The following is a 57,258-nucleotide window of genomic DNA, read 5'->3' on the forward strand; positions in this document are numbered from 1 at the left end:
AAATACTCCCAGGCGGTGCCGTAAGGGCTGTAGTCCTCGCGTACCGTCCCCCAGGCGCGCTCACTCAGGTACGGGCCCCAGCGCTTCCAGTGCCGGGTGCGCTCGCGGCTTTCGGTGAGGCGTTCATCAACGGCGCAGCCCATCTTGCTTCGCGCGCCGTTGCCGCGGCTGGTCGTCTTTTCTAAATCGAATGTCGGCTTCGGGGTCATTTCTGCACCAGTTGGACCGCGTGCCCGTCGGGATCCCGCACCATCACTCCTCGCGAGAACCCCAGCTCGGAACGCGCGAGCGCGGTCACATCTGGAGATTCGAAGCGAGCGTGAATGTTTCGCAGAATCTGCGAGGCGCGGCCGGTATCGGGCGAAATAAATCGCGTGCTCCAATGGCCAAGGTCACTGGCGCGCCAGTCGGCGGGATAGGGCCGGCCGTCACGAGGAGCCAGGTACTCGAGCAGCTCAACGCCAGGGCCGGATGCAGCTCGCAAGGCAGTGATGCGCAGCCGCGCACCGAAGACGTTGTTGAGGTGCTCCTGCTCGGTGCCGTAGTTCTCGCTCTCGCCGGCAACACGCATCCCGAGCGCGTCACGGTAGAAAACCAGGCTCGCGCCGGTGTCGCTGACCGTGATGGCCGTGTGGTCGATGCCGAGAAAGAGCGCGCTGGTGCTCTGCCACTTTGGATCGCCCTTCCCTGCCGGAAAATGCAAGACCTCGAGCGCGTGGCCGTCAGGATCTTTGAAATAAAACGCCTCGATGCCGCCGGCGTTCCTGTTCCACTCGGGCAGGCGCTGCGGACCGCTGGAGGCGTGGCGCACGTTGTGCGCGCGAAGATGGGCGTAAGCCTTCTGCATGTCGCTGGTGATGATCGCGACGTGCTGGAACCAGCGATCGTTGCTGCGCGAGTCAACCGGCAGAGGTCGCCCTTCCGGAGCGAGAAACTGCGCCAGCTCGATGAACTCGCCGCCGAGTTGCATGCGGACTATGCGGACTCGCAGGCCAAAGACGCCGGTGAAGTGTTCCCAGTCATTGCCGGCGAGCTCCACGTCGGAAACTTTGCGGAACGAGAGCACTCCGGAGTAGAAGTCCACGGCGCGCTCCATGTCGCTCACCGTGATGCCGACCGAATCGAGCGCGATGACAGCCGGTTGGGTTTGCGCGGCAAGCGGCAGCGCAAAGACCAGCAGCAGCGCCAGAGGCAGTACGCGCACGCTCGTGCCGCGAATTCGATGCGAAGCGGCCATCGTCAGCGCGCGACCCCTGCGGCTTCGATCTCGGCGCTCGCGGCCTTCTCACGCTGAACCATCGCTTCACCGCGCACGCCCATGCGGTTGAGCAGGTGATCGCCGACGCGCAGCGCATTCGCCATGATGGTCAGCGCCGGATTCACCGCGCCGCTCGACGGGAAGAAGCTGCCGTCAACCACGTACAGGTTGTCGAGTTCGTGGGCTTTGCAGTTGACGTCGAGCACGCTCGTCTTCGGATCGCGGCCGAAGCGGATTGTGCCGTTCTGGTGCGCGACCCCGGCGAGCGGGATCTTCTGCCCGACAAACAGGCTGCGGTCAAACAGGCCTTCGTGGCAGTTGTTGCCATGAATGTCACAAACAGTGTGCTTCATCAGATGCTGGAGCTTGGCGCGCAGGCGGTCGTGCCCCTCCGTGTTGTTGGGTGTGTAGCTGAGCACGATCTCGCCCCTTGTGTTCACGGTGACGCGGTTATTCGGATCGGGCAGGTCTTCCGACGTGAGCCAGAAGTCGAGCGAGTGCTTGGCCATCAATTCGAGCGTGAAGCCCGGCGCAATTTTCGGCGCGCCCGCGCGCAGCGCCTGCGCATCGAGCTTGCCGACGAACGAGATGTGTCCCATCGGGTACTGCCAGTCCTTTGAGCCGAAGTAGAAGTCGTTCACCGCCAGTGTTTTCTGGAAGATGGTCGGGTTAGGACACTTCGAGATCGCCATGACGACCGAATTGACGTGCCCCATGTAGTGACGGCCAACAAAGTCAGACCCGTTCGCCAGCCCGTTCGGATGCTTCTCGTTCGCCGAGCGCAACAGCAGCGCCGCTGAATTGATGGCGCCGCACGACGACACGACGACGTCGGCAGTGAAGCGCAGTTTTTCACCGTTGCGCTCCACCTGGACAGCGCTGACCGAGCGCCCGGAGGCGTCGGTTTCGAGCCTGGCGACGTACGCGTTCGTGAGCATTTCGACGTTCGGATGCTCGAGCGCCGGGTCAACACAGACAACCTGGGCGTCACTCTTCGCGTAAACCAGGCAGGGGAAACCGTCGCAGGTGTTGCAGCGAATGCAGCGGCTCTTGTGGGCGTCACTCTCGTTCAGCATCACGCCCAGCGGCACGTGGAAGGGCCTCAGTCCCTGCGCCGAGAACTGGTTGCTGAGCGCCTGGATGCGCGGCTCGTGGCTCACCGCCGGAAACGGATACGGTCCGCTGGACGGCGGATCGGTTGGATCTTCTCCGCGCGTACCGTGCACGCTGTACAGGCGCTCTGCTTCGGCATAGTAAGGCTCGAGGTCCCCGTACGAGATCGGCCATTCCGGCGAGATGCCGCCGGCGTGCCTGATCTCGCCAAAGTCTTCTTTGCGCAGACGGAACAGCGCCGCGCCGTAGAACTTGGTGTTTCCGCCCACGTAGTAGTTTGTGTGGGGATGGAGCGAGTGGCCGTCCTTGTCCTGCCAGCTCTCTTTGGTGTTGTAGCGTCCTTCGAGGTTCACAGCGCCCGAGTCCCAGTTCTGTTTTTCACGCCGGACGTAGTCGCCGCGCTCCAGCAGCAGGATCCGCTTGCCCGAGGGAGCCAGGCGGTACGCAAGCGTGCCGCCGCCGGCCCCCGTTCCGATGATGATCACGTCGTAGTGGTTATTGTTCGGCATGGAAGCCCCGCTCTCTCGGGCAACTACGGTTGACTAGCCTTGCTTCGGGGTCAACGGTGCGGTGGCGAAGTTGGCGCTGAAGCGGCGGCACCACACCGTCACGGCGCGGTACTTGGCCAGGTCAACATTCCCCGGCACTTCGTAGTTCTGGTCGCCCTGATTGCCTTTGAGCGCGCCCAAAGTGACGAAGCCGGCTTTCTTCACGGCGTCGCTGTCACTCGCATCGCCGGCCGCCACCAAATAGACCTGGAGGTCCGGGCCATTCGAAGTCGCGAAGTCGGTGAAGCGCAGCACTCGCTTGCCGTCGGGCAGTTGATAAATGGTGGCCGTGCCTTTCGTTTCGTGCAGCACAGTGTGAAAGTTGCCGGCCGCCAGCGGCGTCGGCCCGTTCATCGCCGCCGGAGACGCCGGCGTCATGCCCTCCTTCAAAGGCGCGGTGGTGAAGTTCCTGTTGAAGCGCTTGCACCACACCGTCACCGACTGGTATTTCGCCAAATCGGCATCGGCGGGCAGATCGTAATTCTGGTCGCCCTTGTTGCCCTTCAACGGGCCCAGGTCAACGAACGCGGCTTTTTTCACCGTGTCGCTGTCGGTCGCGTCGGCGGCCGCTACCAGATAAACGTAGAGCGCCGGTCCGTTCGATGTGGAGAACTCCGACAGGCGCAGCACGCGCTTGCCGTCGGCCAGCTTGTAGACCGTGGCCACGCCCGCGCCGTCATGCGCCACGCTGTGGAATCGGCCCGTCGCCAGCACCTGCTGCGCGTTGTCGGTCTGCGGCATGCCTGCCGCAGACGCACTGGTTGTGGGGAAGCTCTCGTTGACCGTCTTGTTCACCCACAGACGCTCGGGGCGGAATGCCGCCCACAGGCCTATGAGCACGACCACGGCAACTACGATGATGACAATCTTGCGGGTATTCATTGCGAAACTCTCCTTCAATTGGTTATTGCGGATTTGGCCTGTGGACCTTGTGCCTGCATCTCGCCAAAGCGGCAGTTGAAGATGCAACGCTTGTTGTTGTGGTGGTGGAGCTTGGCGCAGAAGACGTTGTCGTGCCCCTTGCCGACGAGGTATGCCTCGGCGGCCACAAGCATTCCCAGCGGCGGCGCCGTGAAGTAAATCCACGCTGCCGTCCAGAGCATGGCCGGCGCAGCCGACGCCGTGGTGCGCGCGGGATTCAGGCTGAATCCCGAGATCGGCGCTTCGAATGAGATGTAAGCGGCTACCAGGGCGCCTGCCAGCAGCCCGGTGTAACGCGACCAGACCGGATGGTTCGACGAGCGCAGCACCACCGTCATGGTGATCACCGCCATCACGAACTCGGCCATGAATGCCGGCCACGGGCCGTCGGGCCCGGGCACCGTGACCACGTAGTGCACCGCCGGATGCCGGATCCAGTCGCCGAAGATCAGGACGGCGATGAGCACACCCGCCAGCCCACCAAGAAATTGCGATGCTATATAGAAGACCGCGTCCCACCCCCTGATCTTCTTCAGGCGGAAGAAGGTGAGCGTGACCGAAGGATTCAGGTGCGCACCCGATTGCGCGCCGATCGGCGAATAGATGATGGCGATCAGCGTGCCCGCCATGGCGAAGCCGAACATCACGCGCCGTATCGTGGGCGTCGCGATCGCTTTTACGACCGGCGATGCTGGCAGCAGCAGCAGTGCGCCAAAGGCGCAAGCCGAAAACATGAACAGGCCGAGCCCGGCAGCTTCCATCAGGTACTCGGGCCAGTGCGCCCGCAGCGCCGCCGTGGACCCGGTGCGGGCAGAACCCCTGCGAGCTTTGTTCGCGGAAGGAGAGGAAGATGCGCCCGGCACGACAGCGCTGGTTGGCGGCGCGCCCCGGAGATTCTCGGTCCGCCTCACTGCCGGAGCGGGCTCCATGACCGCATCTTCACTCTTTGTCAGGGTGTGCATGCCGGATGCGATTCGGTATCCGGCGAATAGTTTCCGCCGCGATTCACTTTTTTTTTGGCCGGACCGTAACATCTGGCGCCCGGCGGAATCTCAGTCTGTGGAGTATGGGTGTCTCCACCACAAATCCGGCGGAACGCGGGACTGGACGAATGGCACGGAGGGCGAAGCCGCTGATTGCCGCTACCGTGACGGCCACATATAATCCAGCGGACGGCGAGTCGCGAACCGCCGCTGAATCTGCTTTACCCACCGCCGCGTACATGGGTCAGCCAGCGAAACTCGCCATGCCTGTCCCGACACCCGAGCCAACGCCCCATCTTTCAGAGCTGATCCGCCGCATCCGCGCCGGTGAAAGCGAGCTCTTCTACAGCCTGGTAAGGCCGCACGAGAAGGCGGTCTACATGGCCGCATACGGCGTTTTGAACAACCAGGCCGATGCGGAAGAGGTCGCGCAGGAAGCCGTGCTCAAGGCCTTCACGCACCTGGAGCAATTCCGCGGCGAGTCGAAGTTCAGCACCTGGCTCATCCAGATCACGATCAACGAAGCGCGCATTCGCTTGCGTAAAGACCGCCGCCACCTCTACGAGTCGGTGGACCAGGGCACAGAAACGGAAGAAGGCGACTACATGCCGCGCGACTTCGCGGACTGGCGCGACATCCCGTCGGAGTCGCTCCAACGCCGCGAGCTGCGTGAAGCCATCACGCGCGGGCTGGCCTCGCTGAAGCCCAAGTATCGTGAAGTGCTGGTGCTGCGCGACGTGCAGCATCGCAGCATCAAGGAAACAGCGGAGATCCTGGACATCACGGAGGCGACCGTTAAGACTCGGCTGCTGCGCGCGCGGTTGCAAATGCGCGACGCGCTCGCTCCCGGAATCGACGGCTCCTGGGCCACTGGCGCCGAGCAATATAAGAAGGTGCGGCCGTGGTAGCCGCTCAAGGATTGGAAGTACGCTGATGGCCGACGTTCACGAATTCGAGATCAGTTGCCGCGAAGTCTGGCGCGAAGTGTCGAACTACCTCGATGGCGACCTCGATGCAAAGCTTCGCGCACGCATCGAACGCCATCTGAAGCACTGCCGGCATTGCACCGCAGTCGTAAGCGGCACGGCCAACACGGTTCGTCTGATCGGCGACGAGCAGGCGTTCGAGCTGCCTGCCAGCTTCAGCAATCGCTTGCGAGGAAAGCTGCGCGACGCCGCTGCTGCCGTGTCCCGCGGGTCAATCACCCTCGGCATTACCGATGACCCGATCGAACTCGGCACGCACGTGATTCACTTCTGGGAAACGCAGGAGGAATTCCGCCGCGGCGTTCGCTTCCTCGAAATCGGATTGAGGGACCGCGATCACGGCGTGCTGTTCGGGCACGAAGAGGCCAACGAGCGCGTCCTTCGGCTGCTGCGTAACGCGGGGATAGATGTCGGGGAGCTCATTGCTTCCGGCCGCCTGCGGGTTCTGCCCCGTGAACTTCAGACGAGCGAAACCCTGGTCGCGATCGAAGGTGCTTTCAAAGACGCGATGCGCCAGAACGCCAGCGCGATCCGCTATCTCGGGAATCTGGGCGCTGGGAATCGCCCCTGGCCCGGCGGCGAAGATGGCGTACTCGAGCTGGAAGCCCGCGTAACCGGCCTCGCCAAGCGCTTCCCGTGCGTGATGGTCTGTATGTATGAGGTGAAGGCGCTCAGCGGCCGCATGGTGATGAAGGGCGGTTTCCACACGCACCCGTGGGTTGTCTGTGGACATGCACTGCACGCCAACTCGCTGTACATACCGGAATCGCAATTCCTTGGTTCGCTGCACATATAGGGACACGGAGAAGGGATCACACAGTGGCAGTAATTGAGATCAGTTGTCTGGAGGTCTGGAGAGAGATCTCGAACTACATTGACGGTGACCTCGATCCTGAATTGCGCGAGCGCATCGAGAACCACGTCAAGGTGTGCCACCACTGTGCCGCCATCCTTGATGGCACCAGCAACACCGTCCGCCTCCTCGCCGATGGCGAGGCCTTCGACCTTCCGACCGGCTTCAGCAAGCGGCTGTACTCCAAGTTGGACGATCATCTGAAAGAATAACGGCGCTCTCCGCTTCCGCCCTGTAGAACCGCAAGCGACTACTCACCCTGAGCCCACGCTTCTTGCGGGCCCGGAACCTAACGTATTGCCATGTGCGAACGGCTGAATCCACTACGGCTTCAGCTGTCCACTGTTCGCTCTCCACGGCGCCCTGAAACTTTTTCTCCTGCCCCGTATCCCACTCCGCCAGCAGCCCTCGGATACGAGAGCGCAAGGAGAGAGAGGCAATGAAATCCATTTATCGTATTGCGGCCGCACTGGTGCTCGGCGCCGTGTCCATTTCGCCGTCCATCGCCCAAATGGGCATGTCGCACACCAGTTCGCCGTTCCAGGGCCCGAAGGCGAACACGGGGACCGTTTCGCACAGCATGGAGAACGGCAGGAGCGTGCTCACGCTCTCCGACGATTTTGTGGCGCCCGGCACGCCCGACCCGCACTGGGCTGTCGTTGATTCAAAGGGGACCATGTATGTGCTGGATCGGCTCACGCTGAAGCCGCAGGGCATGGCGATGGAAGACCACGGCAAACAGCCCGATCGTTTCCAGAAAAAGATCACGGTGCCAGACTACGTGAAAGACGTGAAGAAGGTCGTGATCTGGTGCGCCTGGGCAGAAACCAATCTGGGCGAAGCGTCATTCAGTTCGGCTGTGAAATAGACAAATCCACTGACGGCTGGTGGCGCCTGCTTGGTCGCGCGGCCAGCCGTGAGGAAGTCACCATGAAGACACGAATTTCATTTCTCACCTTGGCGCTGGCCGTTCTGAGCACGCAAGCAACGGCGCAGGTCGCCGATAAGAAAGCGCTCACCATCGAAGGCGCGCGCAAGATCATCGCCGCCGCCATCGCGGACGCCAAAAGCAAGAACACCACTGGCGTGATTGCCGTTGTGGACGAAGGCGGAAATCTGATGGCGCTCGAGCGCCTCGATGGCACGTTCGGCGCGGGCGCCAATGTTTCGATCGGCAAGGCCCGTACCGCCGTACTGTTCAGGAAGCCGACGCGCTTCTTCGAAGAGCTGGTCAACTCGAGCGGCAAGGGCCGCACCGTTATGACGGCCCTCAGCGACTTCACACCCCTTATCGGCGGCGTGCCGATCGAAGTGGACGGCCAGATTGTGGGAGGTGTCGGCGTGAGCGGCGCCGCGAGTGCCGCGCAGGACGAGGAGCTCGCCCTGGCGGGCGCCGCCGCGGCAAAGGCGTTCGCGGGCATGACTGCCTCCAGCTCCGGCACGAGTGGAAGCGCCGCGAAAACCGGGATGAGCAACTCGACGGCGAGGGTCAGCTACTTCCCCGCGGCGCAGGTCGCGGCGGCATTCGACAAAGGCGCGGTACTGTTCGATGGCCAAGGCCGGAACTACATGGTCCATGCCAGCCGTCGTGACGCGCCCGGCAAGGCTGAAATTCATACCCTGGACACCGACATCATCTACGTTCTCGGCGGCACGGCCACTTTCGTGACCGGCGGCACCGCTGTCGAGCCGGCGAACATCGCGGCCGATGAGATTCGAGGTTCCTCGATCACCAGCGGTGACACGCGCCAACTTGCCAAAGGCGACGTCATCATTGTTCCGAACGGCGTTCCCCACTGGTTCAAGGAAGTGAAGGGGCCGTTCACGTACTACGTGGTGAAGGTGCGCTAGGAGCCTGCTATGAAGCGCATCTTTGCTTTCGCCGCCACTTTGCTGTTCACCATCTTCCCTGCCGTCGCCCAGCATGTGCAAGATCCTCCGTTCGGGCGGCCTGAGGCGACGGTGGATCTCGCTACCCGCGAGGGCGCCGCCTTGGTGAACGGGCAGTGGCGATACAGCGACGTCAAGATCGTGGAGGTGGACGGGCGCGCAGTAGGGTCCGACTTGCGTCCGAGCGGCCCGCCGAATCGGACGTACGATTACACGCCCAAGGCGAATGGCGCCGGCTTCGACGACTCCGGCTGGCCGGCGATTGATCCGACCACGCTCGATGCCCGTCGCGGCAACGGCAAGGTCAGCTTCGCCTGGTACCGGATCAACGTTACGGTTCCGCCTAAGGTCGGCAGCTTCGATCCAACCGGTTCCACGCTCGCGTTCGAAATTGTGATCGACGACTATGCCGAGGTCTGGGTAGACGGCAAGCTCCCGCTCGTCCTCGGGCAAGCAGGCGGGCAAGTCATAAAGGGTTTCAACGCACCCAACAAAGTGATCCTCACGCGCAATGCGCGCCCGGGTCAGCGCTTCGAGATTGCCGTGTTCGGGATGAACGGCCCGATCAGCGCCTCGCCAAACAATTTCATCTGGATCAAGTCGGCCACTCTGGACTTCTACAAGCCCAGTGCCAACGACACACCGAGTGCGGGCAGGATTGAACGCATCGATCCTGCGATTGATCAGATCGTTCCACGCGAAGCCAAAATCGAGAAGCTTGCCGGCGGCTTCCTGTTCACCGAAGGTCCGGTGTGGGTGCGCGATGGCGGCTATCTGCTCTTCAGCGAGCCCGATAACAACCTGATCTGGCGCTACACACCCGACGGTGAACTATCCATCTACCGCACTCATTCCGGCTACAGCGGTCTCAACATCGGTGAATACCACCAGCCTGGGTCCAACGGCCTCACTCTCGACAAAGATGGCCGGCTCACCATCGACGAGCACGGCCGCCGGCGAGTGGTCCGCCTGGAGCGCAACGGCGTGGTCACAGTCCTCGCCGACCGATACGACGGCAAGCGGCTGAACAGTCCGAACGATCTCGTCTACAAGTCCGACGGCTCGCTCTACTTCACCGATCCGCCGTTCGGCCTCGCCAAGGTCTACGACGATCCGGCCAAGGAGCTTCCTTACAGCGGCGTCTTTCGCGTGGCGGATGGCCACATCACGCTGCTCACCAGGGAACTCAAGGGCCCCAACGGCATCGCGTTCTCCCCCGACGAGAAATATCTCTACGTCGGCAATTGGGATGAGCAGAAGAAAGTCGTAATGCGCTACGACGTGCAGCCTGACGGAACGCTCGCCAACGGCAAGGTGTTCGCTGATTTCACCAGCACGCCCGGCGAAGACGCGATCGATGGCCTGAAGGTGGATGAGCGCGGGGACGTTTATGTCTCCGGTCCCGGCGGGCTTTGGATCGTCTCGCCGGAAGGCAAGCGCCTGGGCACGATCGTTGCGGCCGAGCATCCGCACAACATGGCTTGGGGCGACGACGACGGCCGCACGCTCTACATGACGGCCCGCAGTGGTCTATACCGGATCCGTTTGAACGTGGCGGGCGTGCACCCTTGAAGGCCAGGAGAAAACGATGAGCACGGCAGGTCCCCAATCCATTCCCGTGGCTGCCCCGCGCGCCTTTGCCGGCGTCGAGAACGCAGGCAAGCTCATCGCACGTTGCGGGCTTGTCCTCGTGCTGGTGTGGATCGGCGCCATGAAGTTCACTGCCTACGAAGCCGAAGGCATCCGGCCGCTGGTCACCACCAGTCCGTTGCTGTCGTGGGCGTACAGCGTCTTCAGCGTGCGCGCGTTTTCGAACCTGCTGGGCATTGTCGAGATCTCGACCGGGTTGCTCATCGCGCTGCGGTTCGTTTCCGCGCGTGCAGCCGCGATCGGCAGCGTGCTTGCGCTCGGCACCTTTCTGACGACGCTCAGCTTCCTGTTCTCGCTTCCCGGATGGGAGAAGAGTCTGGGTGGCTTCCCTGCTCTGAGCGGCAGCGGAGGCTTCCTGCTGAAGGACCTGGTGCTGCTTGGCGTGTCGGTCTGGTGCCTCGGCGAGGCGCTCCAGGCAATCCGGCGCTAGCTGGGCCCCGACTCGGCCCTTGCTTGGCGAAGTCGCTCATCGAGCATCTGCGGCGGCAGGTCGGCGTTGTTGATAAAGATGGCGATCCGCCATTTGCCGTCCGCACCCTTCTGCCAAACCTCCATGTAGCGTTGCCGCGTGGTGACCGGATCGCCGCCCGTTTTCGGTGTGAGCGTGAGTTCGTGCCATCCCCAGTCGTAGGCGACGTTACCAAATATCTGAATGTCGATAATGATTACGGCCAGTCGAGCTTCATATCGGGCGAATAGCTCTCGCACACGCCACTCCAGGGCGTTGCGGGCCTCTGCCCCGAAGAAGCTCGGCTCGCCAACGCTGAAGTCGGCGAAGCCATCGCCGAAAACCGAGAGTAGCCGGTGCACATCCCCAGTATTAAAAGCCTCGCGGTACTCGGTCTTGGCGACATTGATGGCGTAGATGTCATCCATGGCTCGGCCGGTGAATTCTAGTCCGGTGGACGGCTGACATCATCACCCGAAGTCAGATTTTTTACGTCAGGCGGAGGTCCGGCTGGCGCTCATGTCTTCTCCTGCGCCGCTCGATGAAATTTAGCGCTCAGCCTGCGATGTTGCGCCGCCCTTGGCTTGCCGGACCCTTGCGGTGACCTTGAAGCGCAAGGTCGGAAGCTCATCGGCCTTGGCCGGAGCTTTGATGCGCCACACAATGCTCTCGCTCACTCCACCGGCAGGCAGCGCCTCCCAATCCCGCAAGGCCGCCGCATAGGCAAAAGCTGCGCCCGCGCCGGTTTTTCCGTTCGGGGCGTTGAGGATGGAGCCATCAGGCGTGACCTGTTCGACCGCGACCACAATCGGCCCATAGATCGGCTGGTCAGACTTGTTCCTCAGCCGCACGGGAAGATCGAGGGCCCCCGCCGGCGCTGAATCCCGCAGAGGATCGAGCCACACCTCGATCTTGTCGCTCACATCAGCCTCGACCAAGGCGGGCGCTGGCTCGGCGGTTGCACTGGCGCTATCAAGATGGCCCGGGCGGTTGGACTCGGGGCGGGTAACGCGGACCGCCGCTGTCCAGACCTGATAGGTTCCCGTGCGCCCGTCTGTCCAAAAGGGACGAAACATCCCGTCCCGATCGGTGGCGAGCGCGAGATAGTCACCGCCGTTCACGCGTCCGCCGCCGTTGGTGAAGGAAATGGAACGGTTGTTGACGGCGGCGCCGATCACCTTGCCGAGAGCATCCGCCGGATAGGTTGGCTGAGAGCTGATCCGAACCGGCGGCAGGAAATTCTCGCCGCCGTCGAGCGACACTGAGAGATAGCGGTGAACCAAAGGTGTTTCCCTGCCGGCCGGAGTTTCGCGCGTGTCTGAGAAGGAGACGGCGAGAATGCCCTCGTTATTCACCGCCACCGAGGGCATGAACTGATCGCCGGCGGTAAGGCTCCCGGCGTAGATCATGCTCGGCTTCGACCAGGTTTGGCCGCGGTCGGAGGAGTAGGACAGCATCACGCGAGCATGGTGCTCTTCCGGATACTGGTCGGTGTACTTCTGGGGGCCTGTTGTCGGGCTGTAGAAGCGGTCAGCCCACACCATGTAGACCCGGTCCCTGAACGCGCCGTTGGAATTATCGATGGCGAAGAACGGAAAAATCATGAACGGTCCCAGGAGTTCCGCGCCACCCTGGAGTTTGAATTTTTGCGGCGCGGAGAACGTCGCTCCGCCGTCCTTCGAAGTAGCGAACCAGTAGTGATACTTCTTGCGCTCGCGCAGCTCCGGAGTCGTTCCCTTCGGCATGTCGTTGGGAAACTCCACGTAGGGAACGAAGAGCTCGCCATCGGTGAACAGCGCAGGATTCATGGCGTTGATGCCGCGCGTGGGCATGTCGTGGTTGTTGGCGACATCGACGAAGCCGATCCATGTGCGGCCATCGTCGTGCGAACGGATGACGCCCACGTGATAGTCGAGCTTTGGATGACCTGGCTCTCCTCGTTTCCCATACAGGGCACTGACGTACACATTCCCCGCGAAGCGGCCGGTGGAGTGATCAACCACCACCTGCTCGTGATCACACATGGGCAGCGTCTGCACCTTGCTCCAGGTGGCGCCGCTGTTTTCAGAGCGGTAGAAGAGCAATCCGAGCTTCCCTTTCTCACTCTCGCCGAGGCTCATAAAGTAAGCGGTCCCCGTCCGCCCCCATGCCACCATGGGGTCGCCGCCGCCGAGCGCCTCGAGTTCCGGGTAGCGCACGCGCTTCCAGCTGTTCCCGCCGTCGCTGCTGCGGAACCCAACCGATTCCCACGGTCCATGCCGGCCGGCGGCCTGCTCACCATCCAGAGGGAACGCAGCGCGCGTCAGGATGCCACCGCCGAGCACATTCATCGGATTGGTCGGATCCACGGCAAACATGAGTTCCGCGATGATCCCGTCCGTCTGGGGACTCACCAGAACGTTCGGGCCTACGATTACCTTCACCTGATTGTCCGCGGCGATCTCAGAGCTGCCGAGCACGACGGGCGCGCACATCAACGCGATGGTGGCGACTACAGCGAGCTTCATGGGCATTCTCCTGTGCCCGCCGTGCGAAGTGCGCCCTCCCCCGGGCGAGCGCACTCCGCACGGCAGCAACCCTCAAACGTCAGAATGACAATCGTAGCGAGAACTGCATGGACCGCGGTCCACCCAGCTGATACAAGCCGTTGAACCCGGCGTTGGGCGCGGCAGTCCCTCCCAGCGCGGTTCGCAGCATCGTCGGCGGCACGCCAAACGTGCTGGGAATCGAGTAATCCGTGCCGGTGTTGCTGAAGCCGATGGGGAAGCCGAACATCGGATGGTTGAAGATGTTGAAGACCTCCCACCTGAACTGGAGCTTCAGTGCCTCGTTCAGATTGAAGTTGCGCCCCAGCGAGAAGTCGGTCTGGTAGATCGCCAGTTCGCGCAGCCGATTGCGGCCGAAATTGCCGTCACGCGCGGGAACGCCCGGCAGCCCGGGAAGCGACGGCGGATCTGTGAACGCGGCGGCGTTGAAGCGTCTTCCGCCCGGCACGGTCGGATCGTTCACGATAATCGGAACACCCGGAACCAGGTCAGGATGCGGCAGCGTCGCCAGGCCCTCGACCGTCACGACGGCTACCTTGCGGATGTCCACTGGCCTGCCGGTCTGGGCATGGGTCAGGCTGGAGATAGACCAATCGCGCAGTATCGGTTTCAGCGCCGGCGCCTTGACCGCCGGTACGTTGTAGGTCAGCGCCGCCGAGAAATTGTGCCTGATGTCGAAGTCCGCGTTCCCGCGCACGATGTCAAAGTTGAAGTTGTCGCTGGAGACAGCATCCAGGGCATGCGACCACGCGTAGTTGACCAGCGCCTGCAATCCGTGGGTGAGCGTGGTTTTGTACTGAGTCTGCAGCGAGTGGTAATCGCTGCTAGGTCCATTCGCGGAGAACGCGATCGACCCGAAGTTGGGATTCGGCCTGGGGCCGGTGGCCAGCCCCGCTGGCTGATTGAGTAACGGCGACATCAGCAGGTCGCGCCCGGCAGATGCAACATAGGAAAACGAAACCGCCTGCGACGATCCCAGCGCCTGCTCCAGGCTGACGTTCCAATGCAATGTGTACGGCAGCGCCAGGTCCTCGGCAAAGCCGCGAACGGTGCTGGTTGTCGGCAATGTGATGGGCGCGAAAGGCGGCGGAGCGGCGATCGCGCTAGCCGCAGGGAACGTAACGTTCGGCAGGATGGAGCTTCGGCTGAACGGCCACGCGTTTGCTGCCGTGCCAGTCCCCAGGTCGTAATAGACGCCGAATCCCCCGCGGAGCACGGTTTCATAACCGGCACGCTGCCGCAGGCGGTAAGCGGCTCCCAGCCGAGGCGCAAACGCGGCGTAGTAAGTCTTGAACAGCGGCGTGCCCGGGGGCGCCAGCGTCGCCTTGGTTACATCTTTTCCAACAATGCCGACGGCGAGCGCAGGGTTGTGCCCATCCGCCTCCGTCGGGGCCGGATTGATGTCCCAGCGCAGCCCCAGGTCGAGCGTTAGCCGGGGCGTCACTTTCCAGGTGTCCTGGGCATAGGTAGCAACGTTCAAAAAGCGAGGACGCGCCGGCTGGAATGCGGCCACCAGAAACAGATTGGCGGCCCCGCTGGCGACGTTGGCTTCCGTAAGGTAGTTGTAGACGTGCTGGTCCTGGGCGGCGTAGTAAGGCGCCAGGCGGCGAATGTCGACGCCGAACTTGAAGTGATGCGCGCCCTTCAGCAACGAAACGTTGTCGACGATGTTGAACTGCCGCTGCACGTTATCGGAGAACAACCCCTGCAGCGTCAGGCCGACATTCTGGCCGCTGAGAATAAAACTGATGTTCCCCGTGCCGGGAAAGCCGCTGGTCATGTAGAGCGGGTCCACCGGAACGCCGCCGTTCAACGCGCGCTGCGACCCGATCTCGGGTGTTCCCTGCCGGCTGTAGTTGAAACGCAGCTCGTTGTTCAGGCTGGGTGTGAACGCCGAAGTTGCACCCAGCGTCAGGGTCGAAGTGTGCGCCTCGATGGCAATCACGCTGAAAGAGCCGCTTTCGTTGCGCGAGGGAGAAACGTTGTAGCGGCCGAAGAGCGTCAGCTTGCTGTTGACGATGTGGTCCAGGCGGACGCTGGTCGCGTCGGAAGATCCTCGATTGGAGACGCCGAAACTGAAAGGCGCAAAACCGCTCGGCTGGCCGCCCGCGGTAAGCAGTTCCGGCCCGGTGGGCAGGGGGAACGCGTTCATCACGGGCTTCAGCCCCGCCGAGGCGAGCGTGCGAAGCCTCAGAGACGGGACGTTCTGTGTGCCGACGAACGGCAGCACCAGCCGCTGGCCTTCATACGAAAAGAAGAAGAAGCTGCGATTGTGGCCGTCATAGATCCGCGGGATGAAGATCGGGCCGCTGAAGGTTCCGCCATACTGGTTTTGGCGGAGCGCCGGCTTGGGCGCCGGTTTCTTGTTGAACCAGTCGCGCGCATCGAGCGCATCGTTCCGCAAGTAGTCGAACGCAGTGCCGTGAAATGCGTTCGTCCCTGATCGGGTCACCACCGACACTTGCCCGCCGGGCTGGCGGCCCGATTCGGCCGTGTACGAGGAGGTCTGGATTCTGAATTCCTCCAGCGCATCCACCGACACCAGGTTGTTGGTGCCGCCCAGGGCGCTCAATCCAGGATATCCGCCTGCCAGCGCCAGGTTCGTGGCGCTTCCCAGGATCGGACTCGAGCCGATGTTGGCGCTCACGCCGTCCACGATGAAGTAGTTGGTACCGGCTCTCTGCCCGTTCACACTGAACTGCCCCAGGTCGGTGCTGAAGGAGGCGGCGGAAACGGTTGCGCCCGGCGTAAGTAACACAAGCGACTGGAAGCTGCGCCCGTTCAGCGGCAGGTTGCCCACGAAGTTGCGGTCCACAACCGTCCCGACGGCTGACGACTCAGTGTTGATGAGCGGCGCGCCGGCCGACACGGTAATGCTCTCCGAGGCGGCGCCGACGGGGAGAGCGAAGTTGATCGCGAGCACGTCCTGCACGTGCAGCGTGACGTCCGGCTTGAGCGCCGTCTTGAACCCCTGCTTGGATACTTCGATCTGATAGGTGCCCGGCGCAAGGTTCGTGACGCTGTAAATGCCTTCACCATTGGTCTGCGTGGTTGACCGGCTTCCCTTTTCCACGTCAGCAATGGTCACCTTTGCGCCCGCAATCACGGCCTGCGATGCGTCCACCACGCGGCCTGTAATCGTGGCGCCCGTGCTCTGCGCGGTTGCGACGGCAGAAAGAAGCAGACAAAGGAAGAGTAAGGCAGCACAACCGCGCATGCAGGGCCTCCTGTTGGGAAGGTTCACGGCTTTCCTGCATGTACGGCGGGGCCTGCCGACTCTGTACCACCGCTGTTCAAGTTCACGGGTGGTTCGGCTTCGACCTGAGGGACGCGAACAGGAGCTGCTGACCGCTTGGCTTCTGGCTGCCGCCAGGCGGTTCGACGGTTACGAAGATGGCGTCAACCTGCGCCAGCGCCTTTGGATCGTCGAATTTCAGCACCCAGCGCTTGTTCGCTTCGTTGTCGAGATAGAAGATCCCCATGTTGAGCGGGCGTTTATCGGTGAACCCGCGCCGGCCCCAGGCCTGGAATATGCTGGCATCACGCAACGCAGGTTTCTGGTCCAGATCGAACGCGTAGAAAATGAGCGACTTCCCTTTCGTATAGAAAACGCGCCCGAAGGGCTTCTCCTTGTTACCGGCGCCATCCACGTCATAAACGTCGGCAATGTAGAGATCGCGGGCGCCCATCAATTCACGCACGTCGCGGTCCTGCGCCAGGAACTGCTTCGCCTGCTGATGTGAAATCTCGCTTTCGGCAAGGCGCGCCGTAAGCTCGTCGATGTGCTTCTGGAGCGCGGCTGTTTGCGTCGCTTCCGCCGACCGCGACTCGCGCAGCGCGTCGTACCTTGCTTGCACCAGCTGAAGCGCACCCTGCGCCTCCTGGACCCTTTTGGCGAGGGCGTCGCGTGCCTCGACCGCCGCTGCGTATTGCCCCTGCAGCGTCGAGATCTGCTGGCTTGCCTGCCGTGAGGATTCCGTTTGTTGCCTCCTCAGCGTTGAAATCTCACCCGTCCTGCGCTCCAGCTCTGTCGAAAGCCGCTTCACCTCGGCGGAGCGGCTCTCGAAGTCCTGCTCGAGCACGTCCTGCTGCTGTTTAAGGCGCTCGACTTCGGCACGCAGCGCGACTGAGGGTGGCGGCAGCGGCATGACGATCTCGACTGGCGCCGCGCGATGAGCAGTCACGTACGACGCAAGCGAGATCAAACCGATCAGGATCGCCGCGGCAGCGTAACGGATCTCCTGATACCAAGGTCGCCGCTGCCACCATTTCAATCCAGCTTGCCGGGCAGTCACTGTGGAGCGCAGCGGATGCTTGTGTGCGTACTCCCCGCTCTGCAGCCGTGCAAACAGTTCCTTCTTCGCCAATTCAGGCGACCACCCCGGCTCCGGCTGGTTTTCCGGCCCGTCGGGCATCAGCAGCGCCATTCCGGTGCGGGCGATCTCGCGATAGCGGTGAAGTTCCTCGCGGCAGTTGCCGCATTGCGCGAGATGGTCTTGCAGCCTGCTCCATTCATGGTCCGACAGTGATCCGGAAGTGGCCAGAGCGCACAATTCCGAATACTCCTCGTGGCGATTCATCTCTGGACCTTGCCGCTCTGGATTATGAGTCATGGTGCTCCCCGTTGACAGGTGTCACGCTGGCCCGCAGCCGATTGAGCGCCCGGTAGTAATAATGGCGGATGTTGCCAAGTGACTCGTTGAGCCGCTCGCTGATCTCGCGCAGCGTGTAGCCCTCAAAGAAATAGAGCTCGAGGGTTGCGCGTTGCTTGTCGCTGAGTTCGTTGAACGTGCTGCGCAGGCGCGATTCGTTCTGCCGCACCGCTGCCTGGTATTCCAGATCGCATGCCGCGCGGATCACCTCGACGAAGTCGTCGAGATTCCGGTCGTCGTAAAAACGATGCAGGTTCAGGTATTCGCGCCGGTCGAAAGCGCGGTGCGATGCGATCTGGCAGACCCAGGCCCGGAAACTGCCGCGCTTCGGATCGAAGAGCTGTGCCTTCTTGAAGACGTGCAGGAAGACGTCCTGGACCAGCTCCTGGGCTTCCCCGTGGTCCCGCAGCACTCGCACGCCGATGTTGAGGACCGTTCGGCCATATCGCTCCAATAGCTTGCCGAGCGCGGCATCGTCGCCCGCCTGCACGCGCAACATGAGCGCATCGTCTTCACATCGGATCGCGTCAGTGCGGCGCTCCGCATGGGATGCCTCGCCCCATAGGCCGATAGCCGAAAAAAACCGGTCTGAAGTTGACGAACTCACGCGTGTCGACACCGGACAACTGTTCTAAGGCGCGTGAATGTAGCACAGTCAGCCCAGGCCTGCCGCAGCGCTCGACAGAAATAAATTGTCAGAAATGCCTGGTACAGATTTGCCGCAACCACCCGTATTTACTGCACAGACGTTCCCCGCGCGCTGGCCTTCGCCTGGGACCGGATCCGTTCGTACAGGCTCGCAACCTCCGCAATCGGCACCCTGATCGGGCCTTCCTGCTCCAGCTTCAGCGACGTGGCCGCCGCCGCCCAGCAGGTTGCGTCTGCGGCGCTCGCCCTCAGCCGTTTGCCGACGTACGAAGCGATGCACGTGTCGCCGCGCCCCGAGCGGCCCAGCATGCGGCGCGGAGTGAAGTCGGCCTCGAAATACGCGCCCCCGGCAAGCACGAGCAGGCCATCGCGATGCGTCAGCACAATTTCCTTCGGTCTCATTTCCGCCAGCATCGCGGCAGCGCGCCGCAGATCGTGTTCCCCGGTGAGCGCGTGCGCCTCAACGGCATCGGTTTTCAACACGTCAATTTGCGAGAGCACCGCCGGCGGCGGCACGTTCCTGAGGCGAAGCTGGTCGCGGTCGCCGGGCGCGACCTGGCGAGAACCAAGCAGTTTGCTTCGCAACTTGACGTCGAGCACGCCTTCACCAGCCTCGAAGCCTTGCTCGATTGCAAGGGCGTGGAGGCAATCATTGTCGCCACGCCCACTGAACTTCATGCCCCCGCGGTCATCCGCTGCGCCGCCGCCGGCAAGCACGTTTTTTGCGAGAAGCCGCTCGCGCTCACGCTGGAAGAATCAGACAAGGCCATCGCGGCCGTGAAGCGCTCGGGCATCGTGCTGCACATCGCGCTCAATCGCCGCTTCGATCCGCCCTACGTCGAGGCGCGCCGCCGCATCCTCGCCGGCGACATCGGCACGCCCGCCGTGTTCCGCTCCATTTCCCGCGACCGCGAGCTGGCGCCCATCGAGTACTACAACACCGGCTCAGGGCCGCTCTTCGTCGACATGGGCATCCACGATTTCGACGTCGCCCGCTGGCTCACCATGGACGAAGTCGCCGAGGTCCACGCCTTCGGCGGAAATGTCGTCGCTCCCGAGCTGGCGAAATTCGGCGACACCGATGCCGGCCTCGCCAACCTCCGCTTCGAGAAAGGCGCCATCGGCAATATCGAGCTGTTCCGCCAGGCCAGGTACGGATACGACATCTACACCGAAGTTGTCGGCACCGACGGTGCGCTGCGCATCGGCGAGCTGCGCCACACCGCCGTCACCATCCTGAAGCAGGATGGCATTTCGCACGACGCTGTCGATGGTTTTCCAAATCGCTACCGCCAGGCCTTCCTCGACGAACTGGCTGCCTTTGTCCGGACGGTGCGCGAAGGGTCGGCATCCCTGGTGACCGGCGAAGACTCGCGCCGCGCGCTGGCCATCGCGCTCGCCGCCGACAAATCTCGCCGCGAGCACCGGGCCGCGCTGCTTTCGGAAACATCCGGCGCCAGCGCCGCACGTGGCAAGGCTTAGCGATTCCCGGCTGGCGCCTCGCTCTTCCGCCCTGTTTTGGCGGAGGGCGGGACTTGTGCCCATGTCTGCCTTTGTTTGGCATGATGGCGGCTTCCCTCCCTCGCTCGACATCTTGCACCCGCTTTATTTATCCTCCGCGCCATGACACCACTTGATCGCCGCGAATTCATCGCCACCGCTGCTGCCGCCGCCGCCGGCATGGCCCTCGGATCCGAAAACGCGCAAGCGCAGCAACCCGCCGCCGACCTGGCGCCCGTCGTCGCCGAAATCAGCAAGCGCCACGACGAAGCCGTGCAGCGCCTGCAGCACTGGATTCGGCAGCCCTCCATCGCCGCCGAGAACCGCGGCATGGAAGAGGGATGCGCGCTCACCATGCAGATGTTCCGCGACGCCGGCTTCCAGCAGGTCACGCGCATGCCTACCGACGGCCAGCCCGGCATCTTCGCCACGCTCGATGCCGGCGCGCCCAAAACGCTCGGCCTCTACTACATGTACGACGTCAAGCAGGTGGACCCGAGCGAGTGGTCGTCGCCGCCGTTCGAAGCGCGAATCGTCGACAGGCCCGGCCTGGGCAAGGTTCTTGTCGGGCGCGGCGCCGTCAACCAGAAGGGCCCCGAAGCCACGTTCCTCGCCGCCCTCCACGCCATCCGCGGCGCCGGACGCAAACTCCCCGTGAACCTGGTCATGGTCGCCGAAGGCGAGGAAGAAATCGGCTCGCCGCATTTCCCGCAGGTCGTCCGCAAACCCGAAGTGCTCGCCGCGCTGCGCAAGTGCGAAGGCATCTTCATGCCGCAGGCGTCGCAAGGACTCGACGGCAGCGTCACCATGACGCTCGGCGCCAAAGGCGTCGTCGAACTGGAGCTGGTCTCCAGCGGCGAGCGCTGGGGACGCGGCCCCAAGCTCGACATCCACAGCAGCAACAAGGCACGCGTCGATTCGCCGGCCTGGCACCTGGTGCAGGCGCTGGCCACGCTCGTCTCGCCCGATGGCAACGACCCGGCGGTTGAAGGCTTCGCGGCTGCCGCGCGCCCGCTCTCACCCGCCGAGAAAAACATGATCGCCGAGGCCGCGCGCCGCCTCGACGAGAACAGCGTGAAGAAGCAGCTCGGAGTGCAGCACTGGATTCACGACGTCAGCTTCGTCGAGTCACTGGAAATGCTGATGTCGCGCCCGACCATCAACATCGAAGGCCTGGTCGGCGGCTACACCGGCCCGGGCGGCAAAACCATTCTTCCGCACCGCGCCGTCGCCAAAATCGACATGCGCCTCGTGCCCGACATGACCGCCGACGCCGCCCTCGCCGCCCTCAAGGCACACCTCGCGAAGAAGGGCTACGGCGATATCGAGGTCAACATGACCGGCGGCTACGATCCGAACAGCACCGCGCTTGATTCGAAGATGATTCAGACTGAGCGCGCCGTGTATCGCAAGCTGGGCGTGGATCCCATCGTGCTGCCGCGCAACGCCGGATCATGGCCGGGATACATCTTCACCGGCGACCCGCTGCGCATGGCCGCAGGCCACTTCGGCATGGGACACGGCAGCGGCGCCCATGCGCCCGACGAGTACTACGTCATCGAGTCGGCCAATCCGAAGATTCAGGGAATGGACGGCGCCGTCCGCTCGCACGTGGAATTTCTCTACGAACTGGCGCGGAGTTAAGACAGGCCTTTCACACGAAGGACACAAGGTGCACACAAAGGGCTTCAGATAACGCTCCCTTGTGTGCAGCTTGTGTCCTTCGTGTGAAACGAGGTTGTTATTGTTTCAACTTCTGCCGCTCACAAGCCGCCACGATCTTCGTTGGGTCCACGGCCTCGCGATCCACCGATTCCTCGATGACCCGACCGTCCTTGCCGATCAGGAACGTCGCGCGGCGCGCCGACTTCATCTTGACGCCTTTGACGTCGCGTTCTTCCAATAGGCCGTACTCGTCGATCGTCTTGCCCGACATGTCGCTGAGCAGCGGGAAGCTGACGCCGTTCTGCAGGCCGAAGTTGTAGTTGGCGAATGGGCTGTCAATGCTTACACCCAGCACCTGGGTGTCGGCGGCCTCCAGCTTCTGAATGTTCTGCTGGAAGGCCCTCATCTCGGCCGTTCAACCGCCGGTGAAGGCGAAGACGTAGAACGCCAGCGCGACGTTCTTCTTGCCCTTGAAGTCGTGCAGCGAAACCGGCTTCACGCCCTGCCCGTCGAATGCGATGAGGGTAAAGTCGGGCGCCACGTCGCCGACCTTGATCTTGGGAGGAGGCGGCGGCGCTTTGGCGGCGTCCTTCTTCTCCTGTGCTGTGACCAGCGGAAGCAGTGACCCCGCCAGGAGCCACACTGCCGCCTTGCAGGCGAATCTACGCATTTGAGACCTCTGTGAGTTGCAACACAAGCTTACCAACCGGGTTGCGCGCAGCCAAGCTGAAAGATAAAGTGTCCGCCGGCCCTCCCGCCGGATTCGCAGCCCATGCCCAGGTCAAAACCAACCGCAAGCTCCGGCACCGCCGACTACCCTGCCGGCCGTGGTGGCGAAAAGTACCAGCGGATTCTTGACGCCGCCATCGCCGTCATCGCCGAAAACGGTTTCTTTCAGTCGCGCGTCTCTGAGATCGCCGAACGCGCCGGCGTCGCCGACGGCACCATCTACCTTTACTTCCGCAACAAGGAACAGGTCCTCATGGCGGCCATTGACGCCGCCTTCGGCGCCTTCCTGGAGCGCGCCCGCCGGGAACTCGAGCCTGCCAGCCCGCCGTCTGAAAAGCTGCGCCGCCTGGCCCGCCTGCACCTCGGCGCCCTCGGCTCGAACCGCGCCATGGCCATCGTCTTCCAGACCGAGCTGCGGCACAGCGCCAAGTTTCTGGCACAATTCTCCCAGCACAGCCTGGTGACCTACTTCGATATGATCCGCCAGGTCGTCCGTGAAGGACAGCAGCAGGGCGTCTTCCGCCGCGAGATCTCCGACAAGATCGCGGCCAACTGCTTCTTCGGCGCGCTCGACGAAATGGTCACCTCGTGGATGCTGAGCGATCGCGACTATCCCCTGGTCGGCGCCGCCGATGCGGTGGTCGACGTCATCGTGGCGGGACTGGAGACTCGGCCGGCAAATGGACCCTCGCAGCGTTAAGACGATCAACGACCTCTTCGCGCTGATCGTTGAGCGCAATCACCCCCGCGCCGTCCTCAACAATCCCGGCCTGCTCCAGCCAAGCTGGACGCCGCTCTCCTCCGCCGACATCTACTCCGACGTGCTCAGTGTCGCGCGAACATTGCAAAGCTGGGGCATCAACCGAGGCGAGCGGGTCTCCATCCTCGGCGAAAACCGCTACGAGTGGGCGGTCGCCGACTTCGCCTGCCTGGCGCTCGGCATCGTTGACGTGCCCATCTACCCCACGCTGACCGCCGACCAGACCGCCTTCATCCTCAACGACGCCGGCGTGCGCGCCATCTTCGTTTCCACAGCCGAGCAGTTGCAGAAGATTCTCTCTATCCGCGCTCAGACCGGACTGGAGAAAATCATCCTCATGGATCGCCCGTCGGCCGCGCTGCCCGCAGGCATCATCGCCATGCACGACCTGATTGGCCGCGGCCCGGTCGCCCGTGACGCGCAATTCGATGCAGCCACCCGCGCTGTCGCACCCGAAGACCTCGCCACCATCATCTACACCTCCGGCACCACGGGGACGCCCAAGGGCGTGATGCTCACGCACGGAAATCTGGCGTCGAATCTGGTGCACTCGCTCGAAGTGTTCGGCATTGACCAGCGCGACCTGGCGCTCTCATTCCTGCCGCTCTCGCACATCACGGCGCGCCACACCGATTACGCCATGTACCAGTACGGCGTCACCGTCGCCTACTGCACCGACATTCATCGGATCGCCGAGGTGATGCTCCAGCTGCGCCCCACGTTCTTCGTCTCCGTGCCGCGCCTCTACGAGAAAGTGCGCATCGAGGTTGAGCGCAAGACCTCCTCGGGCCTCAAGCGCAAGTTCTATGAGTGGGCATTGGGCGTCGGCCGGAAGCACGCCGCGGAAGTTATGAGCGGGCGTCGCCCAACTTCGCTTTCCTGGAAGCTCGCCCATGCCCTCGTCTTCTCCAAGATCGAGGCCGGTTTCGGCGGCCGCGGACGCATCTTTATTTCCGGCGGCGCTCCGCTCGGCCGCGAACTCGCCGAGTGGTATGCCTTCGTCGGCATTCGGGTCTGCGAGGGTTACGGCCTGACGGAAACCTCTCCCGTCGTCGCGCTCAACAACCCCAGGGCCTATAAGCTGGGCACCGTGGGCAAGCCACTGCCGAACGTGGAGTGTCGCATCGCCGAGGACGGCGAACTGCTCGTCCGCGGCCCCAGCGTCTTTCACGGATACTGGAAAAAGCCCGAGGAAACCCGCGCCGCCTTCGAAGACGGCTGGTTCCACACCGGCGACATGGGCTCCATCGACGCCGACGGCTTCCTCAGCATCACCGACCGCAAGAAAGACCTCATCAAGACGTCCGGCGGAAAGTTCGTCGCGCCGCAGCCCCTCGAGAACACCCTCAAGCTCAATCCCATGGTGGCGTATGCCGCCGTCATCGGCGACAAGCGCAGGTTCTGCTCGGTCATCATCGCCCCGAATTTTCCAGCGCTGGAAGAATGGGCCCACGCACAGGGCATCACGTTCTCCTCGCGCGAAGAGCTGGTGCAGGACGCAAAGACGCGCGCCTTCTACGAAAATCTGGTCGACGCCCTCAACCTGAACCTGGCGCAGTACGAAAAGCTCAAACGCGTGCTGCTCGTCCCCGACGAGTTCAGCATCGCCACCGGCGAGCTCACGCCCACGCTGAAACTCAAGCGCCGCGTGCTCGAAGACCGCTACCGCACGCTCATCGACGAGATGTACGCCACTGCCGTCGCGCCTGCTGCGGTGCCCTCGATATAGAATCGAGTAATGGACACCCTCGTCATCGCCGGCCGCGAGTTCCGTTCCCGTCTCATCGTGGGCACCGGGAAGTACCGCTCCGGGCAGGAGACCGCGCGCGCCATTGAGGCCTCCGGCGCCGAGATGATCACCGTCGCCGTGCGCCGCGTGAACCTCGACCGCTCCAAGGAATCGCTGCTCGACTTCATCGATCCGGAAAAATATTTTCTTCTTCCCAACACCGCCGGCTGCTACACCGCCGACGACGCCGTTCGCACCGCGCGCCTCGGCCGCGAGGTCGGCCTCTCCGACTGGGTGAAGATCGAAGTCATCGGCGACGAGCGCACGCTCTACCCCGACGTGCAGGCCACGATTGAGGCGACACGCGTCCTCGTGAAAGACGGCTTCACCGTTCTGCCCTATACATCCGACGACATCGTCGTCGCCAAGCGCCTGCTCGATGCCGGCGCCTCGGCCATCATGCCGCTCGGCGCACCCATCGGCAGCGGCATGGGCATTCAGAACGAAGCCAATCTGCGGATCCTGCGCGAGATGATTACCACCGTGCCGCTCATCGTCGATGCCGGCGTGGGCACTGCCTCCGACGCAGCCATCGCCATGGAACTCGGCGCCGACGCCGTCCTCATGAACTCCGGTATCGCCCACGCGCAAGATCCCGTGCTGATGGCCGAAGCCATGAAGCACGCCGTCATCGCCGGCCGCGCGTCGCATCTCGCCGGCCGCATGCAGAAAAAGCTCTACGCGACAGCCAGCTCGCCGCTCGAAGGCGTCGTGAAGTAACGCCCGTTCGCGTGGTCCTGAACGAAAACGAACATCTCCTCGAGTCATCCTGGCGACGCGAAAACAGCCGCGCGCAGCCGGCTGGTTTCGCGGAGTCGGAGGACCCCGCAACCGCCGGAACTACCGGACTGTCTCATGGTCTTTCGGACACGCTCGATTTTCTTTGCTCCCCCCATTGTTCGCGGCGCGTTCTGCGCACCGCTCACGCGGGCACCTTTTTGGCAAAGCGAAATGCAAAAAGGCAAAAGGAGAGTCAGCGCAACTCGACCCCTTTTGCCTTTTCACTTTTTACTGTTGCCTTTGGGTTGTTACTTCCCCGCTTCCACCATGCTCACGCTCTCGATGTGCAGCGACTTGTCGCCGGCGTGGCCCTTCACGTTGACGTGGTGGCCTTCATGGCCCTTCACGGCATCCTGGTTGTCAATCGCCCACACCGAATGGTCCTTGTCGTTCACGAACACGGCCTTCTCGCCGCCATCGATGCACTTCTTCGAGCAGGCTTCCTTGCCGGGAGCCGCGCCGTTGGCGCCGCACTTCGCGTCCGTAATGTAGCCGGTGTACGAAGCGGCCTTCATGCCCTTATCGCCGGCAAACGCGAACGCCGATGCGATCAGACACACAGCAAATAGAATCACGACCAGTTTCTTCATTGCGCTACTTTCTCCTGATGTCGCGGCTGGGCCGCGGCGTTCAGCGGCACTCGCCGCAGGGTTCAACCTTAGTACTCGCCCCGCCGGATTGCAAGCACCGCGTCGTTGAATCTGTTCCACGCCCGGGAACAAGGGCCCGGACAGACAACCTGGGTACGCAATGCCGCTCAAACTGGATTTGTGGGATTTCGCGTTAACGCTTCTGCGCGGTCGCCGGCTGCTGCGGAGGCTGTGCCGGCGCCGGCATCACGTACACCACTTCGCCGGGGCGGGTATAGCGCAACTGCTCTCGTGCTTCTTTTTCAATGGTTTTGGGATCGGTCTTTAAAGCTTTGATTTGCCCTGCCAGCCTCTCGTTCTCGGTTTGCAGCTCCCGGATTTCCTTGTCGAGCGACCGGAACTCGGCCCGCTTGTGCTGGTACACCACCATGCCGTTCGCCCCGAAGATGACGTGCGACGCCAGCATCACCGCCAGCAGCGCGATACCGCCCGCAGCCAGCCGCCGCCGCGAGATGTACAGCCAGTTCATCGCGACGTGCAACTTTTCGAGCACCTGCTCCATGCGCTTCCTTCGTGTTCCTTTGTGTCCTTGGTGTTTAAGTTCTTGCTTTCAGTTCATGACCCAAGCCCGTGCCGCGGCGCTGAGCTTCTCCAGGTCGTCGGTGCTGCGCGCCTCTGAGTAGACCCGCACCACCGGTTCTGTCCCCGACAGCCGGTAGCACACCCACGATCCGTCTTCGAACACCAGCTTCAGCCCGTCGGTGCGCACCACTTGCGCTACTTTGCGCCCGCCCAGCTCGCGCGGATCGCTCTGCAACTTGCTAGTGAACTTCCGTTGCACCTCGGGGGTCAAGCGGAAGTTCTCGCGAAGCGGGTAAAAGGAACCAACTTTGGCAAATATCGCGCGCAATTGCTCCATCAGCGGCTTGCCCGTCACCGCTCGCATTTCGCAGCACAGCAGCCCCGCCAACACGCCATCCTTTTCCGGGACGTGATGCCGGATCGACAGCCCGGCGCTCTCCTCCCCGCCAATTACGATGCGGTCTTGTTTGATCAGCTCCCCGATGTACTTGAAGCCCACCGGCGTCTCGTGCAGCTCCACCTTGTTATGTGCCGCCAGCGCATTGATCAGGTTCGTCGTCGCCACCGACTTCCCCACGCCGTTGCGCCATCCGCGCGACGTGACCAGGTAGTCGAACAGCAGCGCGATCACGTAGTTCGGCTGCACGAAAGTTCCGTCCGCGTCCACGATGCCGAAGCGGTCCGCATCGCCGTCGGTCGCGATCCCTATCGCCGCGCCCGTCGCTCGCATGCGCGCGCGGCATTCTTCCAGCAGCTCGTCGTCCGGCTCGGGCGCGTGCCCGCCGAAGAGCACGTCGCGGGTATCGTGCACCGTCTCAACCTGCACTCCCGCCGCGCGCAGCACCTCGTCGGTGTAGCCCCGCGCCGCTCCCCACATCGGATCGAACACCACACGCACCCCGGCGCGCTGCACCGCTCTCAGGTCCACGATCTCGGCCAGCCGCGCCAGGTAGTCGGTCTTCACATCAAGCGCCTGCGACTTCGTCGTCGCGGCGCCCAGCGTTGCATCGCCATCCTTGACCGCGGCGATCTCGGCCTCAATCTTCTTGGTGACTTCGGGCAGCGCCGGTGCTCCGTCTGGCGTGGAGAACTTGATCCCGTTGTACTCCGGCGGATTATGCGAGGCGGTGAAGTTGATCGCGCCGTCGGTCTTATGCCGGATCACCGCGTACGAAATCGCCGGCGTCGGCGCGGCGTCAGCCACCACCAGCGGCGAGATACCGTACCCCGCCAGCACTCCCGCCGCCATGTCCACGAAGGTCTCGCCGTGGAACCGCGGGTCCCGGCCCACGATCACGCGCGCTCCCTGCGGCTTCTGCTGGACCACGTAGCGCGCAATACCGTGCACCGCCCGCCGCACGTTGGCGAAGGTGAACTCGTCGGCCAGAATCGCCCGCCACCCCGACGTCCCAAATCTGATCACGTCGCCGTCGCCCCCCCGCCCCTCACCCATTGCGTTCACACTCCGTGGGTGTAGGATGCTGCGTCCAAACTAACCATCATGACAGAAAAACGGATTGTACTGACCACCATCGGTTCCAAAGAAGCCGCTCAGAAAATGGCGCAGGCGCTGGTCACCCGCCACCTCGCCGCGTGCGTCAACATCGTCGGCCCGGTCGAATCGGTCTACTGGTGGAAGGGGAAGGTCGAATCCGCCGGCGAGTACGTCCTGCTCATCAAGACAATGGCCGACTCGCTCGACAACCTCTACAAAGCCGTGCGCGAGCTACACACGTACGAGCTGGCGGAATTTGCGGTGCTAACCGTGGAATCGGGCAGCCGCGAGTACCTGCAGTGGATCGAAGGTTGCGTCCGCTGAACGGGAACAACGCTCGACGTTGTAGCGACGCCCGCGCCCTCGCCCGCGAGCACTCCAAACCGGACCCTGTGGACGCGGGCAATCCCGCCCGCGAGCAACCGGTACAGGGCCGCGGGCGAACACTACTCCAAACTCGAAACTGGAAACTCGAAACTAGCTTTTTTTCGCTGCCCGCATATTCAGCCGCCAGTAATCCAGCGTGAAAGGCGGCGAATCCTTCGTTGCCAAATCCGCCAGCCGGTCCAGGAACTCCTCGCGCAGCGCCTCATCGGGCACATACAGCAGGTGATGCCGCATCGTCACCGCCGCCAGGAACTTCTTGTATGTTTCCCGGTCGGGCAGCGTTGTGGGCGCCTCCACCAGGTCCGTCTTGATCTGCACAAATCCCGCGCGCTCAAGCCGCTCCGCCGTTTTTTCCGCGCTCGCGTATTCCCAGGGCTCGCTCCAGTTGGCAAACAGACCCGCGAAGCTGGGCGTCCGCATGATGCGCCGCCCGCGCTGGCGCAGCCGCTTCAGGTTCAGCCCGCCGCCGCACTGCGCCACCAGCCACCCGCCCGGACGCAGTGCCGCAAACAGACCGCGAAACAACTTGTCGTGATCGCCAATCCAGTGGAAGACGGCGGTGCTGAAGATTCCTTCCACCGCCTCGTTCAAATCGAGCGCAAGCAGATCGCGCTCGAAAACGTGGACGCGCTCGCCGAAGCGCGGCTCCAGCAACGCCCGCGCCTGCTCCACCATATTGCGCGAAAGGTCCACCGCCAGCACGCGCCCGCGAGGCAGCCGCTCCAGCAACTCCGCGGTCACTCGTCCGGCGCCGCAGCCCGCGTCGAGCACGGTCTCGTCGCCGCGCAGGTGTAGAGTATCGAGCACCTGCACGCCCCAGCGAAACTGCGGATCGCTCAGCTGCCGGTACGCGTTCGCGTCCCACTCGCTTGGTTTGGGAGTCGTGCTCATGGACTTTCGAAAGGATGGAAAACTAGGGCCGCTTCACACGGCAACTTCGAAGCCCTTTTTGTGTGACTTCGTGTCCTTCGTGTGAAATGGTTCTTCTAAATCGCCGCCAGCGCCTGGTCCAGATCGGCAATGATATCTTCGGCGTCCTCGATCCCCACCGAAATCCGCACCATGCCGTCGGTAATCCCGATCGCGCGCCGTCCCTTTTCGCCGATCGCGGCGTGCGTCATCGTCGCCGGATGCGAAATCAGGGTCTCCACGCCGCCCAGCGACTCGCCCAGCGAGCACACACGCACTTTTCGCAGCATGCGCTGCGCGTTCTTCAGCGAGCCCGTCTCGAACGTGATCATCGAGCCGAAGCCCGTCATCTGCCGCTTCGCCAGCTCGTGTTGCGGATGCTTCGGCAGCCCGGGGTAGAACACTGCCTTCACTTTCCGGTGCGTGTTCAGGAACTCAGCCACGGCGCGCCCGTTCTCATCGTGCTGCGCCATGCGGACGGCCAGGGTCTTCACGCCGCGCAGCACCAGCCAGCACTCGAACGGCGAAAGAATCGCGCCGACTGATTTCTGAATGAACGCGAACTGCTCCGCCTGGTCCTTGCGCGTGCAGACCACGACACCACCCAGCCCGTCGCTGTGTCCGTTCAGGAACTTCGTGGTCGAGTGGATCACCATGTCGGCGCCCAGCGCGATCGGCTGCTGGAAATACGGCGACATGAACGTGTTGTCCACCACCAGCTCCACGCCACGCCGCCGGCAGATACGCGCGATCGCCGCAATGTCGCTGATCGCCATCAGCGGGTTGGTCGGCGTTTCCACGTAACAGATCTTGGTGTTGCGTCTGATGGCGCGCTCCACGTTGCGCGCGTCGGCCGTGTCCACGTAGCTGAACTCCAGCCCGTAGTTCGCAAGGATCTGGTTGAACAGCCGCGGCACGCCGCCGTAAACGTTGTGCGAACAGATCAGGTGGTCGCCCGCCTTCATCAGCGTGCACATCGCGCTGATCGCCGCCATGCCGGAAGCGAACACCGGCGCCGCGATCCCGCCCTCCAGCGCCGCCAGGTTCTGCTCCAGCCGGGTGCGCGTCGGGTTCGACACGCGCGAGTACTCGTAGCCTTTGTTCTTGCCGATTGCTTCCTGAACGTAGGTTGACGTGGGATAAATCGGCACCACCACCGCACCGGTCGCCGGTTCCGGCTCCTGGCCGTGATGAATCGCTGTCGTCGCGAATCCGGGTTTTGGTTGCTTGCTCACTTGCCGTCGAAAATTCCTTTCGACATGTATCGCTCCGCCGCGTCCGGAATCACCGTGACCACGCGTTTGCCCGCCCCCAGCCGTTTTGCCACCTGCACCGCCGCGTACGCATTCGCGCCCGCGCTCGATCCGGAGAGAATGCCCTCTTTGCGGGCCAGCTCCAGCACCATCGCGAAGGCTTCCGGATCGTTCACTTTGATGATCTCGTCTGTCAGCTCGCCGTTATATGTTTTCGGGATGAAGCTGACGCCGATGCCCTCCACGCGGTGCGGTCCCTGCGGCCCGCCGCCCAGAATCGATCCCTGCGTCTCCACGGCAACACACAAGCACCCCGGCAGCCGCTCCTTCATATAGCGCGACACGCCGGTAAACGTCCCGCCCGTCCCGACGCCAATCACCACGGCGTCAACGCGCCCGTTCATCTGCTCGAAGATCTCTGCGGCTGTGGTTTCGTAGTGGTATTCAGGATTGGATTGGTTCTCAAACTGCGACGCCATGAAGGAATTCGGCGTCGAAGCGGCCAGCCCTTTGGCGCGTCGGATCGCGCCCTGCATGCCCTCGGCCTCCGGAGTGCGCAGCACCTCGGCGCCGAGGGCACGCATGACCATGGCTTTTTCTTCCGAGAAGCCTTCCGGCACGAACACCACCACGCGATAGCCCTTGTTCACGCCGATCAGCGCCAGGCCGATGCCGGTGTTCCCTGCGGTCGCTTCAATGATCGTCCCGCCCGGCGCCAGCGTCCCATCGCGCTCCGCCCGCCGGATCATCCCGATCGCCGCGCGGTCCTTCACGCTGCCGCCCGGATTCATGTACTCCAGCTTGGCGAAGATGTCGGCGCCGCCCTCCGGCGACAGCCGCCGCAGGTGCAGCATGGGCGTCGTGCCGACCAACTCGGTGATGCTCTCCGCAACCCGCGGCGCAGTGGCTTCGCTGGTTTTCATCAGGCGAAATCACAGGTTAACGGCACGTGTGAGCACGCGTCAAACATCTCATCTAAGTTCCGAACAGAGTCGTCTCGAACCCAAACACCAAAACCGAGTCATCCTGAGCGGAGCCCCCGCGATTGAGCGCAAGCGGAGTCGAAGGACCCCAACACAGCGCGGACTACACTGGAGACCACGGTGACCCGCCGGATTCGATTCGCCCGGTGACGACACAGCTGGGTGTCCCGCTCAAGCCTTCTTTTGGCTTGAGTGGGTTAACTTCCTCCTTGCAACCCATCCCCAACCCACCCGACACTTGCCCCATGTCCGCCGCGCCGCGGCCAGCGCCCGAGCTCGCTCCGCCTCCGCCGATGTGGAAGCGCGTCGGCTACGCCGTCACCATGCTCGCGGCGTACAGCTATGTACTCGGACACGCCGTCTGGCTCCGCGCCCGCGACCTGGGCGGACGCAGCCTCTGGTTCGACGAATCCGTCAGCGCCGCGATGGCGCGGCTCTCCTGGCACGACTTCATCCAGGCCCTTTGGAACCGCGAAGCCAACATGGCGCTCTACTACCTGCTGTTTCGCCCCTGGACCCAGCTCTTCGGCGACAGCGAGGTCACCCTGCGCCTTTTCTCGGTCGTCGCCGGCCTCGCCACAATCCTCGTACTGTTTTGGCTGGGCCGCCGCCTGTTCGGCACTGCCGCTGGCGTCTGCGCCGCGATCCTGCTTACCGTAAGCCAATTCCACGTCTACTACTCGCGCGAATCCCGCGGATACGCACTTGCCGCGCTGCTAGTAACACTTGCAACCCTGCAATTCGTGCGCGCCGTGCAGCAATCCAGCGGACACAGGCTGCGCGAGTGGCTGCTCTACGCCGCGCTCTCCGTCGCTGCGATCTACACACACGTTTTCGCCGCGCTGGTCATCGTCGCCCACTTCGCATCCTTGTCTTGGCTTTCCGGTGCTCGCAGACGAATGCGCGAATTCGCCCGCACCGCCTTTTGGATCATTCTCGGATGCATCCCGCTCGCGCTGGCCGTACAGCACATCGGCAACGCGCCGGTTCGCTGGATCGCACCCACATCCTGGAGCGCCGTGCGCGAATTCCTCTTCCTGCTCTCAGGCAACGGCGGCTGGTTGCTCCTCGCTGAGACAGTCGGCGTCGCCGTCATCGGCGGCGTGACCGGCATCCAGTTGCGGCAGGCATTCGGTGAAGAAGGCGCGCCGCGCTGGCATTACATGCTGCTGATGAACTCGGTGGTTGTGCCGCTGGCGATCGCGCTGCTGGCATCCATCTTTCAGCCCGTGTTTCTGCCGCGCTACCTGCTGATCTGCTTGCCGGCGTTCGTCCTGCTCATCGGCACAGGCATCTCGCGATTCGAGGTGCCGCAAGCCTTCCTCTTCGCGCTCGCCCTGCAATGGAGTCTTGCCACGCCGCTCGCCCCCACTCGCGTCGAAGAGCGTCAGGACTGGCGCAGCGCCGCCGCTTTCGTCGTCCGGCACGCGCAGCCCGGCGACGCCGCCGTCTTCTATCCCACGCCCGGACGCGCCGGCTTCGAGTACTACCGCGCCCGCATGCGCGGGAACGACGCGCTCCCGCGCGTCGTCTTCCCGGCCCACGGCGATCAACTCAGCTATCGCGATCTGCTCGTCACACCGCTCGCCGAAGAATTCGCGCAAGCCCCGCGCGACTACCGCCGCCTATGGATCATCCTGGCCGACCTGCCGTCCGGACCCGACCTCGGCGGCCGCGCAGTCGAAACGTGGTTCAGCCGCGGCTGCCAAGCCGGCGACACGCGCGCCTTCCCCGGAATTCACGTCGTACTGAAAAACTGTTCCATGTCGACAACCGCGGGAAAGGAAAAAGGCAAGAGCTAAAAAGGCAAAAGAAAAACCGGGGCCAGCGTCAGCTCCGGAGTTCCTTTTGCCTTCTTGCTCTTTCCTTTTGCCTTCGTCTTATTGGTTCGACGCTCTCTCCTGGCCCGCAAAGTAGCCGTTGATGGTGCGCACCTGCAGGCTCTTGTACCCGGGCGCGCGCGCCGCCACTTTGATCGTCCGGTAGCCATATCCCGCGTTCGGGTCCTTCTTGAACCCGATCGTGTACTGATTGCGGATGTCGCGCGCCACCGCCTGGCTGATCGCCTCCACCTCGCTCGCGTCTTTCGGGAAGAACGCGATTCCGCCGGTCTGCTCGGAAAGCGCCTGCAGCGCCCGCCGTGCGCGCTTGTTGTGTTCGCTCAGGATCCCGATCGCGTAAACCGTCGGCCCGCCTTCGTCGGACAGCCGCCGCACCGCCTGCTCCAGCGACTCGCGGCTCACGTTGTCTTCGCCGTCGGTCACCACCAGCAGCACGCGCTTGTCCAGCTGCGCGCTTTTCTTCAAGTGGTCAGCCGACGCGATCACCGCATCGTACAGCGCCGTCCCTCCGCGCGATTCGATGTGCTCCAGCGCTTCCTTCAGCTTGGCGACATCGCTGGTGTAGTCCTGGTCGAGCCAGTATTCGTCGTTGAAGTTCACCACGAACACCTGGTCCTGCGGGTTCGACGCCCGCACCAGGTTCAGCGACGCCGAGTTCACCGCCGGCCGCTTGTCGCGCATCGAGCCGGAATTGTCGATGATGATCCCCAGCGCCACCGGAATGTCTTCATGCCGGAACGACGTGATCTGCGCCGGCTTGCCGTCTTCGAATACCTGGAAGGCACTGCGGTTCAGGTTCGTCACCAGGCGCCCGCGCTCGTCCACCACGGTCGCATGCAGGATGACCTCTTCCACCTGCTTCTTGAAGACGAAAACGCCTGCCTGGTTCTGTGTCGGCTCCTCGCCCTGCTGCTGACCTTGCTGAGCGCCGGGCTGGGCCGGTTGCGTGCCCTGGTCAGGAGCCTGCTGCGTTTGCGCCGGTGGATATTGCGGACTTGCCTGAGCCGCGCCCGAGGGTGGAGGGCCGGCCTGCGCGTGGGCCCAAATTGCCATGCCCAGCAGCCACAGGAAGGGGAAACGACTAATCCGTGGGTGCATAGTATCCCGTTTTCGCGTACACATGCAGCGGCGGCAGGCCCTTAGGCGGATTGAGCTTCACCTTGATTTTCCGCCACTTGCCGTCGCGCGCTGCATTGGTTGGACGGTATCCGAGCACATATTGGTTGCGCAGCTCGATACCTATCTTTGTCGCCACGTCGGCCAGTTCGTTGGCGTTGTCGATGGTGAAGGTGCGCCCGCCGGTCACGTCGCTGATTTCTCCCAACAGAAATGGGCCGGAACGCTCCTCGGGAGTACGTGGATCGCGATCGAAGATGCCGATCGCATAAATCTGCACGTCGGCTTCCTTGACCATGTTCTTGATTTCACCTTCCGTGTAGCGGCTGCGATTGTCGCCGCCGTCGGAGATGATCAGCAGCGCCTTCTTCTGGTGCTGCGCGTCTTTCATTTTCGCCACGCCCATGTAGATGGCGTCCAGCAGCGCCGTCCGCCCCTTGGGCAGCGTGTACACCAGCTTGCCCTGTATGTCCTCGATGGACTTGGTGAAGTCCGCCAGCAGGTCCGGCTTATCGGAGAACGTGATCATGAAGAACTCGTCCTGCGGATTCGCCGTCTTGAAGAACTCCACCACCGCCTCGCGGGCCTTCTGCATCTTGTCGCTCATGCTCCCGCTGACGTCGAAAATCACCCCCAGCGAGATGGGTGCGTCCTCACTGGAGAAGTGGCGGATCTCCTGCGTGCGGTCGCCCTCCATCACCGTGAAATTGTCCTTTTCCAGCCCCGTCACCAGCCGGTTCATCGGATCGGTAATCGTCACGCTCACCAGCACCAGGTCCACATCTTTAATGATCGGCTTGGTGTGCGTCTTGAGCGATGGATCGATGTCCCCGCCGGGCTGCGGCTGCGGCGGCGCCACCGCCGCCGGTTTCGGCTGCCGCGGCTGGACGTGAACGTTCGAATCGGCGCCCTCCTGCGCGCAGGCAAATGTCGCCACGCATAAGAACGCGACGGCCATCAGGACTTGCCCGAACCGGGGAACGCTCACACCTGTGCTGGAGACTGCCGGGGAAAGACAGCGGGGGCGAGACGACCCGCGCCCGTCACCAACCATGCGGGCCATAAATGCCTTCGTGGATCAAGATGTTATCACCCCGGTCAGCCGGAGGGAAGCGCGTCGCAACCCGGGTCCCTGACGATCTTGCACGGGGCGCGTGCATCGTAGGATGTCAAACTTCCACCCCGTGGTTTCCCGCGTCGCTACGCCGCCATCCAGCCTGCCATTCCTCTCACTTGGACTCGCCGCGCTGGCAAATGTTACAGCCGGGCGCCCACGGTTCATTCAACCGCGCGACGCCCGTTTTATTCCCGCCTCGCGCCTCGTCCCGGCTTCGCTCCAGGTCCTTGGCCAGTTGCTAGAATGTTTTCACTTCACCATGGCCAGCATTTTTCCCTTTCGCGCGCTGCGCTACGATCCTGAGCGCGTGCGCCTTGGCGACGTCCTCACCCAGCCCTACGACAAGATCACGCCGGCCATGCAGGAGCGTTATTACCAGGCCAGCCCCTACAACCTGGTGCGCATTGAGCTTGGCCGCGCCCTCGATTCCGATAACGATCACGAGAACGTCTACACCCGCGCCGCTGCCAGTCTGGCTCAATTTCGCGGCGACGGCGTGCTTGCCCAGGACCCTCGGCCGGCCATGTACGCCTGCTCGCAGACCTTCGTGGTGCCCACCGGCCCCAACGCCGGGCACAAGCAGGAGCGCCGCGGCTTCATCGCGCTCGCCCAGCTCGAGGACTACGATCGCGGCGTCGTATTCCGCCACGAGCAGACGCTCACCGCACCCAAAACCGATCGCCTCAATCTGCTCCGCGCCACCCGCTCGCAGCAGGGACAGCTCTTCATGGTCTACAGCGACCCGCGCCGCGAAGTGGAAGCCCTGCTGTTTGCCCGCGCCGACGCGGGCTTCCCGCCCGACGCCGAAGTTCGCGACGAGTACGGCGTTGAGCATCGTCTGTGGCGAGTGGATGACGCAGGCGTCATCGCCCGGGCGCAGCAACTCATGGCCGACAAAAAACTGATCATCGCCGACGGCCACCATCGCTACGAGACCGCGCTCACCTATCGCAACGAGCGCCGCGAAGCTTACACCGCGGCTGCCGGGGCCCCGCCGACGTCAATCGCGTCGGCGCCCTTCGAGCGCGTCATGATGACTTTCGTCAACATGGACGCGCCCGGCCTCGTCATCCTGCCCACCCATCGGCTCGTCTTAGGACTGAAGAATTTCTCCGAGCAGGACCTGCTCTCCAAAGCCAGCCCGTATTTTTCCGCCGAGGGGGTCGGCAGCATGGAAGTCGGCGCGTTACTGGCGAAGCTGGCGCAGGCCGGCGCCGAAGACACAGCCATTGCCGCCGCCACCGTGCGCGGTTCCTGGATTCTGCGCGCCAAGCCCGGCGCCGCCGACGCGCTGCTCGCCGGCCTCTCGCCCCGCCAGCGCGCGCTCGACGTAGTGCAGCTGCATCGGATCCTGCTCGAGCACGTGCTCGGCCTCTCGCCGGACGACATTCGCGAGCAGCGATATCTCCGCTACGTGCGCGACGCCTCCGAAGCCGCCGCCGACGCGCGCTGCTGCAAGGGCAACGTCGCCTTCCTCATCAATCCCGTGCGCATCGAGCAGATGCGCGATCTCGCGTTCGCCGGCGAAGTCCTGCCGCAAAAGTCGACCGATTTCTATCCCAAACTGCTCAGCGGCTTGGCGATCTATGCTCTCGAGTAAGACGAGTCGCGAAGGCGCCCCACGTTCGCGCCGCGCTTTTTGCGGCGTGAACGCGGGGATTTCCCTGCTCCTTGCTCTCGGCCTCTTCGCCGCTCTCGCCTTCCAGCAGCCCGAAGGCGCCAAGCGTCTTACCGTCTACGCCACCCAGACCGGTTACACGGTCACGCTGCTGGAAGCCAACGGCCAGCCCTACGTTGACGTTGGCGAGCTGCTGCAATCGCTCGGCGACATGCGCGTCGAGGACAACGGCAACAAATGGAAAGCGCGCTTCAACGGCCAGGAGATGCGCTTCGAAAACGGCAAAGAGCGCGCCAAGCTGCGCAAGCAGGACCTCGACATGCTCGGGCCGTTTCTTGTCCACGAAGGACGCGGTCTCGTCCCGCTCGCTTCCCTGCCGCTGCTGCTCAACATCATGCTGGGCCAGCGGGTGCAGATGCACGAGGGCGCCCGCCGCATCTTCATCGGCGACGTGGTCACCCACTACAGCGCCGAACTCGCCAAGCCCGGCCCCGGGCTAATTCTGAACTTTTCCTCGCCCGTGAATCCGGTCATCACCAGCGAGCCCGGACGCGTACGGCTGCACTTCGCCCGCGAACCTGTTGTCGCCGCCGCCGAAAAGCTCAGCTTCGACGACAAAACCATCACTTCCGCAACCTTCAGCGAGAGCAACGGCAGCGCCGACATCACGATCGTCAGCACGGCGCCGCTCATCGCCAGCTTCGCCGGCGGCGGCAAGAGCATCTCGCTGGCGCCCGCGCCGGTCGCGGCCGCGCCGCCTCCTCCGGAACCGGCCACACCATCAGCTGCGCAGCCCGCGGCTTCCGCACCCGCCGCACCGGCGCCTGCTGCTCCGGCGCCGGCGCCCGCGACATCAGCCCGCGGACGCTACCTGATCGTCATCGACCCCGCGCACGGCGGCGACGAGCGCGGCGCCGCGCTTACCGACAAGCTCGCGGAAAAAGACGTCACCCTCGCCTTCGCCCGCCGGCTTCGCACCGAGCTTGCCAACCGCAACGTCGCGGCCAGCCTGCTGCGCGACGCCGACGGCACGCTCACCACCGACCAGCGCGCCGACGCGACCAACACCTCGCGAGCGATGCTCTACATCGCCATTCACGCCGCGTCCGGCGGCACCGGCGTGCGCGTCTATTCGCCGCTGCTTCCCGCCGACAACAACGATCCAGCCGCCGCTCCGGGAATGGTTCCCTGGCAACGCGCGCAGGCGCCGTTTGCGGAAAGCAGCGCCAACTGGGCCGCCGCGCTCGCCGCCGCCTTGCAGCAGAAGCAGGTTCCGTCCAGGGCAATGGCAGCCGCGCTGCGCCCCATGAACAGCATCACCACCGCCGCCATCGCTGTCGAACTTTCGCCGCCCGCCGGCAAAACGGTTGATCCGCAGTCGCTCACCGGCGCCGCCTTCCAGCAAAACATGGCGTCTGCACTTGCCGCCGCGCTCGTCGACGCCCGCAGGAAAATGGACGCCGCCGGACCGCAGGCCGTGCTTCGCGTGCAGCGCTCCCTCGCCGGAGGCCGCCAGTGATCCCGCGCTCGCTCCAGATCGCCGCCGGACTTCTGCTCGTCGCCGTTTTCGGCATGGGCTTTTACGTGCTTCGCACCAAGCGCCGCGCCGAGATGCTCGAAGCCCGCACCGACCAGCGTCCGGTTGCGCCGCCGGTCTCCGGCCCCGTCGGACGCGCCGTCCTGTTCGTCGCGCACGACGACACCGCAACTCTCGAACGCCGCGAACTCCAGATCGCGCTGCCCACCGAGCCCGCCGAGCGCGCCCGCGAGGCGCTGCGCGCCGTGCTCGCCATCTACCAGGAGCGCCCGTCGCCGCACGCCATTGGCGCCGGCGCCGATGTTCGCGCCGTGTACCTGGTAAAGCGCAACATGGCGGTCGTGGACACCACGCCCGACTTCGCCAACCACCATCCCTCCGGCGTGCTGGCCGAATCACTCACCATCGCGTCGCTGGCGGAGACGCTCGCCGCCAACACGCCCGGCATCACCCAGGTGAAATTCCTGGTGGACGGCCGCGAGCGCGAAACCCTCGCCGGCCACGCCGACCTTAGCGGCTTCTACGACGTGTCTGCGATGGGGCAGCAGTAGCAGGGCGCCTTACGTTCCGCGCCGCCCCTTTTTGCGGCGCTAACCTGGGCGCCGATGGCATCGGCACGTCTTGCGGGCGACGACCTGGCGTCCGAGTTTGGCATGACGCGTGCGCCACCCCCGGTGCGCCGAAAACTCTGGTCTTTGGCGCACAACAACTTGCCGGGAATTGGACGCCAGGTCTTTGAGTTCTCGGCACTTGCAGGCAAAATATTGAAAACGCACGACAATGTCTCAAAGCTATAGTTTGTTTTCGGCGACCATCAGCAAATATACGGTTTACCCGTGGAAGCGCAAGCGTAGAGATACGTCAGAGTGCAGTATTCAGCAGTCAGCACTCAGCCTTTTTCGCGGTTGCCGAACCGGCACGGGCGCAACGCGTAACCGATTTGCAATTGGCATTCCGGCAATTTCACAGTTTGGCAAAGCAGGCCAGAAGCCGAATGCTGAGTGCTGAGTGCCCCAACGCGACTGTGAACTGTGAACGGTAAACTGTAGACTCATCCCTTCATGATCTACCGCTCCGACAATCGCGCCTCCGACCAGATGCGTCCGGTCAGCATCCAGCCTGACTTCATCTCGACCGCCGAGGGCTCGGCGCTGATCGAGATCGGCAACACGCGCGTGATCTGCACGGCCAGCGTTGAGGAAACCGTGCCCACGTTCCTGCGCAACAGCGGCAAGGGCTGGATCACCTGCGAGTACGGCATGCTGCCCCGCGCCACGCTCACCCGCACGGCGCGCGAGGCGGCCAAGGGACGCCAGGGCGGGCGCACGTTCGAGATCCAGCGCCTCATCGGCCGCGCCCTGCGCGCGGTGGTTGACCTGAACCGCCTCGGCGAGCGCACGCTGTGGATTGACTGTGACGTGATCCAGGCCGATGGCGGCACGCGCACGGCGTCCATCACCGGCGCCTTTGTCGCGCTCGGCCTGGCGCTGCAAAAACTGGTGGAAACCGGCACGCTCAGCGCCGCGCCCATCCGCGACTTTGTCGCCGCGATCAGCGTGGGCATTGTGGACGGCGAGATCATGCTCGACCTCGCCTACGAGGAAGACTCCCGCGCCGAGGTGGACATGAACGTGGTCGCCACCGGCAGCCGCAAGCTGGTGGAGGTGCAGGCGACTGCCGAGCAGCGTCCTTTCGACGAGGCACAGCTGAAAAAGATGATGGACCTGGCACACCGCGGCATCGAATCGCTCATCGCCAAGCAGCAGGCGCTGCTCAGCGGGCTGATGCTGCGGCAATGAAGGCTGCTTACTTCACTTGGCCGGAATCGTTGTTCGCCGGCGGCTGGTTGGCGTCCTGCATTCCTTTTCGAAATACGCGAATGCCGTCTCCCAGGCCTTTGCCCAGTTCGGGCAGCTTTTTGGGGCCGAAAACCAGAAGGGCGATGAACAGAATGACCAGCAGGTGCGGGGGTTGGAAAAGGCCTTCGAACATGGAATATCGCCGCATGAAGTAGGGTTAGGTTACCGGGGCCCATTCCAGTAAACCGTGTCGACGGAATTATTTCCGCGCGATCCGCGCCTTAACCGCAACCAGCCTTCGGATATACAATCGGCTGTTTGCTAACGCCAGGCGGCCGCTCAGGCGGCCTTCGCAGGGGGAAACGATGAAGCTCAGCGCCGGAAAAATTGCGGGCATGAAGGCGGTCTCCGACGACCGCGGCGTGATCGCCGCCGCCGCCATGGACCAGCGCGGGTCGCTGAAGAAGGCCCTCGCCAAGGAAAAAGGCGGCGACGTCACCCGCGAGATGATGGAAGAGTTCAAGATCGCTGTCACCGAGGTGCTCACCGCCTACGCGTCGGCCATCCTGCTCGATCCCGAGTGGGGCCTGCCCGCCGCGCGCAAGCGCGCCAAGAGCGCCGGGCTGCTGCTCGCCTACGAGCAATCGGGCTACGACAACACGCGGCCCGGCCGCATCCCCGACCTGCTGCCCGACTACTCCGTCCGACGCATCAAGGAAGCCGGCGCCGACTGCGTGAAAGTTCTCCTCTACTACACGCCTTTCGATAAGAAAGAAATCAACGAAGAGAAGCACGCGTTCGTCGAGCGCATCGGCGATGAGTGCCGATCGAACGACATCCCCTTCTTCCTCGAATTCGTCGGCTACGACGCCTCGGGCGCCGACGAAAAGGGCGTGGAATTCGCCAGGCGCAAGCCCGAAATAGTAACGGCCAGCATGGCCGAGTTCACCCAGGACCGTTATGGAGTGGACGTAATGAAGGTCGAGATCCCGGTGAACATGAAGTTCGTCGAGGGCGCGAAGGCCTTCGCCGGAACCAGGGCGTACTCGAAGGCCGACGCGAAGAAGCTCTTCCAGGAAGCCGCTTCGGTCGCCACCAAGCCGTTTATTTATCTCTCGGCGGGCGTGAGCAACGCCGAGTTCACCGAGTCGCTGGAGCTGGCGGCCGAGTCGACCGTGAAGTTCGCCGGCGTGCTCTGCGGGCGCGCCACGTGGAAAGACGGCATTCCGGTTTACGCCAAGCAGGGCCTCGACGCGTTCCGCAACTGGCTGCAGAGCGAAGGCGTAAAGAACATCAACAACGTGAACGAGCGCCTGAAGGCCGCCACACCGTGGTACGAGTTCTACGGCGCCAAGTCGCCGCAAGCGTTGGAAATGCACGCGCCCGTCGGAGCGTAAAACCGATCTCACCGCTGAGATAGATCGCTGAGCTTTTGGCCCTTTACTCTGCGTTCTCTGCGCGCTCGGCGGTAAATGAGTTTTCTGTTATCGTTCCCGGTCCAACCCTTTCCAAGGAGCCCTCATGCGCCGTTTGAAAGCGCTGTTGTGTGCGGTTGTTGCCCTCACGATCGCCGCGCCTGGACAGACCTCCAAATCGGCGACGGCAGCGCCCGCGCCCAAAGTCACCGCGCTCGTCGGCGGCACGCTGATTGACGCTACCGGACAGCCGCCCATCCGCAACAGCGTGGTGCTGATCGAAGGCGAGCGCATCAAGGCCGTGGGGCAAGCCGGCTCGCTCGCCGTCCCCGCCGGCGCCGAAGTAATCTCCACCGAAGGCATGAGCGTGCTGCCCGGACTGTGGGACATGCACGTCCACCTCATGATCGACGGCCACGCCGATTACGACCACTGGGACAAGGCGTACATGAACCAGTTCGAGTCGGTGATCATGCCGGCCTCGGCGAAGCAACTGCTCATGGCCGGCGTGACCAGCGCGCGTGACCTCGGCGCGCCGCTGGAGATGTCGATTCGCGTGCGCGACGCGGTGAACTCCGGCAAGATTCCCGGGCCAACGCTCTACGTTTCCGGGCCATTCATCCAGCACGAGCCGTATCCCAACACCGAAGCCTATCGCTGGGGCGTGACCAGTCCCGACGACGCGCGCGCCAAGGTCCGCAAGATCGCCGACGCCGGCGTGAATGTGGTCAAGATGATTGACCAGGACTGGATGACGCCGGAAGAAGTCGCTGCCGTGGTGGACGAAGCGCACAAACACAAGCTGATGGTCGTCGCGCATGCGCACCGGCCCGACGAAATCCGCCGCGGACTGGCGGCCGGCGTGGACGACTTTGAGCACACGGGCCTGGCAACCGCGCCCGAATATCCGCCCGACATTATCGCGGCCATCCGCGAGCGCACCGCCAAGATGGCGCTCGGCCCGCTCTGGTGGACGCCCACCATCGAAGGCCTGATGAACTACGAGTACCTGCGCGACCATCCCGAACCGCTCGACAACCCGGGCTGGCACGATGGCCTGCCGCAGAACATCGTGGACGATATCAAACAGTCGCTGGCGCACCCGGAGCGCATCTCGTACTTCCAGATCACGCCTGCGCGGCGTCCCACGCTGGCGCGCAAGTTCCAGCAGCTGCGCGAGTCGGGCGTGGTGCTGCTCATCGGCACCGACAGCGGCATCCCCATGAACTTCCACTCGCAGTCCACCTGGAACGAACTCGACGTGTGGACGCGCGTGCTAGGCGTGCCGCCCATGGAAGCCATCCGCGCGGCGACCTACTGGCCGTCAGTCGCGATGAAGGTGGACAAGGACGTGGGCACGATCGTCGAGGGCAAGTACGCCGACATCATCGCGGTGCGCGGCGACGTGCTGCGGTACATGGATTTGTTGCAGCGGGTGGACGTGGTGATCAAGCACGGCCGGAGATACAAGTAAAAGACGTTCACCGCAGAGACCGCAGAGCACGCAGAAAAGTGCAGGCCCGAGCTCTTCATGCAGTAGCGACGGGCGCCCTCGCCCGTCGGCACGCTGTCACGACACCTGGAGGCAAACCACGGACCGTGTGGACGCGGGCGACCTCGCCCGCGTTTTTTCATGCTAATCGCGAACGCACGAGATCAGCAGGTATATCCCAAAGCCGATGCAGACCACGCCAATGGCTGTGATCGTAAAGAATGCGGTCGTTGAACCAAGCCATGTATACGACGAAAGGCCGCTGGAAGAGTGGAACCGAATTGCCTGCGCTATGCCGAACGACAATACGATTCCACCTAGAGCCCCCAACAGCTCGCGGGGTCCTTTGATCAGCGCATGGCCGGGCTGCATGGAGCGCAACAAGAATCCCATGGCACGAATGCGCTGATCAGGCGTCAGCGCTCCCTGCCTTTCTCGGATACTCTTCTCTCACTCTTCGCGCGATTCCACGCCTCACTCCCACTCAATCGTGCCCGGCGGCTTCGATGTAACGTCGTACACCACGCGGTTGATGCCTTTCACCTCGTTCACCAGCCGGTTGGAGATCGTCTTCAGCACCTCGTGCGGGAGCGGCGCCCAGTCGGCGGTCATGCCGTCTTCCGAGTGCACGGCGCGGATGGCGCAGGTGTAGGCGTAGGTGCGCATGTCGCCCATCACGCCCACGCTCATCACCGGCAGCAGCACGGCGAATGATTGCCAGAGTTTGGTGTAGAGCCCGGCGCGCTTGATTTCGCTCACGACGATGTCGTCGCACTCCTGCAGCAGCGCCACGCGCTCGGGCGTGACTTCGCCCACGATGCGGACAGCGAGTCCGGGTCCGGGGAACGGCTGCCGCTGAAGAATTTCCTCTGGCATGCCGAGGTCGCGGCCGATGCGGCGGACTTCGTCTTTGAACAGGTCTTTGAGCGGCTCGATGAGCTTGAGCTTCATCTCTTCCGGCAGACCGCCGACGTTGTGGTGCGACTTGATGGTCTGCGACGGCCCGCGCACCGAGCGCGACTCGATCACATCGGGGTAGAGCGTGCCCTGCACGAGGAAGTTGATTTTCGTAGCAACCGACGCGGCTGCGCGCCGGCCAGCTTGCGTGGCGCGGACGCCCTCGTCCGCGTTCTCAGTTACCAGCCGCTCCACCTCGTCCTCGAACACCGCGATGAATTCGTTCCCGATGATCTTGCGCTTCTGCTCGGGATCGGTGACGCCTTTGAGTTTGCCGAGAAAGCGAGCGCTGGCGTCCACCGCAACCAGGTTCAAGCCCAGCTTGTCGCGCAGGTTCTGCCGGACCTTGCTGAACTCGTCCTTGCGCAGCACGCCGTTGTTCACGAAGACGCACGTGAGCCGGCCGCCGATGGCGCGATGCACCAGCGTCGCCGCAACAGCCGAGTCCACGCCGCCGGAGAGCGCGCAGATGGCGTGGCCGTCGCCTACCTGTTTGCGAACGGCTTCGACGGTTTCGTCGATGAAGCGCGCCGGCGTCCAGTCTGGCCTGGCGCCGCAGATGTCGAAGATGAAGTTGCGCAGCACCTGCGTGCCGAGCGGAGTGTGGTGCACTTCAGGATGGAACTGCACCGCCCAGAGCTTGCGGCCCGCGTCTTCGATGGCGGCAATCGCATTCGACGAACTCGCCACCAGTTCGAAGCCCGGCGGAAGCTGCTCGGCCTTGTCGCCGTGCGACATCCACACGCTCAGGCTCGGCGGCAGTTTCGCGAACAGTCGCGACCCTGTTTTCGAAACCCGCACCTGCGCATGTCCGTACTCGCGCTTCGATCCCGGGACGACTTTGCCGCCCAGGTGATGCGTCATGAACTGCAAGCCGTAGCAGATGCCGAGCACCGGTTTTTCCAGGTTGAATACGCCCGTGTCGGCGGGTGGCGCGTCGGCGTCGTAAACGGAGCTCGGTCCGCCGGACAGGATGATGCCGGCCGGGTGGTAGCTCTGGATTTCATCGAGCGAGGCCGTGCAGGGCAGCACGACCGAGAACACGTTCTGCTCGCGGATGCGGCGCGCGATCAGCTGCGTGTATTGCGAGCCGAAGTCGAGAACGACGATCGAGTGGGGTTCCACGCTCGAGTGTACCCTAACTGCAGGTTTCCTGTTTCACGTTTCCAGCTTCCGGGCGATGTACTTTGTGCCCTTCGTGTAGCCTCCGTGCCCTTCGTGTGAACGTTCTTGACTTTCGACCCCGGAGCTACCAGCCGCAGTAAAACCGATACTTCAACTCTCGCGTGGAACTGCCTCCGGTAAAGCCTCGGATGCCGCGGGACTTGGCGCCTCCACCGGCGCAATTGGCGCAACCTCCGGCGCCGCATCGCGACGCGCGATCTCGATGTATGCGGCCAGGCGAGCCACGTAGAGCCAATCGGCCACGACGAAGTAAGCCAGCGAGATCACCACCAGCAGCGCGATCTGGACGGCAGCGGACATCCATGGCGCTTCGGCGACGGCGACCGACACCATGAACACGGCGACCAGCGCCACCGCGCGCAGAAGCCCGAAGATGAAGCCGACGGAGCTGAGTGTCGCCATGCGGCGGCGCGAGAGCCGCACGGCGCCGGCGAAGGCAGCCATGGCGCCGCTGCCGTCGAGCGCCGCGCACACCGGCGCCACCGACAGATACCAGTTCAGCGTGCTCCAGGCGACGACCACCAGCGCGAGCAGTGGAACGAACACGACAAAGAAGATGCTGGGATCGAGCGTCTCGCCGCGGCCTGCGACGGTCGAGGCAACGAATGCCGATCCGAAGTACGCCAGCAGGGCGGCCAGCGCGAGCGCAGCGCGAAGGAAATTGAGCCCGGCAATCGGCCGCGCCTTGACGTTCGCGTCTGGCGCTAGCGATTTCAGCGTGAGGGCGCGGCCAACCGTTGCGGCCACAGTCCAGAGGGCAGCGATTGACGGCAGCAACAAGGCGAGGATGCGGAGCAGTCGCGCCCCCGATCCGGCCAGGATGTGCGACAACGCGTCGGCCATCAGGATCGGCTGGCGGCTGCGCAGCATGAGCCGGTCGGTGTCGCTCACCATGAGCGTGTCGAGCCAGGCGAGCGCGCCCATGGTGAGCAATACCAGCGCAGCGGCGCCGAACGTCCAGCGCCACGCGATCTCGGTGGCGATCACGCGCGGCTCGCGCGCCACCGCCGTGAAGCCGGCGCGCGCGGGAGATGTCTCATTTCCCGCCATTCAGCGGTAGCATACAGAGAAATGCGAGCCGATCAAATCGCAAGACGGGCCGCCGCGGCTCTGCTCATTGCGCTGGCGCTCACTTGGGTGTGCGCCGCGCAGAAGAAACCCGCGCGCAAGCAGCCCGCCCCCGCCAGGCCCGCGCCGGCTGCTCCCGCCCAACCCGCCGAACCGGCCCCGGCGAAACCGGCGCTCGACTGCGGGGCCGACCTCGGTTCGCTCGACGTGCGGCTGCATCCGGTGGGCAGCGCGCTCAAGCCGCCCGCGTCGCTGCTGCTCAGCGACGCTTCCGGTGACAAGGCCGGCGTGGACGCCAGCGGCAAGAAGTTCACCGACATCATGGATTCGTCCTATGAGCTGGAGGGGATTGACGACGCGACCACCGGCGCGTCCGGTCCGAAGAGCGTGGTACTGCGCATTGCCTGCCAGCCCGATGCGGGCGAGTACACACTGGAAGTGATCGGTACCAGCTCGGGGGAGTACGAACTGGAAGTCCACGCCCTCGACGTACGCGGCGAGGTGATGGAGTCGAAGCCGCCGTCCATCAAGGGTTCGATCACGGCCGGAGCCGTGCACCGTTTCCTGATGACTTACCCTGCGAGTCCCGGCGTGGCGCTGACGCTGGAGCGCCAGAAGACGGAAGCGGCGCGGGAGAAGTGACTTGCGCCGCACAACAACTTCCAATTACCGCGGATTTGCGCGGATGGTTACGGATCAAGATCTGAACTGAACTTATCCGTGATAAATCCGCGTAATTCGCGGTGAATCGAAGTGGCTTCGAGCTACCGCACCACCACATTCACCAGCTTGTTCGGCACCACGATCGCCTTCACCACCTGCTTGCCGTCGAGCGAGGCGCGGACTCTTTCCTCGGAGAGGGCGCGTTGGCGCACTTCATCCTCGGGACTGTCGGCGGCGATGAGAAAGCGCGCGCGCAGCTTGCCGTTGACCTGCACCGCGATTTCGACCTCGTCTTCCTTCGCCAGAGCGGGATCGTACTCCGGCCATGGATGCTTCAGCAGCGGCGACGTTTCGCCCAGCGTCTCCCAAAGCTCGTGCGCGAGGAACGGCGCGAACGGCGCGAGCAGCAAAACCAGGCTGCGGTGCACGTCGCGCAGCAATGCGGCCGGGATTTGCCCTGCTTCGGCGCCCTCGCCGGTTGCGGATTGAAGCTGGTTCACCAGCTCCATGATGGCGGCGATGGATGTGTTGAAGTGCCAGCGCCCGCCGAAGTCGTCGCTCACGCGCTTGATCGTCTGGTGGAGCTTGCGCTGCAGGGCGCGCGCAGCGGGCGAAAGGTTTTGCATGTCGCCCGCCGCGGCCGCCGGGCGCGGAGCAACCAGCCGCCACGTCTTGGCGAGAAACCGGCTCACGCCCTCGACGCCCGCGTCCTGCCAATCGAGTTCGCGGTCAGGTGACGTGGCAAACAGCGTGTAGACACGCGTGGCGTCGGCGCCATAGCGGGCGACCATGTCGTCGGGCGAGACCACGTTGCCCAGGCTCTTCGACATCTTGGCGCCGTTCTTGATCACCATGCCCTGGCTGAACAGGCGCGTTACCGGTTCGGAGTTGCTCACCAGGCCGATGTCGCGCATGAAGCGCGTCCAGAAGCGCGAATAAATAAGGTGCAGGATGGCGTGCTCGACGCCGCCGATGTACTGGTCGATGGGGAACCAGCGCGCGATCTCTTCCTTGGCGAATGGCGCCTGCTGGTTGCGCGGATCGCAGTAGCGGTAGAAGTACCAGCTCGAATCCACGAACGTGTCCATCGTGTCGGTCTCGCGCCGCGCCGCGCCGCCGCACTGGGGACACTTCACATTGACGAACTCGGGCACGTGACCGAGGGGCGAGCCGCCCTCGAGCGTGATGTCCACCTTGTCCGGCAGCAGGACGGGCAGGTCTTTCTCCGGGACGGGCACAATGCCGTCCTTGTCGCAGTAGACCATCGGGATGGGCGTGCCCCAGTAGCGCTGCCGCGAGATGCCCCAGTCCTTCAGCCGGTAATTCACCGCGGCCTTGCCGAAGCCGTGCTGCTCGGCGTAGGCGGTCATTTTGGCAATGGCTTCGGTGTTGCCCAGCCCGTTGAACGGCCCGGAATTGATGAGCAGGCTGTCCATGTGCGTGTAGGGCAGGACGGGGCCATCGGCGTGCCCGTCCTCGACTGGTTCCGCATTGCGCCGCGGCAGAATCACCACCCGCACCGGGATGTCGTACTTGCGGGCGAACTCGTAGTCGCGCTCGTCGTGCGCCGGGACCGACATGATCGCGCCGGTGCCGTAGTCCATCAGGACATAGTTCGCCACCCAGATGGGAATGCGAGCGTTCCCGCCAGGACCTTCTTCAGCATCGGGCCTTGCCTCGCCGGCGCCGAACGGATTGATGGCGTAGCGGCCGGTGAAGACGCCGTGCTTTTCGATCGCGGCCACGTCGCCCAGTTCACGCCCCTTCTGCTGCTCGCGCAGCAATTCTTCGACCGCGGCGTGCAGCCCCGGATCGTTGCCGATCAGGTCGGCGACGAGCGGATGCTCGGGCGCAAGCTGGATCGAGGTCGCGCCGAAGATGGTGTCAATGCGCGTGGTGAAGACGGCGATCTTGTCGCCCGCCTTCCCGGCGGGCCCCTCGAGCTCGAAGTCCACCAGGGCGCCTTCGCTGCGGCCGATCCAGTTGCGCTGCATGGTGCGCACTTTTTCCGGCCAGTGCTCGAGCTGGTCGAGCCCTTCGAGCAGCTCCTGCGAATATTTCGTAATGCGCAGGAACCACTGCTCCAGTTCGCGCTGCTCGACTTTGGTGTCTTCGTGGCGCCAGCAGCAGCCGTTCGGCAGCACCTGCTCGTTGGCCAGAACGGTGGCGCACAGCGGACACCAGTTCACCTTGCTCTGCTTGCGGTAGGCCAGGCCCGCCTTGTGCATCTGGAGGAAGAACCACTGGTTCCAGCGGTAGTAGTCGGGCAGGCAGGTGGTGATCTCGCGCGCCCAGTCGTAGCTGTAGCCCAGGCGCCTCATCTGCGCCTTCATGTGGGCAATGTTGGCCAGCGTCCAGTCGCGCGGCGGCGTGTTGTTCTTGATGGCCGCGTTTTCCGCCGGCAGGCCGAAGGCGTCCCACCCCATGGGATGAAGCACGCTGTAGCCGCGCATCCACATGTAGCGCGCCAGCGCGTCGCCGATGGAGTAGTTGCGCACGTGCCCCATGTGGAGCGCGCCGGAGGGATACGGCAGCATCTCCAGCACGTAGTAGCGCGGCTTATCGCTCGATTCCGGTTCGGAGCGGTAAAGCGCCGGATCGGCATCGAAGCGCGCCTGCCACTTCTTCTCGATCGGCTGCGGATCGTAGCGGTCGTGCGCCTCGGAACCGCGACGGGCGGATTGGTTGGAACGGTCTTCCATCGCCTTCACAGTGGAATTTTTTATTGTAGCAATTCCGCTTCAGCGCCGCGGACGCCCGGGTCTGTGGCGGGGGTTCGGGACTGACGAGAGCGTCGCTTTGTCGCTCACCAGCTTCTTCAGAGTCTCCACGTTCCTGCGGTCGTCACCGGGCGCGTCAACCGGCGTTTCCGCGATGAAGGCCGCGTGCGCGGTGCGCGGATCGTTGAGCAGGCGGCGAAACGCCGGCAGGCCAATGGTTCCTTTCCCAACGTGCTGATGGCGGTCCAGCCGCGAGCCGCGCGCGGCCTTGGCGTCGTTGCAGTGCCAGACGCGCACGTTGCGCAGGCCCACGGTGTTGTCGAGCAGCTGCATGGTCTGCTCGTAGCCTTCGGGCGAGACGATGTCGTACCCGGCCACGTGCGTGTGGCAGGTATCGATGCAGGCAGCCACGCGAATCAGGCCGGTAAGCCTGGCGATAATCTCCGCCACCTGCTCGAAGCTGCTGCCGAGCGAGAATTCCGAGCCGGCGGTGTTTTCGATCAGCACGGTGAGCTGGTCGTGCTGCGGCACGCTCTCCACCGCCGTGGCGATGCCCGCCGCCACGCGGTTCAGTCCTTCTTCCCTGCCGCTCAGGCCGCGAAACGATCCGGGATGCAGCACCAAATAGTCGGCGCCGAGCGCGGCAGCGCGCTCCACCTCGCCGCGAAAAGCCGCTACTGACCTGGCGTAGAAGTCCATTTTGCCGCCGCCCAGGTTGACCAGGTAGTTGGAGTGGATGACCAGCGGCTTCAGGCCGTACTTTTCGCGCAGGCGCCACATCTCCGCGCACTGCGGCGCGCCGAGCTCGTAGGGCTTCCACTGGCGCGGACTCGATGAAAAAATCTGGAAGGTGTTGCAGCCCAGCCGGTAGGCGCGTTCCGCCGCCGTGGCCGGACCGCCGGCCGTCGAGGTATGGATTCCGATCCGGCGCGAGGTGTGCCGCGGCGGCGTCCTGGGAGCAGGCATCCGCAGGATGTCCTGCTCTTTCGCCATGGAGATGCGTGGCATATTATCATTTGACCACGAGCAGCACGAACGCGCAGGTAAGGATGCTGAAGTGCCCCTCGACCCTGAAACCGCGCATCTGATGGCGCGCGTCACGGCGCGACTCACCGGCGTTACCTTCATTCTCGCCATGGCGCTCGGGGCGCGCGCCCGCCTGCGCCAGGAGTCGCACGATCCGGCGAAAAACGTTTTCGGACTCTTCACGCTGTCGCAAACCGTGCACTACGCAACGGTACTGATGCTGGCGTGGGTGACGGCGGGCGCGAGCATAGCGCAGGCGGGCGGGTGGCGGCTGGTGTTGATCATCGCCGCCGTTTCTTACGCCGGCATGGGGCTGCTGTGGCGCAGTTCGGGACCGGAGGCTGTTCCCGGCGCGCGGCGGACGGCCTACGTATTCGCCGTGCTGTTCGCGCTGATTTACGGCGCGGCCTTCTCGCTCCATCGCTACCAGCTCGACTGGGCGCTGCTGGCGCTGCTCGCGGCCGCGCTCGTCTTCTATGCGCGCTCGTGGTTCGCGCCCCTGCCGGAAAAAGCGCAGCGCGCCGCCGGATGACGGCTCACTGGCGCGCTCGCGCCGCCAAAGTTAAACTGTAAGCTTTATCGGAGTCCTGCCATGCTGGTCGTCATGCAGGCGCACGCTACCGAAGAGCAGGTGCGCGGCGTCTGCGAAAAGATCGAGTCTCTCGGGCTGCGTCCGCACGCCATTCCCGGAGCGCAGCGCGTGGCCATCGGCATCACCGGCAACCGGGGCGAAGTCGAGGCCGGCGGCCTGGAGGAGATGCCGGGCGTCGCCGAAGTCATCCGCGTCAGCAAGCCCTACAAGCTGGTGAGCCGCGACATTAAAGAAGAGGACACCGTCATCCAGTTTCCCGCCTCGGGCCCCAGCCCGGCGGCTACAATCGGCGGACGCGAGCTGGCCATCATGGCCGGTCCGTGCGCCATCGAGAGCCGCGAGCAGGCCTTCGCGGTGGCCGAGCACGTGGCGCGCAGCGGCGCGCGATTCTTCCGCGGCGGCGCCTACAAGCCGCGCACTTCACCGTATTCCTTCCAGGGACTTGGCGAAGAGGGACTGAAGATCCTCGCCGAAGTTCGCGAACGCTTCGGAATGAAGATCGTTACCGAAGCGGTGGACAACGAGTCGCTCGACCTGGTGGAGCAGTACGCCGACGTGGTGCAGATCGGCGCGCGCAACATGCAGAACTTCTCCCTGCTGAAGCGCGCCGGACGCTCGCCCAAACCGGTGCTGCTGAAGCGCGGCATGTCGGCCACGCTCGACGAATTCCTGATGGCCGCCGAGTACGTGATGAGCGAGGGCAACTACAACGTGATCCTGTGCGAGCGCGGCGTGCGCACCTTCGCCGACCACACCCGCAACACGCTCGACCTGAGCGTGGTGCCGGCGGTGCACCGGCTCAGCCACCTGCCCATCGTAGTGGACCCGAGCCACGGCACGGGCAAGCGCAACAAAGTGCTGCCGCTCTCGCGGGCGGCGGTTGCGGTCGGCGCGGACGGGTTGATCGTGGAAGTGCACAACGATCCCGACCGCGCGCTCAGCGACGGCATGCAATCGCTGTATCCCCATCAGTACGAGGAGTTGATCGCCGAAGTCCGGCAGATCGCCGCCGTGGTGCATCGCGACGTGGCGTCCGCGGCCGCCGCCAGCCAGCCCGCGCACGCCCGTTGACCCCAGGCACGCCTCACGCGCAGCGGTTTTCCTTCGTGTCCTTCGTGCGCCCTTTGTTTCCTTTGTGGTTTGGCTTTGCGCTTTTGCTTTTGCTTGCTCTCTCAGCGTGCCGCGAAGGGCCTCCGGCTGACAACCTCCAGGAATTCGCCTACGTCACCAACGGGCGCAGCAACACGGTCACCGTGCTCGACCTGCGGCGTCTCCGCTCGGCGCGCACCATCAACGTAGGACGCGGGCCCACCGGCGTGGCGGCGAACCCGAAGAAGAACGAGGTCTACGCGGTCAACACCGATTCGGACAACGTGAGCTTCATCGATGCCGAACGCAACGTGGTGGTGGCGACGGTGGGCGTGCATCGCCAGCCGTTCTTCATTGACGTGTCCGCCGACGGCCGGCGCGCCTACGTCGCCAATTCCGGTTCGGCCAACGTCAGCGTGCTCGACCTCGACGCGCGCAGGGTCCTGGCCAACGTGCGCGTGGGCGCAAAGCCGGGACTGGCGCGGGTTTCGCCCGACGGGAAAACCGTGGTCGTCTCCAACGCGGGTGACAATACCGTCTCGCTGCTGAACCCATCCGCGCTCGCCGTGCGCTCGACGCTCGATGTCTGCAAGAACCCTCAGGACATCGCCATTCTTCCCGACTCGAGCAAGGCGTTTGTCGCCTGCGCCGATTCGGGCCAGGTGGCCGCCATCGATTTGAAGTCGGACAAAGTGCTCGCCCTGCTCGACGTAGGGCAGACGCCGGTGCACCTGGCGCTCAAGCCGGATGGCGGCGAGATCTTCGTCAGCAACTTCGCCTCCGGGACGATCTCGATCATCGAGACCACCACCAACGAGGTCGCCGGCAGCTTCCTGGCCGGCACGGCGCCGGTGCGTTCCATCGCCAGCGCGGACAATGCGACGCTGTACATCGCCAACTTCGGCTCGGACGCGGTGGCGGTTTACGGCATTGACGACGGCCGCCTGCTGGGCACGATCCCGGTGGGCAGCGGGCCGGACGCGCTGGCGCTCGCTCCCAACCAGAATTTTCTGCTGGTGGCCAACTCGAAGTCGGGTGACGTGGCCTTCGTGCGCACCGCCAAGCTGCCGCGCGGGTCGAAGATCAGCGCCGAACGCTCGCTGTTCACCATGGCGCCGGTGGGACTCGACCCGCGCCAGATCGCGGTGAAGACGTTTGTCTCGAACGCCGCGGCGCGGTAATGGGCAGCCCTTGCTATTCCTCGAAACTCTCCAAATCGGACCAGTTCACGCAACAAAGTTTCTCAAGGGGTTTCGGCGGATTGGCATACGTGACGAGATTCCAGAGTCGATTGCTTGTCACGCCGGAGAGCTGTTTAGGCGGGGACAGCACAAGCCAAGCCGCGGCACCGTGCCTCCGCACAATTTCACTGAGGACATCCTCGACGTTAGCACCTGCCAGATGGAATGGGCCAATCGCGGTCTGGTCCATTATTGGTTCGTGAGAAATTCCGAAGAAACCGCTGGGAGGCACCGGATCCACATTTCTCCTCAACTCCATCCACAGCACTCGGCCAATCTGAACGATATTTGCTTTGGGTGCATCAAATTCCTTGAGACGCACTGAGAGGAGTTGTCGAAGTGGCGCCGCCGGAGAGATTGGGCGGACGACGATCACCCCCCTCACCTCTTCCGATCGGTACTTTGGCAATTGCTTAAGGAGAGCTGGCAAGACATCTTGTATGGTCGCGCTAATCGCCCGAACCGTTACCGGTGCGAGAATGCTCTTGTCCGTGACAATGACCCCTATTGGACGCCTGTAAACCTCCCCAAGTCTTATAAGGGCGTCCAGGGCTGAAGCATCGCGCACGATGAAATCGCTCCGAAATACTGGCCGATCCTGAGCGAACCCGGAAGACACCAATACCATGCAAGCAACGGCGAGCAAAACACACTGGCGTCCCCTAACAATCATCATTGGCCATTCCAAGCTACGGAGTTACACCGCAGCGCAATGCTATTGGGGAGCAGAACTGGTACACCCCCGTAGAAAAGCACCTGAGTCAGGTCGGTCTCGCCCGTCCCGCCGCTGCCGCAGACTGACGAGCAGAAGTAAAACTCATCCAGAAAGATACCTGCATCGTGGGTTGGCCCCGAGCCCGTCTGGATGTTTCCGACCGGAAGGTTAAGGCCGTTCTGACCGGCTGTGACGACCTCTTCGATGTTAACGTTGTCCCTGACAAAAACAATCCCGAATTGGTCTGCAACTCTCTCCCAAATTAGGCGATCCCAGCCTGCATAGCCAGCAGGGCAGGCATTCGGTCGTGAGAACTGTGTTGTCACGAGGGCTCCTCGAAATGGGATCCTCACATACAAGAAGCCCAATTGAGCTCGCATCTGTTCGCGCGGGCAATGATGCGACTCATAGCCGTCGCCCTTGGGGACGAGACCGCTTGCGTTCGACTGTGTCTGTCCCGCGGATACGCCGTGCGCCGTAGCGGCCGATAGGGTTGCAATGGATGTGTCGCCACTAGACCATGTGTCGTAATACTGGGTGACGTCCTCCCACTCCAAACTGCAGGCATTGTGGCCGCGCACGGTGAGATACGCGTCCTCACCAACCCCAAAGGCTAAGGAGTCGGGGTCGATGAAGGCCGAATCATAGCCACAGCACATCATGCAGCCATATGCGAGATGCCCAAGGGTCTTGTCAAGGGCGACCTTTCCCTCAAAGAGGCTGCCAGCATTCTCACCCCCAAGATCGCGAAGGTCATATGTACCGCTTGTTAGGCCTGCTGGAAGCTTGTTGCCGTTCTTGTCGGGGACACTCTTTTGAATCAGGTCAGCGAAGTTGAGCCACATCTGATCACCGGCGGCGATAGGTTGCTCAATGACGTAGTTGGAAGTGCCACCGTTGTAGTGCAACGTTAGTCTCGCCGTGGTTTGTTTGCTACCTCCGTTCGTGATCGCGACGATGGAGTTGTGGGTCGCGTCCACTTGCCATTGGCCGCCGGCCCAAAAGGGTGCGAGCTGGTCGTTAAACGGCGTTTGCGCGCCGTAGCGGCCAGTGCTGTCGTAGCTGGAAGCAATTGCCATGAGGTCATCGGGCTTCGCGCCGTTGCTGCTCAAGCTCACTAGCGCCCAATGCGCGTCCGGAGGAATGCTGAGCGCCCGTCGCTACACCGTGAAGGGTTTTCCATCTGAGAACCTCTGCGTTCTCTGCGCCTCGGCGGTGAAGCTTTTGCTTTATTCTTCCCACGTGGTCATCCAGGAAAACGTTCCCTTGGCGCCGCTGACTACGCTGAAGGTCGGCGGGCCGGCGCGCTACTTTGCGCGCGCAACGTCGGAGCAGGACGTGACCGCGGCGGTTTCGACGGCGCGCGAGCGCGGCTGGCCGCTGTTCATCCTGGGAGGCGGCAGCAACGTGGTGATCGCCGACGCCGGATGGCCCGGGCTGGTGCTGCACATCGCCGTGACGGGGCTGGACCATCGTCGCGAGAACGGCAAGGTCGTCTTCGAAGCGGGCGCGGGCGAGGAGTGGGACACCTTCGTCGCCTACGCCGTGAAGCACGACTGCGCGGGCGTGGAGTGCATGAGCGGCATTCCCGGCACGGTGGGCGGCACGCCGGTGCAGAACGTGGGCGCCTACGGGCAGGAAGTTTCCGAGACGATCAGCGAAGTGCGCGCGCTCGACACCGAGCGGGGCAGCGTGGTCGATCTATGTGGCGAGTCCTGCGGCTTTGCCTACCGCACGAGCATCTTCAACACCGTCGCCAAGGGGCGCTACATCATTACGCGGGTCAGCTATGCGCTCGTTTCCGGCGGCGCGCCGAAGGTCGAGTACGCCGACCTGAAGAACTTCTTCTCCGGACGCGGCGGCACGCGCACGCTGCAGGAAGTGCGCGACGCGGTTCGCCAGGTCCGCCTGCGCAAGGCCATGCTGATCGTGGACGGCGACGAGGACTCCCGCAGCGCCGGGTCGTTCTTCAAGAACCCGCTGATCAGCCAGGCCGAGTACGAACAGCTCGCGGCCCGTGCCGCGGCACGCGGGCTGACGCCGCCTGCCCGCTTCCCCACGCCGCAAGGCGTGAAGGTGCCAGCCGGCTGGCTGGTGGAGCAGGCCGGCTTCGCCAAGGGCACGGCGCGGGGACGAGTGGGCATCTCGC

At 63.8% G+C, this 57,258-nt stretch carries 53 protein-coding genes (1 of these 53 only partly in view); 25 read left to right on the forward strand and 28 right to left on the reverse strand.

What is annotated here, in order from left to right:
* The 5 genes from VFA60_15770 to VFA60_15790 all read right to left on the reverse strand — a co-directional run.
* Positions 1–209 (reverse strand): hypothetical protein (locus VFA60_15770; GenBank protein HZQ93250.1); only part of this gene is annotated, 209 nt, incomplete at its 3' end.
* Complete coding sequence (locus VFA60_15775) at positions 206–1,204, reverse strand: VOC family protein (protein HZQ93251.1); 999 nt, start codon at positions 1,202–1,204, stop codon at positions 206–208. The genes VFA60_15770 and VFA60_15775, both read right to left, overlap by 4 nt.
* Before the next feature lie 35 nt (positions 1,205–1,239).
* Positions 1,240–2,880 carry a GMC family oxidoreductase gene (locus VFA60_15780; protein HZQ93252.1) on the reverse strand — a complete coding sequence of 547 codons (1,641 nt, stop codon included), beginning with the start codon at positions 2,878–2,880 and terminating at the stop codon, positions 1,240–1,242.
* A gap of 33 nt (positions 2,881–2,913) precedes the next feature.
* Positions 2,914–3,801, reverse strand: coding sequence for a DM13 domain-containing protein (locus tag VFA60_15785; protein ID HZQ93253.1), 888 nt, complete (start codon positions 3,799–3,801; stop codon positions 2,914–2,916).
* A gap of 14 nt (positions 3,802–3,815) precedes the next feature.
* Positions 3,816–4,874: an aquaporin gene (locus VFA60_15790; protein HZQ93254.1), complete on the reverse strand. Its 1,059-nt coding sequence runs from the start codon at positions 4,872–4,874 to the stop codon at positions 3,816–3,818.
* 212 nt (positions 4,875–5,086) lie between these two features.
* Between VFA60_15790 and VFA60_15795 the strand changes: the two genes are divergently transcribed.
* The 7 genes from VFA60_15795 (at position 5,087) to VFA60_15825 (ending at position 10,632) form a co-directional block, all read left to right on the forward strand.
* Complete coding sequence (locus tag VFA60_15795) at positions 5,087–5,731, forward strand: sigma-70 family RNA polymerase sigma factor (protein HZQ93255.1); 645 nt, start codon at positions 5,087–5,089, stop codon at positions 5,729–5,731.
* 25 nt (positions 5,732–5,756) lie between these two features.
* A complete protein-coding gene (locus tag VFA60_15800) occupies positions 5,757–6,605 on the forward strand; it encodes an MEDS domain-containing protein (GenBank protein HZQ93256.1) in 849 nt (282 codons plus the stop codon).
* Positions 6,606–6,628: 23 nt separating this feature from the next.
* Entirely contained in the window at positions 6,629–6,874 is a 246-nt protein-coding gene (locus VFA60_15805; GenBank protein ID HZQ93257.1) for a zf-HC2 domain-containing protein, read from the forward strand.
* Positions 6,875–7,101: 227 nt separating this feature from the next.
* The gene (locus VFA60_15810; protein HZQ93258.1) at positions 7,102–7,530 is read left to right on the forward strand and encodes a hypothetical protein; all 429 of its coding nucleotides are present in this window, start codon (positions 7,102–7,104) and stop codon (positions 7,528–7,530) included.
* Positions 7,531–7,592: 62 nt separating this feature from the next.
* Positions 7,593–8,513, forward strand: a complete 921-nt coding sequence (locus VFA60_15815) for a heme-binding protein (GenBank protein ID HZQ93259.1) — start codon at positions 7,593–7,595, stop codon at positions 8,511–8,513.
* Between the two features lie 9 nt (positions 8,514–8,522).
* Complete coding sequence (locus VFA60_15820) at positions 8,523–10,124, forward strand: SMP-30/gluconolactonase/LRE family protein (protein ID HZQ93260.1); 1,602 nt, start codon at positions 8,523–8,525, stop codon at positions 10,122–10,124.
* A 16-nt stretch (positions 10,125–10,140) separates the two neighbouring features.
* A complete protein-coding gene (locus VFA60_15825) occupies positions 10,141–10,632 on the forward strand; it encodes a DUF417 family protein (GenBank protein HZQ93261.1) in 492 nt (163 codons plus the stop codon).
* On the opposite strand, the gene VFA60_15830 is transcribed toward VFA60_15825, so the two are convergent.
* The 6 genes from VFA60_15830 to VFA60_15855 all read right to left on the reverse strand — a co-directional run bounded on the left by VFA60_15830 (position 10,629) and on the right by VFA60_15855 (position 18,976).
* Positions 10,629–11,078, reverse strand: a complete 450-nt coding sequence (locus VFA60_15830) for a nuclear transport factor 2 family protein (GenBank protein ID HZQ93262.1) — start codon at positions 11,076–11,078, stop codon at positions 10,629–10,631. The two genes, VFA60_15825 and VFA60_15830, sit on opposite strands and share 4 nt — an antisense overlap.
* 120 nt (positions 11,079–11,198) lie before the next feature.
* The gene (locus VFA60_15835) at positions 11,199–13,157 is read right to left on the reverse strand and encodes a sialidase family protein (GenBank protein HZQ93263.1); all 1,959 of its coding nucleotides are present in this window, start codon (positions 13,155–13,157) and stop codon (positions 11,199–11,201) included.
* Between the two features lie 79 nt (positions 13,158–13,236).
* On the reverse strand, positions 13,237–16,413 hold the full coding sequence (locus VFA60_15840; protein HZQ93264.1) for a TonB-dependent receptor: 3,177 nt from the start codon (positions 16,411–16,413) through the stop codon (positions 13,237–13,239).
* Between the two features lie 82 nt (positions 16,414–16,495).
* Positions 16,496–17,776 (reverse strand): hypothetical protein, encoded by a 1,281-nt coding sequence (locus tag VFA60_15845; protein ID HZQ93265.1) that lies wholly within the window; start codon positions 17,774–17,776, stop codon positions 16,496–16,498.
* Positions 17,777–17,798: 22 nt separating this feature from the next.
* Positions 17,799–18,347: an RNA polymerase sigma factor gene (locus VFA60_15850; GenBank protein HZQ93266.1), complete on the reverse strand. Its 549-nt coding sequence runs from the start codon at positions 18,345–18,347 to the stop codon at positions 17,799–17,801.
* A 236-nt stretch (positions 18,348–18,583) separates the two neighbouring features.
* Positions 18,584–18,976, reverse strand: coding sequence for a hypothetical protein (locus VFA60_15855; protein HZQ93267.1), 393 nt, complete (start codon positions 18,974–18,976; stop codon positions 18,584–18,586).
* Between the two features lie 9 nt (positions 18,977–18,985).
* Here VFA60_15855 and VFA60_15860 point away from each other — a divergent pair, with 9 nt between their 5' ends.
* On the forward strand, positions 18,986–19,978 hold the full coding sequence (locus VFA60_15860; GenBank protein ID HZQ93268.1) for a Gfo/Idh/MocA family oxidoreductase: 993 nt from the start codon (positions 18,986–18,988) through the stop codon (positions 19,976–19,978).
* A gap of 141 nt (positions 19,979–20,119) precedes the next feature.
* On the forward strand, positions 20,120–21,640 hold the full coding sequence (locus tag VFA60_15865; protein HZQ93269.1) for a M20/M25/M40 family metallo-hydrolase: 1,521 nt from the start codon (positions 20,120–20,122) through the stop codon (positions 21,638–21,640).
* Between the two features lie 97 nt (positions 21,641–21,737).
* Here VFA60_15865 and VFA60_15870 read toward each other — a convergent pair whose 3' ends face one another.
* Complete coding sequence (locus VFA60_15870) at positions 21,738–22,067, reverse strand: redoxin domain-containing protein (protein HZQ93270.1); 330 nt, start codon at positions 22,065–22,067, stop codon at positions 21,738–21,740.
* A 9-nt stretch (positions 22,068–22,076) separates the two neighbouring features.
* The gene (locus tag VFA60_15875; protein ID HZQ93271.1) at positions 22,077–22,331 is read right to left on the reverse strand and encodes a hypothetical protein; all 255 of its coding nucleotides are present in this window, start codon (positions 22,329–22,331) and stop codon (positions 22,077–22,079) included.
* A gap of 102 nt (positions 22,332–22,433) precedes the next feature.
* Between VFA60_15875 and VFA60_15880 the strand changes: the two genes are divergently transcribed.
* Genes VFA60_15880 through VFA60_15890 form a run of 3 tightly spaced genes read left to right on the forward strand, consistent with a single transcriptional unit; the run spans position 22,434 to position 25,659 of the window.
* Positions 22,434–23,090: a TetR/AcrR family transcriptional regulator gene (locus VFA60_15880; GenBank protein ID HZQ93272.1), complete on the forward strand. Its 657-nt coding sequence runs from the start codon at positions 22,434–22,436 to the stop codon at positions 23,088–23,090.
* Positions 23,071–24,879: a long-chain fatty acid--CoA ligase gene (locus VFA60_15885; GenBank protein ID HZQ93273.1), complete on the forward strand. Its 1,809-nt coding sequence runs from the start codon at positions 23,071–23,073 to the stop codon at positions 24,877–24,879. The genes VFA60_15880 and VFA60_15885 overlap by 20 nt, the downstream gene beginning before the upstream one ends.
* A gap of 9 nt (positions 24,880–24,888) precedes the next feature.
* Entirely contained in the window at positions 24,889–25,659 is a 771-nt protein-coding gene (locus tag VFA60_15890) for a thiazole synthase (GenBank protein HZQ93274.1), read from the forward strand.
* 308 nt (positions 25,660–25,967) lie between these two features.
* Here VFA60_15890 and VFA60_15895 read toward each other — a convergent pair whose 3' ends face one another.
* The 3 genes from VFA60_15895 to VFA60_15905 all read right to left on the reverse strand — a co-directional run bounded on the left by VFA60_15895 (position 25,968) and on the right by VFA60_15905 (position 28,344).
* Positions 25,968–26,309, reverse strand: a complete 342-nt coding sequence (locus VFA60_15895; protein HZQ93275.1) for a hypothetical protein — start codon at positions 26,307–26,309, stop codon at positions 25,968–25,970.
* A gap of 193 nt (positions 26,310–26,502) precedes the next feature.
* Complete coding sequence (locus VFA60_15900; protein HZQ93276.1) at positions 26,503–26,871, reverse strand: septum formation initiator family protein; 369 nt, start codon at positions 26,869–26,871, stop codon at positions 26,503–26,505.
* A 48-nt stretch (positions 26,872–26,919) separates the two neighbouring features.
* Entirely contained in the window at positions 26,920–28,344 is a 1,425-nt protein-coding gene (locus tag VFA60_15905; GenBank protein ID HZQ93277.1) for a phosphoglucomutase/phosphomannomutase family protein, read from the reverse strand.
* 48 nt (positions 28,345–28,392) lie between these two features.
* Between VFA60_15905 and cutA the strand changes: the two genes are divergently transcribed.
* Entirely contained in the window at positions 28,393–28,710 is a 318-nt protein-coding gene (gene cutA / locus VFA60_15910; protein HZQ93278.1) for a divalent-cation tolerance protein CutA, read from the forward strand.
* 153 nt (positions 28,711–28,863) lie between these two features.
* Here cutA and VFA60_15915 read toward each other — a convergent pair whose 3' ends face one another.
* The 3 genes from VFA60_15915 to cysK all read right to left on the reverse strand — a co-directional run bounded on the left by VFA60_15915 (position 28,864) and on the right by cysK (position 31,858).
* On the reverse strand, positions 28,864–29,664 hold the full coding sequence (locus VFA60_15915) for a class I SAM-dependent methyltransferase (protein ID HZQ93279.1): 801 nt from the start codon (positions 29,662–29,664) through the stop codon (positions 28,864–28,866).
* Between the two features lie 95 nt (positions 29,665–29,759).
* The gene (locus VFA60_15920; GenBank protein HZQ93280.1) at positions 29,760–30,917 is read right to left on the reverse strand and encodes a PLP-dependent aspartate aminotransferase family protein; all 1,158 of its coding nucleotides are present in this window, start codon (positions 30,915–30,917) and stop codon (positions 29,760–29,762) included.
* On the reverse strand, positions 30,914–31,858 hold the full coding sequence (gene cysK, locus VFA60_15925) for a cysteine synthase A (GenBank protein HZQ93281.1): 945 nt from the start codon (positions 31,856–31,858) through the stop codon (positions 30,914–30,916). The genes VFA60_15920 and cysK overlap by 4 nt, the downstream gene beginning before the upstream one ends.
* Before the next feature lie 305 nt (positions 31,859–32,163).
* Here cysK and VFA60_15930 point away from each other — a divergent pair, with 305 nt between their 5' ends.
* Positions 32,164–33,720 (forward strand): glycosyltransferase family 39 protein, encoded by a 1,557-nt coding sequence (locus VFA60_15930; protein HZQ93282.1) that lies wholly within the window; start codon positions 32,164–32,166, stop codon positions 33,718–33,720.
* A gap of 78 nt (positions 33,721–33,798) precedes the next feature.
* Here VFA60_15930 and VFA60_15935 read toward each other — a convergent pair whose 3' ends face one another.
* Both VFA60_15935 and VFA60_15940 read right to left on the reverse strand, forming a co-directional pair.
* Positions 33,799–34,812: a VWA domain-containing protein gene (locus tag VFA60_15935; protein HZQ93283.1), complete on the reverse strand. Its 1,014-nt coding sequence runs from the start codon at positions 34,810–34,812 to the stop codon at positions 33,799–33,801.
* 28 nt (positions 34,813–34,840) lie between these two features.
* Positions 34,841–35,833: a VWA domain-containing protein gene (locus VFA60_15940; protein ID HZQ93284.1), complete on the reverse strand. Its 993-nt coding sequence runs from the start codon at positions 35,831–35,833 to the stop codon at positions 34,841–34,843.
* Between the two features lie 418 nt (positions 35,834–36,251).
* Between VFA60_15940 and VFA60_15945 the strand changes: the two genes are divergently transcribed.
* The 4 genes from VFA60_15945 to rph all read left to right on the forward strand — a co-directional run bounded on the left by VFA60_15945 (position 36,252) and on the right by rph (position 40,946).
* Positions 36,252–37,592: a DUF1015 domain-containing protein gene (locus VFA60_15945; protein ID HZQ93285.1), complete on the forward strand. Its 1,341-nt coding sequence runs from the start codon at positions 36,252–36,254 to the stop codon at positions 37,590–37,592.
* Positions 37,593–37,638: 46 nt separating this feature from the next.
* Complete coding sequence (locus VFA60_15950; protein HZQ93286.1) at positions 37,639–39,129, forward strand: N-acetylmuramoyl-L-alanine amidase; 1,491 nt, start codon at positions 37,639–37,641, stop codon at positions 39,127–39,129.
* Entirely contained in the window at positions 39,126–39,698 is a 573-nt protein-coding gene (locus VFA60_15955) for a GerMN domain-containing protein (GenBank protein HZQ93287.1), read from the forward strand. The genes VFA60_15950 and VFA60_15955 overlap by 4 nt, the downstream gene beginning before the upstream one ends.
* 510 nt (positions 39,699–40,208) lie before the next feature.
* Positions 40,209–40,946, forward strand: coding sequence for a ribonuclease PH (rph, locus tag VFA60_15960; protein ID HZQ93288.1), 738 nt, complete (start codon positions 40,209–40,211; stop codon positions 40,944–40,946).
* Positions 40,947–40,953: 7 nt separating this feature from the next.
* Here the strand turns inward: rph and VFA60_15965 are convergent, their stop codons facing one another.
* Positions 40,954–41,139 carry a twin-arginine translocase TatA/TatE family subunit gene (locus VFA60_15965; GenBank protein HZQ93289.1) on the reverse strand — a complete coding sequence of 62 codons (186 nt, stop codon included), beginning with the start codon at positions 41,137–41,139 and terminating at the stop codon, positions 40,954–40,956.
* A gap of 172 nt (positions 41,140–41,311) precedes the next feature.
* On the opposite strand from VFA60_15965, the gene VFA60_15970 reads away from it, so the two are divergent.
* Positions 41,312–42,343: a tagatose 1,6-diphosphate aldolase gene (locus VFA60_15970; protein HZQ93290.1), complete on the forward strand. Its 1,032-nt coding sequence runs from the start codon at positions 41,312–41,314 to the stop codon at positions 42,341–42,343.
* 124 nt (positions 42,344–42,467) lie between these two features.
* Positions 42,468–43,835 (forward strand): amidohydrolase family protein, encoded by a 1,368-nt coding sequence (locus VFA60_15975; protein ID HZQ93291.1) that lies wholly within the window; start codon positions 42,468–42,470, stop codon positions 43,833–43,835.
* A 492-nt stretch (positions 43,836–44,327) separates the two neighbouring features.
* On the opposite strand, the gene guaA is transcribed toward VFA60_15975, so the two are convergent.
* Together guaA and VFA60_15985 are read right to left on the reverse strand one after the other, a co-directional pair.
* Positions 44,328–45,935 (reverse strand): glutamine-hydrolyzing GMP synthase, encoded by a 1,608-nt coding sequence (gene guaA / locus VFA60_15980; GenBank protein ID HZQ93292.1) that lies wholly within the window; start codon positions 45,933–45,935, stop codon positions 44,328–44,330.
* Positions 45,936–46,085: 150 nt separating this feature from the next.
* Positions 46,086–47,045, reverse strand: a complete 960-nt coding sequence (locus VFA60_15985) for a hypothetical protein (GenBank protein ID HZQ93293.1) — start codon at positions 47,043–47,045, stop codon at positions 46,086–46,088.
* Positions 47,046–47,066: 21 nt separating this feature from the next.
* On the opposite strand from VFA60_15985, the gene VFA60_15990 reads away from it, so the two are divergent.
* The gene (locus VFA60_15990; protein ID HZQ93294.1) at positions 47,067–47,705 is read left to right on the forward strand and encodes a hypothetical protein; all 639 of its coding nucleotides are present in this window, start codon (positions 47,067–47,069) and stop codon (positions 47,703–47,705) included.
* A gap of 122 nt (positions 47,706–47,827) precedes the next feature.
* Here VFA60_15990 and leuS read toward each other — a convergent pair whose 3' ends face one another.
* Positions 47,828–50,428 (reverse strand): leucine--tRNA ligase, encoded by a 2,601-nt coding sequence (gene leuS / locus VFA60_15995; protein ID HZQ93295.1) that lies wholly within the window; start codon positions 50,426–50,428, stop codon positions 47,828–47,830.
* A gap of 39 nt (positions 50,429–50,467) precedes the next feature.
* Positions 50,468–51,454 carry a deoxyribonuclease IV gene (locus VFA60_16000; protein HZQ93296.1) on the reverse strand — a complete coding sequence of 329 codons (987 nt, stop codon included), beginning with the start codon at positions 51,452–51,454 and terminating at the stop codon, positions 50,468–50,470.
* Positions 51,455–51,503: 49 nt separating this feature from the next.
* Between VFA60_16000 and VFA60_16005 the strand changes: the two genes are divergently transcribed.
* The 3 genes from VFA60_16005 (at position 51,504) to VFA60_16015 (ending at position 54,334) form a co-directional block, all read left to right on the forward strand.
* Complete coding sequence (locus VFA60_16005; GenBank protein ID HZQ93297.1) at positions 51,504–52,004, forward strand: hypothetical protein; 501 nt, start codon at positions 51,504–51,506, stop codon at positions 52,002–52,004.
* A 60-nt stretch (positions 52,005–52,064) separates the two neighbouring features.
* A complete protein-coding gene (gene aroF / locus VFA60_16010; protein HZQ93298.1) occupies positions 52,065–53,135 on the forward strand; it encodes a 3-deoxy-7-phosphoheptulonate synthase in 1,071 nt (356 codons plus the stop codon).
* A gap of 89 nt (positions 53,136–53,224) precedes the next feature.
* Positions 53,225–54,334 carry a YncE family protein gene (locus tag VFA60_16015; protein HZQ93299.1) on the forward strand — a complete coding sequence of 370 codons (1,110 nt, stop codon included), beginning with the start codon at positions 53,225–53,227 and terminating at the stop codon, positions 54,332–54,334.
* 13 nt (positions 54,335–54,347) lie between these two features.
* Here the strand turns inward: VFA60_16015 and VFA60_16020 are convergent, their stop codons facing one another.
* Both VFA60_16020 and VFA60_16025 read right to left on the reverse strand, forming a co-directional pair.
* Complete coding sequence (locus tag VFA60_16020) at positions 54,348–55,070, reverse strand: hypothetical protein (GenBank protein ID HZQ93300.1); 723 nt, start codon at positions 55,068–55,070, stop codon at positions 54,348–54,350.
* Positions 55,067–56,221, reverse strand: coding sequence for a hypothetical protein (locus VFA60_16025; GenBank protein HZQ93301.1), 1,155 nt, complete (start codon positions 56,219–56,221; stop codon positions 55,067–55,069). Before VFA60_16025 ends, VFA60_16020 begins: the two co-directional genes overlap by 4 nt.
* 31 nt (positions 56,222–56,252) lie before the next feature.
* Here VFA60_16025 and VFA60_16030 point away from each other — a divergent pair, with 31 nt between their 5' ends.
* Positions 56,253–57,258: the 5' portion of a UDP-N-acetylmuramate dehydrogenase gene (locus VFA60_16030; GenBank protein ID HZQ93302.1), read on the forward strand. The gene runs 149 nt beyond the window's last position; 1,006 of the gene's 1,155 nt are visible here — the first part of the coding sequence; it begins with the start codon at positions 56,253–56,255; the stop codon falls past the right edge of the window.

Source organism: Terriglobales bacterium, from assembly GCA_035651995.1.
GTDB lineage: Bacteria > Acidobacteriota > Terriglobia > Terriglobales > Acidobacteriaceae > DASRER01.

Coding starts and splice junctions, on each gene's coding strand:
- leuS (HZQ93295.1), bottom strand. CDS start 50,428: ATGGAAGACCGTTCCAACCAATCCGCCCGTCGCGGTTCCGAGGCGCAC.
- VFA60_16020 (HZQ93300.1), bottom strand. CDS start 55,070: ATGATGATTGTTAGGGGACGCCAGTGTGTTTTGCTCGCCGTTGCTTGC.
- VFA60_15790 (HZQ93254.1), bottom strand. CDS start 4,874: ATGTTACGGTCCGGCCAAAAAAAAAGTGAATCGCGGCGGAAACTATTC.
- VFA60_15820 (HZQ93260.1), top strand. CDS start 8,523: ATGAAGCGCATCTTTGCTTTCGCCGCCACTTTGCTGTTCACCATCTTC.
- VFA60_15865 (HZQ93269.1), top strand. CDS start 20,120: ATGACACCACTTGATCGCCGCGAATTCATCGCCACCGCTGCTGCCGCC.
- VFA60_15965 (HZQ93289.1), bottom strand. CDS start 41,139: ATGTTCGAAGGCCTTTTCCAACCCCCGCACCTGCTGGTCATTCTGTTC.
- VFA60_15975 (HZQ93291.1), top strand. CDS start 42,468: ATGCGCCGTTTGAAAGCGCTGTTGTGTGCGGTTGTTGCCCTCACGATC.
- VFA60_15905 (HZQ93277.1), bottom strand. CDS start 28,344: ATGGGTGAGGGGCGGGGGGGCGACGGCGACGTGATCAGATTTGGGACG.
- VFA60_16000 (HZQ93296.1), bottom strand. CDS start 51,454: ATGCCACGCATCTCCATGGCGAAAGAGCAGGACATCCTGCGGATGCCT.
- VFA60_15830 (HZQ93262.1), bottom strand. CDS start 11,078: ATGGATGACATCTACGCCATCAATGTCGCCAAGACCGAGTACCGCGAG.
- VFA60_15785 (HZQ93253.1), bottom strand. CDS start 3,801: ATGAATACCCGCAAGATTGTCATCATCGTAGTTGCCGTGGTCGTGCTC.
- VFA60_15945 (HZQ93285.1), top strand. CDS start 36,252: ATGGCCAGCATTTTTCCCTTTCGCGCGCTGCGCTACGATCCTGAGCGC.
- VFA60_15885 (HZQ93273.1), top strand. CDS start 23,071: ATGGACCCTCGCAGCGTTAAGACGATCAACGACCTCTTCGCGCTGATC.
- VFA60_15845 (HZQ93265.1), bottom strand. CDS start 17,776: ATGAATCGCCACGAGGAGTATTCGGAATTGTGCGCTCTGGCCACTTCC.
- VFA60_15810 (HZQ93258.1), top strand. CDS start 7,102: ATGAAATCCATTTATCGTATTGCGGCCGCACTGGTGCTCGGCGCCGTG.
- VFA60_15990 (HZQ93294.1), top strand. CDS start 47,067: ATGCGAGCCGATCAAATCGCAAGACGGGCCGCCGCGGCTCTGCTCATT.
- cysK (HZQ93281.1), bottom strand. CDS start 31,858: ATGAAAACCAGCGAAGCCACTGCGCCGCGGGTTGCGGAGAGCATCACC.
- VFA60_15815 (HZQ93259.1), top strand. CDS start 7,593: ATGAAGACACGAATTTCATTTCTCACCTTGGCGCTGGCCGTTCTGAGC.
- VFA60_15970 (HZQ93290.1), top strand. CDS start 41,312: ATGAAGCTCAGCGCCGGAAAAATTGCGGGCATGAAGGCGGTCTCCGAC.
- VFA60_15825 (HZQ93261.1), top strand. CDS start 10,141: ATGAGCACGGCAGGTCCCCAATCCATTCCCGTGGCTGCCCCGCGCGCC.
- VFA60_15850 (HZQ93266.1), bottom strand. CDS start 18,347: ATGTTGCGCGTGCAGGCGGGCGACGATGCCGCGCTCGGCAAGCTATTG.
- aroF (HZQ93298.1), top strand. CDS start 52,065: ATGCTGGTCGTCATGCAGGCGCACGCTACCGAAGAGCAGGTGCGCGGC.
- VFA60_15780 (HZQ93252.1), bottom strand. CDS start 2,880: ATGCCGAACAATAACCACTACGACGTGATCATCATCGGAACGGGGGCC.
- VFA60_15875 (HZQ93271.1), bottom strand. CDS start 22,331: ATGCGTAGATTCGCCTGCAAGGCGGCAGTGTGGCTCCTGGCGGGGTCA.
- VFA60_15895 (HZQ93275.1), bottom strand. CDS start 26,309: ATGAAGAAACTGGTCGTGATTCTATTTGCTGTGTGTCTGATCGCATCG.
- VFA60_15800 (HZQ93256.1), top strand. CDS start 5,757: ATGGCCGACGTTCACGAATTCGAGATCAGTTGCCGCGAAGTCTGGCGC.
- VFA60_15935 (HZQ93283.1), bottom strand. CDS start 34,812: ATGGCAATTTGGGCCCACGCGCAGGCCGGCCCTCCACCCTCGGGCGCG.
- rph (HZQ93288.1), top strand. CDS start 40,209: ATGATCTACCGCTCCGACAATCGCGCCTCCGACCAGATGCGTCCGGTC.
- VFA60_15840 (HZQ93264.1), bottom strand. CDS start 16,413: ATGCGCGGTTGTGCTGCCTTACTCTTCCTTTGTCTGCTTCTTTCTGCC.
- VFA60_15880 (HZQ93272.1), top strand. CDS start 22,434: ATGCCCAGGTCAAAACCAACCGCAAGCTCCGGCACCGCCGACTACCCT.
- VFA60_15940 (HZQ93284.1), bottom strand. CDS start 35,833: ATGGCCGTCGCGTTCTTATGCGTGGCGACATTTGCCTGCGCGCAGGAG.
- VFA60_15870 (HZQ93270.1), bottom strand. CDS start 22,067: ATGAGGGCCTTCCAGCAGAACATTCAGAAGCTGGAGGCCGCCGACACC.
- VFA60_15890 (HZQ93274.1), top strand. CDS start 24,889: ATGGACACCCTCGTCATCGCCGGCCGCGAGTTCCGTTCCCGTCTCATC.
- VFA60_15985 (HZQ93293.1), bottom strand. CDS start 47,045: ATGGCGGGAAATGAGACATCTCCCGCGCGCGCCGGCTTCACGGCGGTG.
- VFA60_15835 (HZQ93263.1), bottom strand. CDS start 13,157: ATGAAGCTCGCTGTAGTCGCCACCATCGCGTTGATGTGCGCGCCCGTC.
- VFA60_15795 (HZQ93255.1), top strand. CDS start 5,087: ATGCCTGTCCCGACACCCGAGCCAACGCCCCATCTTTCAGAGCTGATC.
- VFA60_15900 (HZQ93276.1), bottom strand. CDS start 26,871: ATGGAGCAGGTGCTCGAAAAGTTGCACGTCGCGATGAACTGGCTGTAC.
- cutA (HZQ93278.1), top strand. CDS start 28,393: ATGACAGAAAAACGGATTGTACTGACCACCATCGGTTCCAAAGAAGCC.
- VFA60_15930 (HZQ93282.1), top strand. CDS start 32,164: ATGTCCGCCGCGCCGCGGCCAGCGCCCGAGCTCGCTCCGCCTCCGCCG.
- VFA60_15915 (HZQ93279.1), bottom strand. CDS start 29,664: ATGAGCACGACTCCCAAACCAAGCGAGTGGGACGCGAACGCGTACCGG.